Source organism: Spirosoma flavum (genome assembly GCF_042686045.1).
Lineage (GTDB): Bacteria > Bacteroidota > Bacteroidia > Cytophagales > Spirosomataceae > Spirosoma > Spirosoma flavum.
In genome coordinates, this window is record NZ_JBHUOM010000002.1 from 461,224 (window position 1) to 518,894 (window position 57,671).

Genomic DNA, 57,671 nt, shown 5'->3' on the forward strand with positions numbered 1-57,671 from the left:
GGAAAAATCTTTCTTGATACCAAATCGCTTATAATCCCGAGCTGTTTCGAGCACGACCAGACTTGATAGGGGCGAGACAACATGCGCTTGCTGTGCTTCCAGAATCAGGGCCTCAGTCTGATAGTTTTTGGCAAAATAATGTTGCCCAATCTGCTGCAATAAGTGATTGTATGTGAACAATCGGGCTAAGTGGTCAGGGGCGACAGACGCTGCTGCGGTTCCGGCCGGGCTTTCCCGAATGGCAATACCCGCTTCGGGCAGTACAACTCGGTTTTGTGTATCGGGCTGGCGCGGAAACTGCTTAGTTTTGTCAAGAAGGCTAATCAGGTCGGTGGTGTTGCCATGCGTAACGTTCAGAACGCGGAGTTCAGCCAATGTTTTCAGGTAAGCAGGCAACTCTCCGATACCCAAATTTGACTCGTAGCAAAAGGTGCGAATGGGTAGCGTCTGTTTTGCCAATATCCCGAAATGGTCAGCAAATTGGCTACCTCTCAAGTCGGTTAGAATGGGGGAGATAGGTGTACCTTTTGTAATGAGCAGGGCAGTTGTCGGGTTTGTAATTCGGTAAATTGGAAACAGACTGAATGATTGTTTTGAGAGCCGCTCATAGGTTGCATCAAGGTCTTGCGCGGTAACTTGCTTCAGCCCATCCTCGAACACCCAGGCCCGACAATATTTCTGCTTCGTTGCAGTCCGGAAAGCCCTTGTAAACTGATCTTTCTCCCAGGATGCATTCACATCTAAATACACATCGGTTGGCGTAAATAACTCATTAACTGGTTTGTAAGCTTCTAGTTGGTAGGCGTGTTCGTTAAGGACAAATACGTCTTTAGATAGGGCTGGTGCCTGAAAAGTCAACTGCCAGTCAGATTCGTAGTTTCCCCGGTGGGTAAGCGTGTTGCCGGTCAATTTGTCAACTATCCAGGGTGTATGTATATCATTGGGCGTCGAAGCAAAATTGATCGTTACCAACTCTTTCGCCGAATTGGCATCAGGTCCGTCGAAGTAGGGATTCTGATACACTAATTTATTGTCAACTACGCCTAACGGTGACGTAATACCGATTTTAACGCGTCGGTCGGCACCAGCCCGGCATGGAAATACGCGCACTGTTACGCGGTCGCCTTCCTGCCAAAATACCACTGATGGGTCGCGGGCAAAACGTCGTGACTCCACATCAACAACGGTCCGGTAAGCCGAATCGGCTTTGGCAACGGTTGTCAGGCGGGCTGGCTCTTCCTTTCCATTGACCCACAGCGACATAGCCGACACGACTGAACCAGTTGGCAGGTGAAACGTTAGCAACGCTTCTTCAGTTGTTTGGCGGGCCTGGTTGCGAATCTGCACAGTCTGTTCAGTATAACTCAGCCGAAACTGCGGCCATATGCGTACCTGCGACACCACATCTTCTACCGTCAGGTGTCGTCCGGTCCAGAATTTTTCTTCGGCACCATGCCGATTTGCCGACAGGACTTTGAGTACCGAAAGTTGGTCTGCATCAGACAGCGCATCGGCTGGAAATAGTCGCGATGCAATGACGACTAACGGGTCATGCTGCCGAACATCATCTAAAGCAGTCAAACCGGCCAATCCCCAGCCGTTCCCCTCAAAAAATCGGCCCCGGTCATATACCCGATTGCTCAGCAGCAACCGATTCGTAATCCAGCTAGGCCGCGTTTGGCCAGCCGGTCCCTGGTCAAGTTTAAGCTGCTGGGCAATAAGGACCCAATCGGGTAAATCGCTGGTTTTACGTAGGGTAGCTTCCTGCTGCGTTTGGTCGATACGATTCAAATTGCTAATCCAACCTGTCATAAACCAACCTATTGCCAGTACTGGTACGGCCAGTCCAACGGCAATCCCAGGTCGCAAATGCTCTTCGCGCTGTGCATCCTGCCAAAGCCGTTTGCCCAGTACAATAGCGAATAGGAGTGGTACGAATGTATGAATGGACAAACCAAGGGCCAGTAAAAGCGGGACACTGACGGGGTACAATCGAACAATATATACGGCCATATAGACAAATAACCACCACCCAAACGCCAGCACGGCATATAACCCCTGCTGCGCCCGAACCGATAGCGACTTTTTCCAGCCGTAAAGTACCATAGCTGCACTGATCGCCACTAACGCCCAGCATAACCACTCAGTCGATTGTTGAAAAACGGGCATCTCGCGGTTCAGCGAATAGGCGCTAATAAGCCATAATAGCATCCCAAGCCACCGCGCAGATCGGCCATCGGGGTATTGTTGTTGACGGAGTTTAAGAAATCCATTCGCCAGTAAAACCAGGGAGAAGGCTACCGCCAGTCCATAATGAAGCATAATAAGTGTCATATTATTGCTCCCTTCTTGACGCGGACCACTTAAGAGGTTGTATAATAAAAATATTACCCCTGATATTGTCAGTAGCAACAAGCCAAGCCCAAAAATCGAATCACGAAACGGCGCCAGAAGGCGGGAGCGAGGGGTAGATGCAGCATAGTCGGCCCTCTGCGATTGAGCCGTATCGAGTTCAACAGAAGGAGTTTTGAATTTTGTTTTCATAAAAGTACTTTGTTTTTCAAAGTAAAAGAGAAAAAATACACACGTAGATAGCCGATAGCTAAACGAGTAGCTTCAGGTGAAACGAATGGTTGTACGGAGGTTTGGTTGTTTTACACGTTTTTGATAAAGGCTTCCAGCGCGTTCAAGTGTTCCGAAAACGCCTGCTGCCCCGCACTTGTAGCTGAGTAAGTCGTATTGGGTTTGCGCCCGATAAATTGTTTTTTTACAGATACATAGCCCGATTCTTCCAGGGCGCGCAGGTGCGTGGCCAGGTTTCCGTCGGTCAGGCCGAGTAACTCTTTTAGCGCGTTGAAACTCATTAACTCATTAACCATCAGGACCGACATAATGCTTAGTCGTGCTTTACTCTCGAAAGCTTTGTTAAATTGAGCCAGCAGATCGTACTTCATGCGGTAGTGCGTTCGTATTTGTAATACATCGCCAGACCATAGACAATGTGCAGAACCCCGAACCCAAGAGACCAGGTTAGTAAGTTATAACCCGGCCAGAATAACGACAGTAAGCCTAGTGCAATTTCGCAGTAGGCCAGCGATTCAACGTCGCGGAGGGTGTATTTGCTGCCGTTGAGTAGGGCCAGACCGTAAAAAATAAGCGTTACCGGAAACGCCAGCCAGATTAAATTGTACTGAAGTAGTGCCAGACAAAACACGCCCCCCGTCGCTAATGGAACAAGCATCGCCCAAACTAATCGCTGCGACGATGTATTCCAAACACTTTGTCCCTGACGCCGGGCTTTACGGACAGTGAAGTAGGTTCCTGACAGTAGGGCCAATATTAAAACAACGACCGCCACCGTTACCAAAAACTGCTTAATGGATGAGTGATCTGCGTCGGTGTAGAGGTCCGGTTGGTAATCGTGTACGGCGGTGAACAGACCCATCCGCATACGCATGTACACTGCGACTGCTCCGCCAAGAGCAATCAAGCCCGCTGATACACCCGATAAGCCGCTCAGCGACAGGAATTTGGAAGAGCGTTCCATTAGGCTACGGATTTCCGTCAGCGTTTGCAGGTGTTCGCGCGATTCGTGCATATGATGAGGGTAAGTAAAAAAATTTCGTTAGTAACTGATTATTAATTAATTAGTTATTGAAAGTGTGTCAATTAATCGACCGCCCAGAATGATAATTCCGACCGTAACGGCTGTAATAGCTAGAATTAGTACGGCACCAGACGAGAGATCTTTGATAGCTTTAATTTGTGGGTGACGACCGGGCGATACAAAATCACACAACTTTTCAATAGCTGTATTGAATGCTTCTGCCGCCCAAACCAAACCGATTTGCACTAATATAATTGCCCATTCTGTGCGGCTTAGGTGTAGCACAAACCCGGTTATAATGATTAGAATAGCCACGAGTAAATGGACTTTAGCATTGTTCTCGAACCGAAACAAGTCTATAATACCCTGCCCTGCAAACCGAAAACTGCGCAGAACTTTACGGAAATCAATCATTTGGCAAATGTATTGTTAAAACAAGCCGATTTTCATCTAACGTATGGCAGACTCTAAGTAAATCAGTTAATAGTGAAACCAGAATCAAGGTTTTCATTGAACAGGCGTTTTTAAGAATCAATGGTTGCGGATTGGTTCATTTTCGTGCTCGACATACCAGTAAAAGGCCACGTAAAAGAGAATTAGAACAAATCCGTACGCTATGGTCAGTTTCAGGCTCAAATGGTCGTGGTAGGCCCGGGCAATTGCCAGTGTCAATGATGAGGGTTTCGTTAATATATCCCAACTGTTCCATCGCCCAAATCGGCCTAAATAAATCCCAAACCCTGATAGAATCTGACTGCCAAGGATCAATGTCCAGGTTAGTAAGTTGCCTGCTAGTGGTCGAATCATTCGATGGACGATAAGTATAGAATATAAGCCCGCCAGTAAACCTGTCAGGGCAAACACGAAGATCGTCATGGTATCGAACCATAGTAAGGGTTGATCGATATTTTGGATATGGTACAGATCGGTAATGATGTAGGGAGCATTGGGCAAAAATACCAGCCACATCGCCAGCCCGCCCAGTAGCAGCCACGGATTCTTGAAACCTGCCCACCGTAAATCACGTAAAACCAGTACTACACCCAGTGGAAACCAAGCCAGAAATAGATTCCAGGTTAGCATAACGAAAAACCACCAATTACCCGTTAACAAACCCCGCGTCAAAACAAGGCTTAGTCCAGTCAAGGTCAGAAGGGCCAACGCGCGTAACCCCTTCCCTGATGGCGCATCACGAGGGGCTATTCTACTAGAATGATAGGAGGAAGATACTATTGTTTGCATAATTTAAAGTACTTTGTATTGCAAAGTAAACACATTAAAAGAATGCCTGTCAAGAAGACAGTCAAAAATATTTTTAACGGTTCAGTATAGAGTCGATTTGCTGCCTAAACTAGCCGGTTTGAACGAGTCGCTTTTTGTCCAAATTCAAGCGGGTCAGATAAGCTTTATTGAAGGCTACCATCATATCGAAGTATTTATAAAACCGCTCAAAATTGTCGCTTTGTAAGTCATTAACAAGGCTGTCACCCATTTTAATGTCTTCGTAGGAGCGCGATGAGTTGAGCTAACCAGCAATAAAATGAGCGTCTTTTGTCATCCCTGTGTAGAAGGACGACAAAAGACGCTCATTAGAAGAAATCTAAACGGTTGCGTTCTCGAAATTAAGAAAACGAGAGCGTCATGGTTAGTACTTCATTTCTCCCCGGTCTTTCTCAACAGCCGTGCGACCTTCCTTCATCCAGATCGGCATAGGCGCGTCTTTGAGATAGTAATCGAAGAACTGGTACAGGCGGATGCTCAAATCTTTTGCATTATGTCGTTGGGTAAGGTTGTGCCCTTCACCATTGTAGACCATCATCCAGACGGGCTTATTCAATCGGCGTAGGGCCGAAAACATCTCGATACCCTGATACCAGGGGACGGCTCCATCAGCGTCGTTATGTGTCATCATGAGGGGCGTTTCAATCCGGTTCGCGAAGAAGAGCGGAGAGTTTTCGATGTAATTCATGGGCTTATCCCAGAGTGTACCACCGATGCGGCTCTGCGTTTTTTCATACTGGAATGCCCGGCTAATGCCCGTTTCCCAGCGAATTCCGCCGTAAGCCGACGTCATGTTAGCCACTGGCGCACCTGCTTCGGCAGCCCGGAACAAGTTGGTGCGGGTGATGATGTAGGCAGTTTGATAGCCACCCCAACTTTGCCCCTGAATGCCAAGTCGGTCACGGTCAACGAAGCCTTTGTCAAGTAGACTCAGCACACCCGGCACAATGCAGTCGTAAGCGTTGGGACCGGGTTGTCCTGTCGTGTACACGATGTCCGGCACAAATACCAGATACCCATTCGAGACGCAAAAGGGAATGTTGATGGTTGACCGGCTTGGGCTTGGAGCCCGATAATCGTTTAATGTTTCGGCATTGCGCTCGTAGAAATACGTAAGCATGGGGTACTTTTTGGCTGGGTCGAAACCTTCAGGTTTGAAAAGCAACCCTTCGAGTCTAATACCATTGGTGCCAATCCATTTTACTATTTCCGCACTCCCCCACCGAATACTATCCTGTTGTGGATTCGTATGTGTCAGTTGAATTGGTGCAGCCAGCGTTGTATCGGTTTGGAATAAATTGACCGGCTCCTGATAGTTTCCTTTGTAAAAGGTCATGACCGGCGCGTTTTTGGCCTTATTCAACCCAAAATAATGGTGATTGCTACGGGTCAATACGGTTGGTTCGGCAACAGCCATCCCATTTTTGCTCTTTAGAATACCTGTTGCCTTGTCGCTTTCCCAAATACCTGTCAGGAATAGTTCAGTTTTTGGGTCAATCGCTTTTTCGATAGAGCCCCCCCGCCGACCGGGTGCATCATCATCGTCGTTGTCCAACTCGGCGCGACGCAACCGGATTTTGTTCTTACGACCCCATCCCGCCGTCAAGCTCGTGGGTTTTTCTTTGCCTGTTGGATCAATCTGCCAGATGTCGTAGCGGTCGTAAAGCCAGAGGTAGCGGTCGCCGGTTGTCCAGCCCGCCGAGCCATAAGAACCGGGTAGGCTAGGCGTGTCGTGCTCTTCATCGAAAAATTTGCTTGGCAAGCCGCGTGTCAGATCGATACGTTTGCCATCGGCGACCGTCCATGCCCGCCAAAGCGAATCGCGCTCATCGAACCAGTAAGCGTATTTTCCTCCGGGCGAGAGTTTAGGTTGGGAAGCCATGATGTCGTTGGCAATCCGCTTCTTGTCGCCTGTTTGTGCATCAACCAGATAGAGGTCCGTATGGCCGGGGTCCCACGAGGCCTGCACCTGATAGGGCAAATCACTTAAGCCCAACAAATAGCGTGTGCTGTTTTTTGGATCGAAGGCAACGGTCGGAATTTCACGGTTGGCTAAGGGCGTAACCTTGCCGGAGGCAAGATCGTAGACGGCCAGGAATCCACGTTCTTTTTCTTCCTTAAGCCGACGTTGCTGCATCGGTTGCAGGCGGCTATCGGTCCAGGTCCAGATGTCCATTTTTACTTTCTCATCCTCTGGCGTCAGCGTGTCTTTCGTGGGCTTCGGGGCAATGGGTGACGTTGAGAAATAAAGTCGTTTACCATCGTCGGCAAACTTCGGTTCGCGAAACTCGTTCACTGACCAACCTTTGGGTAACGCTGGTGTCAGCGTGTCGGCTATGATTTTATACGGCGCTTCAGGTGCTGTGGTTTTACCACGCTTGCCCTTTGCCAAAACCGCTGGCGACAGGTTTTTATAATACAGCGTAAACACTTTTACGTCGCTGCCTGCACTATCGGCCGAAGCCATCCAGGTGAGTTGTTGGCCCGCTTTGTCTATGGCTAATCCTTTGTAAATCTTGCGCTTCGAGCTTGTATCGACGAGCATCGTTTTTCCGCTAGACGTATTAAACAGAAATACGCCTGGAATGCCAGTCTCACCCGTTTTTAGTGAATCACTAGCGGATTCTTTACTGTAAAATACCGCCTGGCCATTGTCTGACATAACCGCGTTCGAGACGTAACGGACTGTCTTGCGGGAGCCGTCGGCCATGTTCAGAATCGTGAGGTCGTCGCCTTTTGGCTTCTTCGATTCGCCTTTTCGGGTAGCTACGGTCGTAGTTGAAACCGGCGGAGATGGTGCAAGCGTATCCTTTTGAGAAACAACTCTTGGGGTGGGTTTCTCTTTGTCGTCTTTACGCTCCTGCACTACCGCCAGCCATGACCCGGTATCCTTGCCGAATACAAAAGACTTTGCGTTGGGTAATTTAGTGGGCTTGCCAGACGTTAGATTTAAGACAAGCAAGCTGTCTTTGGGCATTTCGTCTGGTTTCTTTTTCTTGAGTTTAGCTTTGCGCGTATCTGCTACCGGTACTTTCAACCGCATCACTAAAAACTTGCTGTCAGGCGTAAACTGTGCCATGTAGCCGCGCGGAAAAACATAGTGTGTACGGTTAGTGTTGGTATTGGAAGTCGTTACTTCTAATCGGCCATCGCCATCCTGTGGATCAATCTGATAGGCAATCCAGCGACCGTCATTCGAGATTTTCTCTGATCGAACGCTTTGCCAGCGGTCATAATCGGCAGAGGTAAGTGCGCGCTTCTGGCCTTGAGCGAAGAGAGACGTTGAGAATAAAAGACATAGTAAAAGTTGACGTAAGTGTTTCATTTAGGGAGGAGAGTTAGCAATCACCGAAAATACTAAAAACAAACAATGAGTGAGTTTGTGTCATTTAATCTTACTGATAATTATGAGATTCTTACTATTCATCTTCAGCTGCCTGTCTGTTTCGGCGTTCGGCCAGCAGGCCATTAAGCTCAAGCACGAATTAGACAGCATGTATGTGCTGGATCAGCGTAATCGGGAGTGGTTGACTAAACTGGGTAACAATCAGCCCTTAACCGACAGTTTGAGTGAGGTATATAAGACGGATCGCTCTAAGCTGGCTGGTGTACTTTGGGCGGAACAAACTAAAATTGATACCACCAACCTAGCTCGTGCGGAAGCCATTATAAAACAGCATGGTTATCCGGGGAAAAGCCTGGTTGGTGCGCCCGCCAACGAAGCAATTTTTTATATAATTCAGCACTCCAACAAGATTAACACGTATCTGCCTGCGATAAAAAAAGCGGCTGATCAGGGGGAACTTCCTTTTTATCAGTATGCTATGATGCTTGACCGCTCACTGATGTATGGAGGAAAACCGCAACTATACGGCACTCAGGCATCATGCCGACAAATAAAAAAAACAAAACAGTCGCGGTGCTTTGTTTGGCCCATTGCTAATGCCAAAGCTGTGAATGAACGCCGGAAACAGGCGGGTTTTGAACTCACTGTCGAGGAAAATGCTAACCGCCTAAACGCAGCCTACGAACCAGCCATAACGGTTGATGAAGTACGGCAAACCTACGTTTTTGAGTGAGTTAGTTAATCACTCAGCAATTAACTCTGCCAGCCCCACACCCGAATCGGCTGCGCCGTAGTACACCCAAATTTTTCCCGCTTTGTTGCTGTTATCAGGCCATTGTATCCAGCCATTTGAGAAGACTACATTGGGGAAAAACCCGTCACGTTCCCACGATAGTTCCGGCCTAAGTAGGGGTGTGTCAGAACGGCCTATTATTCTTGATGGGTCATCTCTATCTAGTAACGCCAACGCCAGCGAGTAAGCATGGGTCTCATCGGCACCGTGGTAACAGACTAGCCAGCCGTCGTCGGTTAGCATCGGTTCTGGCCCGGCTCCAATTTTGCCACCTTCCCAGGCAAACTGGTTGTTTATACGTTCCTGGCCGGCTGGCCCCTGATGGGGTCGACCCCGACCACCAAAGACAAATCGGTGATTTCCCCAGTGTATTCCATCGGCTGATTCGGCCAGCCAGACTGAGGGTTTACCAATCTCCGACACCATGGGCCGGTGTAATAGCATGTACTTCCCATTGATTTTTTGTGGAAACAGCGCCACATCTTTATTCGGCGGAGGTAAAATCATTCCGACGCGGTCAACTGTTATGAAATCGGTTGTAACGGCTAATCCCACTCCCGGCCCATGTTCTGACACCGCTGTGTATGTAATCCAATATTTGCCTTCCATAAAGGTAATTCGGGCGTCTTCAATACCGTATGATTCGTCCATTCTGGCTGGGAACAGAAACGGTTTTTCATCAATAGTAAAATGAATACCGTCGGTGCTGCGAGCCAAACGAAGGTGGCTTAACGACGTCAGGTAAACCTTGCCTTGTATGGTTATGACGCGTGGATCATAAGGTTCGCTAGGTTCAGGAAACCGCTTGATAATCAACGTTGGAACCCCATCCTGTTCTTCAATTAACGGTATGACAATATAGCCTTTTTCGGCCTTTGGGGCTTCGGCTACACGCAGGAGAATCAGGACTTCATTGTTGAAAAGACAGGCTGCCGGATTGAAGGCCCCTAATACATCGAAACCAGCAATAGTTGGTTTTACATCGCTTGTTTGAAGAATCGGTTGGTCGACTAGTCGCTGGAGTTGGTAACTTCTCATTGATGCTGATTTAGGGCTGACTGACACGACACTCGTAGGCAGTAACTCACAAACTGAATGCAGTGTTCTGGCTCAACTATATAATTAGTTTTTGGAATGACTAAACCTTCCGGGAAATAGACGCGTTATGAGGGGTGAACTAACTTTTATACTCTATTAACCATGATTTACCAGCCAGCGTTTGATCAGGACGAAGATGTGCTGATGCTTAACCCCGATCCAGAAACAGCCGCCTTCGACGACGATGAAGATGATCTCGACGAGGGGGGAGCCGAATTCGATGAACTGGGCTCTGGTGCTGCCAGCGGCTACGGAGCAGAGGACTTAGATGACATTGAGGATGACTTCACTGAGGACGACCTGGGTGAAGACTTAGACGATGACACCATCGAAGACGATCTGGACGACGATAGCATGGAGTAATGTTAACCTGTGAAAAAGCCGCTAGCCTTTCGGTTAGCGGCAAGTCGTTTCAAGTATTTCCTTACTTAAAGACACTATGACAGATTCAGAAGTAAACCCAGATCCAGACGAAGAATCACTCGTTACAACGGAAAATGCTGTTACCGACGGCACCGCTCCCGATGCTGAAACACAGTCGTCTGCGGCCAGTGAAGCCGGTGACCGAACAACCAAAGGGGGTTCGCGTGCACCTAATGATCCGGCTGAAGGAGAGTAAGATGCCCAGTGCCAGTGCGTTGTAAATGCGTGATGTGGCAATATTTCGCATCACACATTTATAATGTATTGATAACTGAAAGAAGCGTTTGACACTTCATCTCAGTCTCCTGCCATTCGCGCTCAGGAACCGAATCTTCTGTTAGTCCCGCACCAGCGTAAAGAGTAGCCAGTTTGCCTTCCAGTTTCATACAGCGAATGTGTACGAAAAGACTACTTTCTGCTCCTTCATTATTGGTGTTAATATTGACGGGTCCCAAGAAACCACTATAGAGTTCGCGGTCGTGGGTTTCATGCTGGCCAATAAACGTAAAAGCCACATCGCGGGGCATGCCGCACACCGCTGACGTTGGATGCAACAGCCGAAGCATCACAGTGCCAAGTTGCGGATAGCGCACGGCATGCGTATCGACCGTAAAGCAGGTGCTAAGGTGCATTAAATTTCCGGCTATGAGGGTTTTGGGGCCTTCTTCGAGGTATTCACGCAACCTTATTTTTTTGAAACACTCAATAATATAACGGCTCACCAACGCCTGCTCTTCAATTTCCTTCTGCGACCACATCGCTTCCGGGGGGCGTTTGGGGGTTCCATCCGGGTCAAATGCCGACTGTGTTCCAGCCAGCGAAGTCGTTTGGAAAATGCCAGCGGAATTAATACTCACTAACCGTTCGGGTGTTGCACTTATCCAGATTTGCCCTTTCTCCGGAATCGAAACGGCAGACACAAACGCTGTTGGATAAGCCGTACATAGTTTATTGAACAGATCGACCGCGTTTGGGGCATCGGTAAACTGCACCCGCTTTGTGCGCGACAAAACCACCTTCCGAAAATCTCCACGTTGCATGGCTTTAACAGCCACGGCCACATTGCGCACATACTCCACCTGTGCATCCGGGTCGGGTAGGGTCATTACAGCCGTTTGTGCGGATTGCTTTGCCGTCTGACTAGTAATTTGAGACCTTAGTGTTTGCCAAAACTGCTCAGCCGAGGCATTGTTGGCCGCCGTATTATCAGTTTGATCTAGCCGGCTCAGTTCAGACTGGTTCTGATTCGTCTCAGAAAACAGAGCCTGTATGTCAGCTCGAAGAAAAAGTGTTCGGGCACTACTATCCAGAGCGGTCTGGCTCAACGTATTCGTCGAAGCGGTATTGGCGAGATTGTCGAAAGGGCTGATCAAAAATCCAGCGGGTAGTTCATCTAAATCTGCCGATACGCGGGGAAGCACTTCGTCGAACGATACAATCATGTGCTTGTCCTGTTGATTGGGCAAGCGCCAGAGCGCAGCCGGAAAACCAAGTGAATGTGCCGTTTCCCAAAGATTAATCGCACTTGGCCAACCGGTTTGCCGGATGGGTTCAGTGGTTGAACTGGTATTAATAAAATAATCAGGTTGCATAGCCAACAGCCGAGCGGGTTAGGCCCAGCTACAAGGATAACAGTTTGTACACTGAATTTGTGCGCGAGATAGTGAAACAGTCGATATAGTTGGCCTTCGATTAGAGAAGAATTTATACCTACTGGTAAAATCAAGTCTATTTTATAACGGTAAAAAAGAAAACTCTCCGAATCTGAAAAGATTTTCTCTTTTTGCGCCCACGTAACTTAAGTTAATGATGAGCTTCCTTGTTTTCATATCTCAATATCTTTTCCGAATCCTCCCTTTTGCCCTCTTAATCATAGCAGGTAGTCCCTGTGCGGCACAGAAACCGACATTCCGGATAATTGATAAGCCTATTATTTTTGATGAGGAACGTAAGAAGTTGTCGCTCGAATACCTGGCTCAACGGCATGGTATTCAGCAAACGGACCCCACTATCAAACCCAAAATGATTGTGTTGCACTGGACGGCAATCCCGACGCTTGAGGCCACCTTCGATGCCTTTAATCCGAGTGTACTACCGGGCCGGCCTGATCTTCAAGCCGCCAGTCATTTAAATACAGCCGTTCCGTTTTTGGTTGATCGCGATGGGACTATTTTTCGACTTCTTCCCGATACAACCTTTGCCCGCCATTGTATTGGGCTGAATTACTGTGCCATTGGTATTGAAAACATAGGGAACAATGATCTGACGAAAGCGCAAATAAAAGCCAATGTACAGTTGGTGCGCTACTTGAAACGCCTTTACAACATCGAATACCTGATTGGCCATTACGAGTATAAGGATTTCATTGGCACACCGCTTTGGAAAGAAACGGACCCAAATTACCTGACCGGCAAAACCGATCCGGGAAAATCGTTTATGCGTAGCGTGCGAAAACGGGTCAAAGATCTGAATCTGAAGGGAAGCCCGCTTCAGGCAGAATGAATGGTTTCCTTTCGGTCAGGCAAGACAAATTCAGTGATGGAAGGGGTAAATGGTTTGTTTTCTGCGAACTTCGCGGCTGGATAATCTGCTCTCAACTTTATGATCCGCATCTTTCAGCAGGACGCCACTTCCGTCCGAAAAATCCGTGATATTGATTCCTTCTCCAATACTGAACGGACTCTGTGGGTGGACCTTCAAAACCCAACGCCTGCCGAAATTAAGAGCGTTGAAGAAAAATTCGATGTTGATTTTTTAAGCCAACAGGAGCAATTGGAAATTGAAAGCAGTTCGCGCTACATTGAAGAAGATGATTTTTTGATCGCTAATTCCAACTTTCTGGTACCCGATACTGAGCATCGCTATACCAATGTGCCCGTGAGTTTTCTGCTCAAAGATGATACCCTGTTTACTTACCGCAACGCTGATCTGAAATCATTTGCCGACACCGTCAAGCGCATAAAGTCGCGCCGGGCCGTATTTAGCGATGGAGCACAGATTATGATTTCGATCTTTGAATCGCGGATTGATTACGACGCCGATTTAATTGAGCTTGTGTCGGGCGAAATTAAAGCCATCAACCGATTGCTCGATCTCGACGCCAACCTCGACCGTGAAATGCTGCTTAATATCAACGATTATCAGGAACTAACAATGTCGATTCGGGAGAATGTGGTTGATAAACAACGAGTTATATCGTCCATGATTCGTTCCGATGGTTGGTTTAATGATCTGGAACAACAGCGACTCAGAACACTAATCAAAGATATTAATTCGCTGATTGACCATACCAATTTTATTTTCGAGCGGCTTGAGTTTCTGCAAAATACGTACCTCGGTCTAATTGATTTAGAGCAGAACCGAGTCGTTAAAATCTTTACGGTTGTGTCACTGGTATTTTTACCACCAACCTTGCTCGCTAGTATTTGGGGCATGAATTTCGACGAGATGCCCGAAGTCCACTGGAAGTACGGTTACGTTTTCGCGTTGGCGATGATGGTCTTTTCGTCGGCACTGACGGTCTGGATATTCCGCCGTAAAAACTGGCTATAACACAGGGAAAGTGACTAAAACGTACCAGGCCATAGATCGTTTAGTGAGTTACTTCTGAGGTTATTCACGTCTGATTTTCAAACAAATTTCTCCCTTATAATTTATGGAACAGGCGCAGACAAGAATGGAACTCATTTATAGTCAGGTACTAACTTTCGCCACAGTTTACGGTGGGCAGGTACTATTGGCTATTATAACCCTCATTGTTGGTCTTTGGATCATTGGCTGGATTACAAAGTTATTGTCATCCATGATGGCAAAGCGGCACATTGATCGGGATGTGCAACCGTTTCTGTTATCGCTGGTGAATGGGCTATTGCGGGTGTTATTGCTGTTGAGTATTGCCAGTACACTTGGTGTGCAAACAACTTCCTTTGTGGCTATTATCGGGGCGGCTGGTCTGGCTGTAGGTCTGGCCCTTCAGGGTAGTCTGGCGAACTTTGCGGGGGGGATTCTAATTTTGATTTTCAAACCGTTTCGTGTTGGCGACCTGATTTCAGCACAAGGTTTTACGGGGAATGTTGAAGCTATTCGTATTTTCGACACGACACTTGTAACGCTGGATAACAAAACAATTATTCTGCCCAACGGTGCGCTATCAACGACGGCTATTGTGAATATTAGTACCAAAGGCATTATTCGTGTTGATCAGGTATATAGCGTGGGCAGTCAGAACGATATAGATGCGACGAAAACGTCAATTATGAACGTAGTCAATGGGTGTCCCTTAGCCCTCAAAGACCGTCAGCATGATGTATTAATTACGAAATTGAACGCTAACTCGCGGGACTACGACGTACGTGTCTGGACTAAGAGCGAAAATTACTGGGGTACGTATTATTACATGCTTGAACACATAGCGCGGCAATTTGATAAAGATGGTATCGAAGCCCCCAAACCAACGATGTTTATTGTTAATGAGTAGTAGATACTATACCGGCTTTCAACCCGATGTAGCGTAATATCAGATTCGAAAAGCAACGCCCGACTAAACAAATCAGTCGGGCGTTGCTTTTTGTAAATAGACAAGGTTTGTTTGATAGTTCGTTAAACGTTTTAGAGGTTGATAAATCTAACCTCCGAAGCGTTTCAATACGCAGCAGAAAACAACTTAATGACATGACGATTCTGAAAATAATAAATGTGCTTGGCCTGATAGCTATACTCGCTTTAGACCCGTTAGTCTCCCAAAAAGCAGCAGCTCAGCCGGGGATTAGTGTTCCGGTGCAAACGTTTTATAACGAATTGTCTCCGTATGGGCAGTGGGTGCCAAGTCCAACGTACGGATCAGTCTGGATACCCAATGTCGGGCAGGATTTTCAACCATACGCGACTGATGGACATTGGGTTGTAACTGAATTTGGCAATACCTGGGTATCAGATTATCCGTGGGGTTGGGCACCGTTTCACTATGGCCGCTGGTATTTTGATAATCAATTTGGCTGGGCGTGGGTTCCGGGCAGCGACTGGGGACCAGCCTGGGTATCGTGGCGGACAGGTGGCGGCTATTACGGCTGGGCACCACTCGGTCCTGGTTTTGATATCAACGTCAACATTAATATTCCTGCTCCTTACTGGACCTTTGTTCCGCAGATCTATATCACCAGCCCGCAACTGTATAGCTATCGGGTGGCACGGCCTAACGTCGTGAACATTTACCAGAATACCACCATCATTAACAACATCTACCGATCCAATAATCGAGCGTACGTGTACGGGCCGAATCGGGGAGATATTGAGCGTATTACTCGCCATAGCGTCCCTATATACCGAATTGACCCAATGGATAGACCGGGGCGTTCAGTCGTTGGAAACGGTTCGGTAGGTTTTTACCGGCCCGGTCAGTCGCCGGGGTATGGACAGAACTACGGTCGCAACAACCAATTTGATAATTCGTCACGCCCTACCTATAACGGTAATAATGCTCCTGGTCGCGGTAATTATGGCAGCGGAAATAACGTGCAAAATCGAGACTACAACGGCAACAATACGCCGAATCGGGATTATAACGGTAACAATATGCCTAACCGAAATTACGACGGTAACACCAACACGCCAAACCGGGATTACAATGGCAGTTCAACCAGGGGAAACTACAACAACAGTACCCCGGCTGACCGAAGTGAAAATACTACTGTACCAAATTCCGGAAATGCGCCTAATTCTCCGTCTAATCGCTTCGAACCCAGTCGCGGTACTTATTCGCCGGGCAATACCCAATCGGGCGGTTATCAACAGGGCAACGGTCAGCCTGGTGGCTCATCTAACCCACAAGCTAATCCTCCCCAGCAACCAAACCGAACGTTTGATCGGTCGGATCGGCAAGGGTCGATAAACAGTCAGCCAACACAAAGCGGACGTAGCGATGGCGCAGGTTATCAGCGGACACCGGATAATAATAGAGGTGGACAGACTCAACAACGTCCTCAGGAGCAATCTCAACAACAACGGCCAAACGGCGGGGGTGAGCGCCAGCAGCAACAACGAGGGCCACGCTAACTGGCATTGAATTAATTACACAAACGACACGTATCCAGGTAGATACGTGTCGTTTGTGCTTATATCAGGCGAGCGCAAAGACTAACTCATTGGGGATAGTTTTAGCGGGGTCGACAGGCAAGATGTTATACAAGAGAGGGAGCAATGCCAAACGTCTTTTTGAAGGCAAACGAAAAATGAGACAGGTCTTCGAATCTTTGGGGCTATATCTTTTTTATTTTCAAAATTTCCGTAGATACTTCCTTTCGTAAGCTTTGTCGCTTCGGTCGAATCAGAGAGAAGTAACCGCATAGCCTTTCACATTAAAGATACCAGCGGTACATTCAATGATAAGTTGGCGAGTGCTTTCTGATCTTGGTTAAAACTTTACATTGCAGATATACCGTCCGGTACATGAAAGTCAAGATTTATTTAATTCTATTTTTTTGCGTCACTTTTCTTCGTCTGTAAAGGCTCTACGCAAATGACAACTGCTGATTAAGCGGTACTTTTACCCGATATGCGTTATTTTATTGAACTATCGTATCGGGGAACGGCCTATCACGGCTGGCAAACACAGGCTAATGGGATAAGTGTGCAGGTTACGCTCGAAGCGGCATTAACTCAGCGACTTGGTATACCCATTTATGTTATGGGTAGTGGCCGCACCGACGCGGGCGTTCATGCTAAACAACAGTTTGCTCATTTCGATGTTGATGAGCCGTTACCTTTAACCGAAGCGTTTATTTATTCGATTAATTGTATCCTGCCCGAAGACATTGCCATTCACACTATCTTCCCGGTTGGACCGAAAGATCATGCTCGTTTCTCGGCAGTCTCCCGGTACTACCAATATCACATTACCCGCCAGAAAAATGCCTTTCAAACCAGCCTGACGTATCATTTTCGGCCTCATCTAGATGTTGAACGTATGAATGAGGCTTGCGAAATACTCCGGCAACACAGCAACTTTAAGAGCTTTAGTAAAGCTCGCGCCAACGTAACGCATTTTAATTGCCGACTCGATTTTGCCTACTGGCAATATACAAATGATGATTGCCTGACGTTTCATATTAAAGCGAATCGATTTTTGTGGGGAATGGTACGCACTATTGTTGGAACAATGCTTGAGATAGGGCAGGGGCGAATGAGTCTCGACCAGTTCGAGAAAATCATTCTGGCTCAAGACCGCACCGTGGCGGGCCGGGCAGCACCGGCCAATGGATTGTATTTAATTGACATTGGCTACCCGGCAAAGGTTTTACAAGAGCGTACTGTGCAGGCATTAGTGAGCGCAGAACATGGAGAGACGTTGTCGGGTTGACCCGTTCTTACGTCCATTCTGTGCCCATTTTCGGTCTCTTATCCTAAATTTTGTTAAATTGGACCGTTCCCCGGTTGAATCCGTTATTTTTGTCTCATAACACGAACCCCCTAAATGGCTCGTAACAAGAAGAAAGTTGGTGCGTATCCCAGTGGCATGATTTTATTTAGCCTGACACTGGCCTTATTTTTAATTGGTTTCTGCGGATTGCTGGCTATCCAGTCAAAGAAACTGGTAACATACATTCGTGAGAATTATGAAGTACGGGCATTTCTAGATAAAGACCTCAGTACAAAGAAGAGCACCGCTCTATTTAGTACGATTGCAGAGCAACCTTATATTCTGAAAGTGAACGGAATTCCTCAGATTAACCTGGTTACGAAAGAGGAAGCCGCCAAGGAGTTTATTGCCGAAACGAAAGAAGATTTTTCAAAGTTTCTAGGCGAAAATCCCCTGCATGACAGTTACCGAATAAAACTCAGTGAAGGGTATTTTGAGGAATCTAAATTGCAGGAAGTAAAGCGGGATTTAGAGGAGATTGACGGTGTATTTGAAGTGGTTTATCAGGAAAATCTGGTGGACAATATCAACCGAAACATCACGAAAATTTATGCCGTGATGTCAGCCTTTGCCCTGATTCTGTTATTAATTATCGTCGTATTAATGAATAACACAATTCGACTGGCACTTCATTCTCAGCGGTTGCTGATTCGGAGTATGCAGTTGGTTGGGGCTACAAACGGATTTATCACGCGGCCATTTTTGGGGCGTGGTATGTGGCAGGGATTTCTGGCAGGGGTTGCTGCTGTGATATTACTCTTGGTCGGATTGCAGATTGCCATTCATAATTTGCCTGAACTGCAAACATTTCAGGATCCGGAAAAAGTTGTTTTCCTAATGATAGGTATTGTTTTACTAGGTGTGTTAATTGGCTTCCTGAGTACATTCCAGGCTGTTAATCGGTATCTGGGACTGACACTGGACGAACTTTATTAGTTTTTGACTTTTGCTGAATGTCAACACGGTTATTGCACTAATGATTGACGCAAACAAAAACTACAAGTTGATTTTAAGGTTACACAATAAGAATAACTGACGAATGAACATGGCAAAAGATAAACAAGTTGTCGCGCCTACACTAACTCGCGATGAACCAGCCAAAAAAGTAACAGCCACGACAACGGTATATCCAAAAACCGTTCCGACGCGGTCATCAGTTGCAGACCCTATTCGCCGGGATACAGCCTCGTCGTCTGCACTTCCCTTTGGTCGGCAGAACTACACGCTCATGCTGGCGGGTATTGGTATCATCCTGGCCGGATTTTTTATTATGAGCCTAGACAAAGAGGAATTTGGCTTTGGTTTTCTGGGATTAACACTCGGCCCGATTGTCGTTATGGGTGGTTTCGTACTCGAATTTTTTGCTATTCTTGCCCGTCCGAAGGCGTAGTGGAGTGATAAAGGTATAGAGTTGTGAGACGAATTGTTGCTATAACGTTTCACCGTGGCGACTGTCCATTGTAGCGGTTATAAAGTTTTTGAGAAGTAACTTTACAGCTTTATAACTGACTGCTATGGCGGACCATCATCATGGCGGACTGTCTCACAACTGTATACTGTTTAAATGGAACTGATTCACGCCATTGCATTGGCTATTATTGAAGGACTGACCGAATTTTTACCGGTTTCCTCGACAGGCCACATGATTATTTACTCCTCATTGGTGGGCATTGCCGGAAATGAATTTACAAAATTATATACCGTCGACGTACAATTTGGCTGTATACTATCGGTACTGGTACTTTATCACCGTCGTTTCCTGACCGATACCCGCACTGGTACGTTTGTAGTTCCCAACTACCTGAAATCATTGCCGCCCCGTTTGCAACCGATGGCGGATTTCTACAGTAAAATTCTCATTGCCTTCCTGCCAGCCGCTGTCATTGGTTTTCTGCTTAATGACTTTATCGACTCATTGCTCGAAAATGTGGTTGTGGTAGCTATAACGCTTCTCTTAGGAGGCATTGTGCTCTTATTTATTGACCGCATCACTAATCAACAACCTAAAGATGGCGATGTGACAGTGCCGGATGCATTGCGCATTGGATTCTTTCAATGCATTGCTATGATTCCGGGGGTGTCTCGGTCGGCGGCAACCATTATTGGTGGTATGTTTCAAGGACTTACCCGGACACAAGCCGCTGAGTTTTCGTTTTTTCTGGCTGTACCGACGATGGCCGCTGCTTCGGGGTATAAGCTTCTCAAAACCTACAAACTTCTCCAACCGGAAGATTATCAGACGTTGCTCATTGGTAATGTTATCGCGTTTGTTGTTGGCTTACTTGCCATCCGTGGATTCGTAGGTTTTCTGACCCGGTACGGCTTCAAAGTATTTGGTTATTATCGAATTGTACTTGGTTTGATATTACTGGGATTAGTGGCGGCTGGCGTGAAGTTAGACGTGTTATAATTGGCCAAACGTTGAGCGAAACAACACAATCTCCCGATCCAGGGCAGGTTATCTTGATTGATAAACCACTCACCTGGACGTCATTCGACGTAGCGAACAAGCTGAAATACGCCTGTAAATTTAAGAAAATTGGTCATGCCGGTACACTTGACCCACTTGCTACGGGCTTGCTCATTCTGTGCACTGCCAAGATGACCAAGCAAATCGATCAATATCAGGCACAGGAAAAAGAATATACGGGTACACTCGTTCTGGGTAAAACTACCCCTTCTGTTGACCTCGAAACCGCTTTCGACGCTGAGTTTGATACGACTGGTATCACATCCGAACAGATTCAAAATGCTGCTCAACAGCTAACGGGCGACATTTTGCAGGTACCCCCCATCTATTCAGCCATTCGTGTTAACGGCGAACGACTGTACGAAAAAGCTCGTCGGGGAGAAACAGCCGACCTCGTTGAAGGAGGTATTAAGGCACGTCAGGTTACGGTTTCAGAATTTGAGGTCAACGACAATCGCTTTCCAGAAGTGGATTTTCGTATTGTGTGTTCGAAAGGCACTTATATTCGTAGTTTGGTACGCGATTTGGGCTTATTGCTTAACAACGGCGCTTATATGAGTAGTCTACGCAGGACACGCATCGGCAACTTTAGAGTAGAGGATGCGTCCACAATTGAGCAATTTATTACAGCGCATCGTGCTTTACTACCTGATCCTCTACTGACGAACGAATGATTATTTATACAGGCCTCGATGATATCCCACCTTTACCAAACGCTGTTGTAACAAGTGGTACGTTTGATGGGGTTCACCGTGGTCACCAAACCATTTTATCCCGCCTGACGGAAGTGGCGAAGGCAAGCGGGGGCGAATCTGTACTGATAACCTATTGGCCACACCCACGCACCGTGGTGTCGAACGACAGTCAAAACCTGAAATTGCTGACAACACTGGATGAAAAAATTGAACTTCTCGATCAGGCGGGAGTCGATCATTTAGTCGTTATTCCATTTACGCGCTCATTTTCAGAACTGACTTCGGAGGAATATATTCATCAGATTCTGATGGATAAAATCGGTACAAAAAAACTGGTCATTGGGTATGATCACCGTTTTGGACGCGACCGCGAAGGGGGTTTTGATTACATACAGGCGCATCAGAGTGAGTACGGATTCGAGGTAGAAGAGATTCCCCGACAAGATGTCGAAGCAGTAGGGGTTAGTTCGTCGAAAATTCGGGCAGCACTCAGTGAAGGTAACATCCACACGGCGAATCTATTTCTGGGCCGACCTTACAGCCTTATGGGTACTATTGTGAAAGGGCGGCAACTGGGTCGTACAATTGGCTTCCCAACGGCTAATATGCAGGTGGATGATCCCGCCAAACTCATTCCGGCAAATGGGGTGTATGCCGTTGAAGTTGACTATGCTGGGCAAACGTTGAACGGTATGCTTAATATTGGCTTTCGACCGACCGTTGCAGGCACGAATCAAACGATTGAAACCTATATTTTTGACTTTGACAGAGATATATATGGGGAGCATATGACGCTGAAATTCAAAGAATTTCTGCGACCAGAGCAAAAGTTTGAAGGATTGCCTGCCCTTGTTGCACAACTAAAGCGCGATGAAGAGTCGGCGCGGGCAGTGCTCAAACAGTGAATCAACGGCCAATAGTTAGCCCGGCAACATAGCCCGTTGTCCAGGCACTTTGAAAATTAAAACCACCTGTTATCCCGTCTACATCCAGCACCTCGCCTGCAAAAAATAGTCCTGTATGTGCCTTACTTTCAAGGGTTTGTGGGTTTAATCCACTAAAGTCAATACCCCCGCAAGTTACAAACTCATCCTTAAATGTACTCTTGCCAACGACCTGAAACTGGCTGTTGGTAAGTCGTTCGGCAAGACGGTTTAGGGGTTTGGCTGGCAGGTCGGCCCAGCGTTGCGTTTCTGAAATGCCTGCCTCTAAAGCGAAAGCCTGCCAAAGACGAGAGGGTAGGCCAAACGGATTTTGGGAAACTACCTGCTTACGGCCATTTTGCTGACGAAAATCCTGCAAAGCGGCACGCAACTCGTTTTCATTCAGTGTTGGTGTCCAGTTTACGCGAAGTATGAACCGATAGTGAGCATCGGCCAGTTCGCGCGCGGCCCAAGCCGATAGTCGTAACACGGCGGGACCACTAAATCCCCAATGCGTTAATAACAATGGTCCGCGTTGTTCCTGCTTACTGCCAAGTACGGATACTTTCGCATCGGTTACCGATACGCCCGCCAGCGTCAGCAACGGACTACCGGGCGTATTAAACGTGAATAGGGATGGAACCGGCGATAGTAGTGGCTCCGTTTGTTCGGGCAACCAACCGTATCCATCTGCTTTTGGATAGCCACCTGTAGCAATCAGAACACGGTCGGCTGTGATTATTTCTCCGTCTAGTAAATGTAGCTGCCAGCGGTCCTGCTCATCGCGCGTTAGCGAACTGACTCCACAACTGGTGCGAATAGTAATGCCCAATCGGCGAGCGGTATAGAGCAGACAATCCACAATAGTTTCGGAGGTGTTTGTGGTCGGAAACATACGCCCATCGGCTTCTGTTTTCAAGGGTACACCCCGTTTCTCAAACCAGGCAACGGTTGCTGCTGCGTCAAACTGATTCAGCAGGAATCGTAATGGTTTTTCGCCACGTGGGTAATGTTTTACCAACTGACGATTGTCGAAACAGGCGTGGGTAACGTTGCAACGGCCTCCGCCCGAAATGCGGACTTTATTCAGTACAGTGCGGGTCTTTTCAACGATGGTAATGGTTGCCTCCGGAAACCTTTCGGCGGCTGTAATAGCGCCAAAAAACCCAGCCGCTCCACCACCAATTACAATAATATCTAACGAGGACATAAGTTTTTAACAGCGGTTTTTCGTTTACGGTTCATAGCTTACAGGTAGGGTTACCCGTGGAGTAACAAGAACCATAAACCCAAAACCATAAACCGTTCGTAACTTTACCCGTATGTTCTTCAAACCTCGATTTTCAACCAAAAAGTATGCTCGCCGAGGTTTCCGGCTACGCGGTAACACACTCGTGTTGCTATTCGTATTTTTCCTGATTGGCCTCTTTTTGCATTACGGCGGACGGACCAAGCCTGTTGTTGCTTTCTGGAACGACTTCCGGCAAATGATTGGGTTGCGTCATTCTCGATCCGAAACCGGAGAGAATAATCCATATAAAGCCCCTGAACCCAAGGATTCTCCCGACGTAGCAACGGATAACCGGAGTCATAGGAAGCGGTCTGGCGGGTCGAAGTCCAACGAGTCGGATGAGAGTGAAGCCACTGATAACAAAGGCGCTAAGCCATCAGCAGAATCGTCGGGTAACGCGCGTTTTGATTTTGAGAAGCAAGTTGATTTCCTGCTGCCATCAGTCAAACCAGGTGATAATATTATCCAGCACGAAGGGTATACCCTCCGGTATCGAGACCAATATAAAGATGCCGATTGGGTAGCCTATCCGTTATTGGCTTACGAAATAACGGGCGACGCCGACCGCAAATACGAGCAATTTATGCCCGATCCAACCGTTGAGAAAGGTACGGCTGTTCCGTCTGATTACACCCGTTCGGGTTATGATCGTGGGCATTTGGCTCCGGCTGGGGATTTTAAATTTTCGCAGCGAATCATGCGCGAAACCTTCTTCATGAGCAATATTACTCCCCAAGCACCCCAGTTTAATCGGGGTATTTGGAAAGAACTTGAAGAGCTGGTACGAACCTGGGCAATACGCGACAAAGGTGTTTACGTGGTGACTGGTCCCGTTTTGAAACCCGGCTTGCCAACGATAGGGAAGGCTAACGAAATAAGTGTACCCGAAAAGTTTTACAAAGTGATTTTGTACTGCAACAAGCCCGACATTCGGATGATCGGGTTCTTACTAGACAATGAAGCCTCAACTAATTCATTAAGGGAGTTTGTCGTGCCAATTGACCGGATTGAGCAACTGACAGGTATCGATTTCTTTCCTAAAATTCCTGATGATTTAGAACGGAAATTAGAGAGTAAAAGCCGGGATGAAGTAGTGGCTGAATGGTTTAATTATTGACCATTTGGTGAAATAAGCATTGGCGTTTTCCCGTCTGTAATGATAATCTTTGCATTGGGCGATGTAGCCAACTGCCTAAAGGCTTCGATGGTTTTATACTCGATAATCTGCTTGTTCAAGCCTTCAGAAATGATCTTTTGTGAATCGGCTATTCCTCTCGCTTCTATCACTTTACGGTCGGCCTCTTTGTGCTCTTTCTGCAACACAAACTCCATTTGTTGAGCTTGTTGCTCCGCTTCAAGTTTTTGTTCGATGGATTGCGCCAATCCTTTCGGTAGCTGAATACTTTTCATTAGCACGCTCTCAACCACAATACCCCGTACCTCTAATACCTTGTGCATTTCGGTCGCAATTTCTTTCTCGATTTCCTCGCGCTGACCTGTATACATGTCTTTGGCGAAGAAACGAGCACACACATCCGCAGCCGCCGACCGAAATACGCTAATAATAACAACACTCTCGAATTTATCGCCGATAGTAGACAATACCTGTGGAGCCTTCTCTGGCACAATACGGTACAGTACGGCCATTTCGGCACTAATGTTAAGCCCCTCTTTCGACGGAATATTTTCTAAGGCTAGTGGGAGATTAATGGTCCGGGTTGGCACCCGAATAATGGTTGTCGTAAATGGATTATAGGTATGTACCCCAGACCCGCGTACAACGGGATCTAATTTGCCCAGCCGACGTATAACCCCTACTTCGCCTTGACGAATAGTGGTGCAGGCTGTTAACCAAAGGACAGGAAACAGGCAGAGTAGGTGCTTTTTCATGATAGTTAGCGAAAAATAGAATTTCTCCGCTAACTAACTACTGGTTCATTAAACCCTGATTGAAAAAGAGTTAAGGTGTTGTTAAAGTTGTTTGGGCTGCTAAAAATGACTGAAGTTTATTGGGGCGTTGATTTATTTACAAGGCTTTATCTTACGTCTTCTGTTTCTTCTTCTTAGCCGCTGGGAACAGGATATTATTCAAAATCAGGCGGTAACCAGCTGAGTTGGGGTGTAGATTAAGGTCGGTGGGTTCCTCACCAATTTCGTGCCGGTAGTCTTCGGGATCGTGCCCACCGTAAAATGTGAAGAATCCCCGGCCATAGGGAGCGTGGATGTAACGAGCCTCACCTGCCGCGCGATTTTCGGCCAAAATAACTACTTCCGGCTTGATATAGGTTTTCTTGAAAGCGGTTGTCTGGCCCATAAATCCCTTAATGACGTTGGCATGATTCTGGGTCAGCATCGTTGGGATAGGATCGTATTTGGCCGAAAACTGAAATAACGTAAAATAATCGTTGTGTTCGCTCAGGCCACGCTCTTCGGGTTGATTGTCGACATTAGAAAACTCGATCAGATACGGATTGGTATAGACTTGGAAGTTCCTAAAGGCAAATGTCTGGCTATAATCCAGTTTATTATTGGCATTGGGATCGGCAGGGTCGCCGTCGTAGAACGTATCAACAATGTCGGTATTATGGGCAGAAAGCGCAATGTCGTAGGTATCGGTAGCATTACACATAGCGAATAAGTACCCCCCGCCAAGCACAAAATCACGAATCTTTTGAGCCACGGCCAATTTCAACTGTGGCACTTTTGTGAAGCCAAATTTCCGGGTAATGGTTTCAGCCTCATTCTTCTGAGCAATGTACCAGGGCTGGTCTTTGAAGTGAAAAAATTTGCCGTACTGACCCGTAAAGTCTTCATGGTGTAGGTGCAACCAGTCGTATTCGGGCAGTTTTCCATTCATCACTTCTTCGTCGAACACAACATCATAAGGAATTTCGGCATAGGCCATAACCATCGTTACGGCATCATCCCAGGGTTGTTTCGTTTTGGGTGAATAAACGGCTACTTTCGGAGGCTTTTGGAGTTTCACCGCGTCCATATTAGCATCGGGAGCTGCAATCTCACTAAGAATCTGAGCCGATTGAGCATCCGAAATGACCTCGTAGCTGACGCCCCGAATCACCATTTCGTTGATAAAGGCCTGACTTTGGGGCATCATGAATGAGCCACCCCGGTAATTAAGCAACCAATCGATTTCCGTATCGTGGGTTTTCAGCACCCAATACGCAATACCATAGGCTTTTAAATGATTCTTTTGGGTATCATCCATCGGAATCAGAATTTTAGAGGCCCACACCTGACCCGTCAGCGTGAGAATTAGGATAAACGGTAACAGCAGACGCTTCATTGGTTTCCCTGATAAGAATGCTTGTAGTAGTTTTGTCATAACGAAAGATATACAAATATTGTGCGAGATTAAAGGCGAAAGAATGAAAGAGTGAAACCGGGCCATTGGTGCAGAGCGAAAATTGATGCACCAGCCACGCTTTTATTTCGCTATAGTAGTAATCTGATTTCGCTCTTTCACTCAAAAATGAACTTACTCGAAAATATCCGTGAGGGGCTGCGCTCGATTGCGAGCAATCGCCTACGCACTATCCTGACTTCACTCATTATCGCCATCGGCATTACGTCGCTGGTGGGTATTCTGACGGCTATCGACGGGATCCAGAGTTCGGTAGACAGCAGTTTTGCTGGGCTGGGCGCTAATACATTTAGCATTGTGGCTCGGCAGGACGCATTTCGGCGGGGCGGGCGCGTCCAAAAACAGGACGAACCGATAGATTATTTCGATGCGATACATTTCAAACGTCGATTTCCATACGGTGCTACTATCGCTGTTTCAACCGTTGTAGCAGGTGCCGCTCAAGCGAAATTCGAGTCTAAAAAAACGAATCCGAATGTGCAGCTTACGGGTGGAGATGATGCCTATCTGACGGTAAAAGGATTTACACTTCAGAGCGGCCGGAACCTGACACAGAATGATTTAACTTATGCACTCAACGTGGCTGTTATTGGCAGCGAAGTGGCTAATACGTTATTTGAGAAAAAACTAGACCCACTCAATCAAGTAATTCGAGTGTCGGGTACACAGTATAAAATTGTAGGTGTGCTGGCAAAAAAAGGTGGATTTTCGGGTGGTGGCGACGACCGAATGATTTTGATTCCGCTTAATAATGCCCGCGCGCTGGCTGGCAGCCAAAAGCTATCGTTCGATATTACCGCTTCTGTGCCCAATGTTTCGGATCAGGACGAGGCCGTTGGCGAGGCACGGGGGATAATGCGATTAGTTCGGCGTGATCCGCTCGGCCAGCCTGATTCCTTCGATATTGAGCGTGCCGATGAACTGGCGAAGGAAACAGCGAACATCACTGGTTACCTTCGCATTGGTGGGTTTGGTATCGGTTTCATTACGTTGTTAGGGGCAGCAATCGCCTTGCTGAATATAATGCTCGTATCGGTTACGGAACGAACCCGGGAAATTGGCATTAGAAAATCACTTGGTGCAACACCCAAACGCATCCGCGAGCAGTTTCTGATTGAAGCCATCGTTATTTGTATTCTTGGGGGCATTGGTGGGGTTGCGCTGGGTTTAGGCATTGGTAATTTAATCGCTACCGTTGTTAGTCAGGGTAAAGGTGGTTTTGTCGTGCCCTGGGTCTGGATGGGACTGGGTATTGTTGTTTGCGTAACGGTTGGCCTTTTTGCGGGTATTTATCCGGCTGTGCGAGCCTCCAAACTTGACCCTATTGATGCGTTGAGATATGAGTAGGAGGAGAGAAAATAAGAAGACAGCTAGGCACAAATAGAAAAATTTTTATTCTCCCCCTTTTTCCTTTCCTGCTTTTTCTCTACTTTTGCACCCACGTTTGACAAACGTATTTTCGGAAACGGAAACGATTCTGTCGCCGGGATGGCGGAATCGGTAGACGCGATGGTCTCAAACACCCTTGTCTGCAAGGACATGCCGGTTCGAGTCCGGCTCCCGGTACAAGTTTAACGCCTAATTAACTGTATAAAAGTTAGTTAGGCGTTTTTGCTTCGTGCTATATACGGAATAATTCCCAAAGCAAATGAAATCAAGTTTACTCGTCAGTTTCCAATAAGGCTTGTCTGGCTATAATAATGGCTTCCTGCTAGTCTTTTCACTTTACGAATGCAAGCAGTCACAGGGATTCTTACCACTATCTCACACCCGCGATGATAACATGGCGATGGACAACCCTGACATAGCCAAGGTGTCGGAGTCCAGTCCTAGGCTTACTGATTATCCGCCCTACGTATTCGCTTTTCTACAATCAATCGACCGGCAAACTGGTATATCTGGGTAAGCTTTAGAGCACATTCGCTTCGGCGTAAGGGGGCGGCACCCGGTGCGGTGACCTAGGACTGACCGTTTGTGCCATCCAATCATACGAATGTTAAAATTTCTTCTAGATTGCCTGAATCATCCGTTACGTCGTCTACCTTTATGAAGGTCAGTCTAGAGGGTTTTTTATTGAGTTTTGCCTTGATGACGAACCCCTTAAACTAATTGACAGATTTTTGAATCTAAAAATCTGTTTCAATCCCTGAGTTAGCGTTCATTCATGACAACACCTATAAGTACTAAAATCATCTTTTTCATGTCCAACATACGGTTAGCGATTGGGCTGTTCCTGGCAACAGCGAGCATAGTAAGTGCTCAGCAGAAAACAGCCGCTACAACCCCACCCGCAACAACGAATATCATCCCTATTTCGAAGGCTGATTTGGGGACTTTTCCCTATTTTAAAACCCTACCTAATTTTACTCCAATTAATCAAAGTGATTCACTAACCATTGACGAAAACCGGACGTATTTTTTTGATGGAAAAAATTACCTTGCCGTTGATGGGCAGGTGTCTTCCCAAATACTTAGTGTGAAAGATGATAAGAAAAAAATCCCGTCTGAATTTCAGATTATTCAGGAGTTTGATAAAGTAGTTACCACGTTAGGGGGAAAAAAAATATACGCGGGTAAGCTGCCTGAAGAACCGTTAAAGAAAATTGCGGCATACGATCTGGTTGAGCTAGGATCAAAACATCAGGTGGCATCCTCGGCGTATTATGGGGTCGTCGAATACGTTATCAAAACAGCCACTAAGGAAGTCTGGGTTCAACTGGTGCCATCCTCAATTGGCTCTAAATTTATTTCGCTTTTGATTGTTGAAAAGCAGAGTCAATTAATCGGCCTCAATACGAACAAGGAAAATGCCATTCTAAAAGAGCTGGAAAAGAATGGGAAAGCGATAAGCCATCTAGACTTTGAACTCGACAGCGCCGGGCTACTCACGCAATCAAAAGATGAACTGTTACATATCGTAGGTATCTTTCAAGCGCATCCTGAGTGGAGACTGCGAATCGAGGTGAACACGGCGTCAGTAGGTAAGCCAGAGTACAATTTATCGTTGACGGAAAAAAGAGCGGTGGCTCTTAAAGAGGAGTTAGTTGGCTTGGGTGTAAAAGCTACATCGGTCGAGGCAAAAGGGGTAGGTGATACAAAACCCCTGGGTACGAACGATACAGAAAAAGGAAGACTGACCAATACCCGAGTAGAGATTGTAAGACTCTAACGACTGTGTCTGCTTGGTCAAAAACACGCTAACCAAGTAAAAAATGAAGTGTATATGGTACTGATTGAGTTGGACAGATAATAAAATTACCACACGCATCAGCCCAGCATAACAAGGGCGATAATTAATCCAAAGGCATTTTTTATATTTCTGATGGCTTCTACAATGATTAAGTAGTTTGATGGATCTGAACAGGCGGGTAAAAATTTAAGCAATCATGCCAATGATCAGAAACAACAGAAAGCCACCAAAAAACATAGCCGTTAGCCAGGGTTTCTCTTTACTTTCGTGCGCTTCGACCAGGAGTTCCTCCGTGACTAAGAACAGAAGTGCCGCTAAGCCAAACGATAAAACAATATCCAGGCCCTGTTCAGGTAAATTATGCAGCAGGGTTGCTCCAATGAGCGTACTGACAAAGAATGTACCCGATAAACTCAGTAACAATCGAATGACTCGGGAACGGCTTATCCCATCCTCTCTTAAGGATGTAACGGTTGCTAAACCAAGTGAGAATACTTCGACGCCTAGGGCGAATGCCAGTAAAATGCCTTCTTTGGCCCCTGCTGCGAAGCCAATGCCGAGTAGTAATCCGTCAATGAATAGATCCACACCAATAGCCAGTAGAAAAGCGATTGGAAAGGATCCCGGTGTTGATCCTTTAGTAGATGTCGAATCCGGCGTTTCAGCCGATGACTCCGTTAGGTGACGAATGAGTAACATCAGTCCGATACCTAAGCCAAAGCCCACCACCGTCAGCCAGGGGTCATGCAGCCGAACGATATCAGGCAGAATCTCCACGGCAACGACCGAAAAGACCACCCCAGCCGCGAAGTGCAGAATAGCCGAGCGAGCCTGGGTACCCAGACGAATAGATAAAGCCAGTAGTCCACCGCTGGTTAGGGCTACTGTCGGCAATAGCCCATAGGTGATAATCTGTTGAAAAAGAGGTGTCATCATAGCCAGGTTTAGGTTGCTTGGGCGGTCGGGTTAAGCGTGTAAAACAGCCGAATAGCCACGTCCTGATCAGGTTCGGTAAAGCTGCCCGAACGCAGCAGACTAATCTCCAGTCGCTCCCAAACGGCAACCGTATAGTTAATTGACTTTCCGGTTCCTGCTGAGTCATTTAGTGAATGACTCCACAAGACCAGATTATTTTCATCCGTAACCGTCAGGACTAAATCAGCCGGTAATGACTGATTGTCTTCAGCTACCAGTCGGTCGAATCGTACCGCTTGAATACCCTCCCGGGCATGAAAGGCAATCCGATTATTTTCGTGGGTCAATAAGATAGATTCCATGTCAATAGGTATTAGTGAGCGTGTTCTTCTTCACCACTGGCGGCCTGAAGCTGAGACAGAATAGCGTAGGCACCTTTTATCACTACCTGGGTCTTGGTTAAATCGAGATTGGCCGGAAGAATTACCTGGGAATAACCGTCCTCGGTTACGCCCCGGCGAACGGGAATTTGTTTGAACTGCACCGTCGGACCGGCTCGACCAGGCGGCTCGGTCTCACCCGGATGATGATCCTGTTCTTCCTGTTTTGCGTGTTCAGCTTCTTCTTCTGGATTGGTCCGGCGTCCCGGTTCATGTTTTCCGAGTGCCTTCTCATCGGTTTGGATAAAAATATAGTCTTTCCCTTCAGCCGAGACGATAGCTCCTTCTGGTAAAGCGGTGACCCGGCTACTCCCTAAATCAAGCGTTGCTTTGAGAAAGGTATTGGGAGCTAGGCGTGCATCGGCTTGATCAAGTTGAGCTACAACCCGCACAGAGCGATCTGCTTCAATAGATCGATTGATAAGCTTAATATGCCCGGCTCGTTCCCGCCCGTTCTCATTTGTCAACCGGATTGTTACCCGCTGACCCTCCCGAAGTTGAGGCAGATCTTTTTCAAACACGGTTAGTTCCGCGTATAAGCCCTGACTGCTGGTTAGCCCGGCAATAATATAACTGGGTTGTACAAATTGGCCTGCTGTCGCCATGATACGGGTTATGACCCCGGTCACTGGCGCTACAACCGCGTAGAGTGCGCTAAACTTACCGTCTAATGCCGCCTGGGGTGATAAGCCCACCAGCCGTATCCGTTGTGCGAGACCCCTCAGCCGTGCTTGAGTAGCCCCTAAATCCGATTTGGTTTGTTGAAACACTTTCAAGGCACTGACATTTTGTTCACTGAGTTCTTTCTGCCGGGCAAATTCCGCTTCGAGATACGTCAACCGGCTGTGATTTTCCGCATAGTCCTGTTGGAGTTGAATAAGTTCAGGATATTCAATGCGGGCTAACACCTGTCCTTTTAGTACCCGTTGGCCAGGTAGCAATGGAATGGATCGAATAAAGCCACCCAATAAAGCCGATATAGTAATCTGACTTTGTGCCGGTACGGCTAACCGGCCATTGACCAGTAAGCGCTGACCCAAATTTCGGTAGTCAATTTTGCCCAGGCTAACGGCTCCAATACGAAGCTGATCGCTGGTCAATTCAATAACATCGGGTGCCGCAACGGATCGGTCCGCCGAAGCGGTTGGCCCTTCGTCGTGATGAGCCTGGGTTACCGTGTCACTCGGAGATTCAGAACTCTCCCCATCTGAACTTGTCTTTTGCGGGTTGCAGGCGGTTAACGTACCAGCAATTAGCAACAGGGCTACCTTATTTTTATTTCGTTTATTGAATAGCATCAGTTGTGGGATTAAGGCAGACCGAGAAGTTGTTCCAGCGCAATGACGGCCTGATTATATTGATTGATCGTATCCACGTAACCAGTACGGGTCTGGTAGGCCTGCGTGAGCGCCTGCGAGAGTTGCAGATACGCGATTTCCCCGGCGCGAAACGCACGATTGGCTTGATCCGCCAGCAGCCGGGCCGTAGGCAAGCCCGTTTGTTCGTAATACGTCAAGCTGCTTTGCTGTTTGCGAATGTCTTGAATCAGCCCACGCAGTTCACCTTGTAAATTGCGTTGAGCCAGCATCAAATTCGCGTCACTAAGTTGCTGTCCCAATTGGGCGGCTTCAATCCGGGCGCGTTGAGGGCCGGTGAATAACGGTATGGCAATACCCGCCGTGACTCCCTGAAACCGTTTCCCTCCTCGATAGGTCACCTCCTGATTATCGACCGTGTAGGTTCCGATAAGCGATTGATTGAAATACCCTAACGAAAAAGAAGGTAGTAACTTGGCCCGCTCTACATAGGTCTGTCGAACGGCGACTTCGGTTTGCTCCCGCAGCAAAGCCAGTTCTGGGGTTTGAGCCAGTGTTGCCGAATCGCTTACCATTGGTAAAACCCGACGTGTCAGCGTACTATCCGTTAGTTGAAGCGGCTGATTGGTATTGAGCAAGGTTTGCAGGCGGCTTTGGGTAATCTCCCGATCCGCGTACGTTTGAGCCAGCACATTGCGCAATTCGCCAAGTTGGTTGCGGGCGGTTGCCACCTCAACCGTTGTCCCTTCTCCCGTTTTTAACCTTAGTTCAGTAGCCGATTGAAACGCAATTAGCAGACTATCCTGCGACCGTAATAAGTTGCTTCGTTCGGCCAAATACATCAACTCATAATACGCAGCTTTCACCTGGGCTCGTAAGCCATTCTGGGCTAGCCTTGCCTGCACTTCACTACTGCGCACACTGGCATCGGCAAGACGACCTAACTGCCTGATAAGCTTGGGGTTGGGCAAACTCTGCGACAGCGTAAAGTTATTGTCGAAGTTGATACCATTATACTGTCCGCCCATCCAGGACAGGTTAGTCGCACCAATCTCCCGAGCCGCCCGGCGACCAGTTTGCTGGATAGCCGTTGTTAGGGCGCTGATCCGCGCGGTCCCGTTGGCCGTGGTTGCCTGTTGTAAAGCTGTTTCAAGCGAAAGGGATTGCATACTCAATCGGGGCACCTGGGCCTGGGCCGGTAATCCAAAAACCGTAAGAATGCTCGTCACCAATAGAAACAACGCCAGTTTACCAATGGTATCTGGTGCATTGATCCTTTTTTTAGTTATAAAGGGCCCCGTCCCCCCGGCGGTTTGCTCCCACCAATATAAACAGGGCAATACCAGCAACGTCAGCAAGGTTGCCGACACCAATCCACCGATTACAACGGTTGCCAGCGGACGTTGAACCTCCGCTCCGGCTGTGGTTGCTAATGCCATTGGTAAGAATCCCAGTGATGCTACCAACGCTGTCATCATGACCGGTCGCAAGCGGGTAGCCGTACCTCGTAGGATACGCTCTTGTAAGGGTAAATTCGTTTCTGCCTTGAGATGATTGAATTCACCGATGAGCACAATTCCGTTCAAAACCGCCACCCCAAAGAGCGCAATAAAACCAACACCCGCTGAAATGCTGAAGGGCATGTCCCGAAGCCAAAGGGCTATAACCCCACCAATGGCCGAAAAGGGTATCGCGGAAAAAATCAATAAGCTCTGCCGGATCGATCCAAACGTAAAAAAGAGCAACATGAAGATGAGTCCCAACGCAACCGGAACGGCGACACTCAACCGGTCTTTGGCTTCTTCTAAGTTTTGAAACTGCCCACCGTAAGTTAGATAATAGCCTGGGGGAAACTTTATCTGCTGATTTAGCTTTTGTTGCAACTCCCGCACGACACTCTCTACATCGCGTTCCCGTACATTGAAGGCGACCGTAATCCGCCGTTGCGCGTTTTCGCGTTGAATCTGATTTACACTATTTTGAAAAGAGACATCCGCGATTTGGCTCAACGGAATCGCCTGACCATCCACCGACGTCACCAGTAGATTTTGTACATCTTCAAGCCGTTGACGGCTTTGTTGTTCCAGGCGAATGGTCAGATCGTATCGGCGTTCGCCTTCATACACGACCCCAGCCGACGCTCCGGCAAAAGCGGCTTGCAAATACCGATTGGCTTCCTCAACCGACAGGCCAAAACGAGATAAGGCATCGCGGTCGAACTTAACCACAATTTGAGGCAGGCCCGATACCTGCTCGACGTATAGATCCTTTGCCCCCGAAACCGTGGCAGCCACCCGCCCAATACGAGCGGCATAATCAGCCAGCACGGTGAGATCTTCTCCGTAGAGCTTTACCGCAACATCCTGTTTTACCCCTGAAATAAGCTCGCTAAAGCGCATTTGAATGGGTTGCAGAAAGCCGAAGCTTACACCAGGGATCTGATTGAGTTTGTCCTGCATCTTGTCGGCTAACTCCTCCCGGCTTGTGGCGGATGTCCATTCCGAACGATCTTTCAGGATCACCATCAAGTCCGTCGCTTCAATGGGCATAGGATCGGTTGGAATTTCACCCGTTCCGGTCTTCCCAATAGTCTCGATGACTTCAGGGAAATTTTTTTTCAGGATACGTCCAGCCTGAAGAGAAGCATCGGACGATTGAGAGAGTGACGAGCCGGTCATTACCCGCGTCTCGACCGCGAAATCACCTTCATCCAGTTGTGGGATAAATTCGCCCCCTAAGTGACTGAAAATAAAACCGGCGATGGCGAATAGGACAACAGATAACCCGACAACAAGCCCTTTGTGATGAAGTGCCCACCGAATGGCGGGATCATAGGCATTATGAAAGGAAACCATGATGCGATCCGAAATGGTACGGGAGCCTTCGCGTATGGGTTTCTTACTTAAGAGTAAGGCCGAAATCATCGGCACATAGGTTAACGAAAGGATGAAGGCACCAGCAATGGCAAATACTACGGTCTGTGCCATCGGACGAAACATTTTTCCTTCAATCCCCACTAGGGCTAAGATGGGTAAGTAAACGATCAGAATAATGATTTCGCCAAAGGCGGCTGATGAACGGATACGACTGGCTGATTCAAACACCTCCTCATCCATCTCAGCTTGCGAGAGGTGGTGAGAATATTTTTTCTGAGCAATATGATGCAGGGTGGCTTCCACAATAATAACCGCCCCATCGACGATCAAGCCAAAATCGATAGCCCCCAGGCTCATCAGATTGCCGGAAACGCCGAAGATGTTCATCAGCGAAACCGCAAACAACATGGCCAGTGGTATTACGGAAGCGACGACTAATCCGGCCCGCCAGTTGCCCAGTAACAGAACCAGGACGAAAACTACGATGAGCGCTCCTTCAATCAGATTGCGTTCAACGGTGCCAATAGCCCGGTTAACAAGTTTAGTTCGATCTAAAAAGGCGTGAATTTCAACGCCTTCGGGCAATGATTTTTTGATCTGCTCAATGCGTTGCTTGACGTTGCCGATTACCTCGGAGGAATTCGCTCCTTTAAGCATCATGACAATAGCCCCGACGACTTCGCCTTCGCCGTTCCGCGTCATAGTCCCGTACCGTACAGCATGGCCAAATTGAACCTGGGCTACATCGCGCACCAGAATGGGAATACCTGATGGCGTGCGGTGCACCTGGATTTTTCCAATATCCGCCAGGGTGCCAATGAGCCCCTCCGAACGGATAAAATACGCATTCGGTCTACGGTCAATATACGCGCCACCCGCATTCTGGTTGTTGCGCTCTAAGGCCGTAAACAGCTCATCCATCGTAACACCAGCGCCCCGCAGACGTTGAGGATCAACGGCAACTTCATATTGTTTGAGAAAGCCGCCAAAACTACTGACGTCAGCAACCCCTTTAGTACCAAGCAATTGCCGCCGAACAATCCAGTCCTGAATGGAACGTAGTTCCATCGTTGGATAGCGGTTTTCGAAGCCGGGCTTAGCCCGTAATACGTACTGATAAATTTCACCCAGACCTGTTGTTGTCGGGGACAATTCAGGGTTTCCCGCTTCGGCGGGAATTTGAGATCGAGCGGATTGTAGCCGCTCAAAGACTTGTTGGCGGGCCAGATAGACGTCCACTTCATCCGTAAATACAATCGTGACGACGGAGAGACCGAAGCGTGAAATCGAACGAACTTCGACTAGATTAGGGAGTGTCGCCATTGTTTGTTCAATGGGGAAACTAATCAGGCGTTCGACATCCAAGGCCGAAAGAGCCGGGCTTTGTGTGATGACCTGAACCTGATTATTGGTGATGTCCGGTAAGGCATCAATCGGCAATCGTGTCAGGGAATAGCCACCCCAAACCACTAAAACCACGGTAAAGAGCCCAATAATGAGCTTATTCTGAATAGAGAAGCGGATGATATGATCCAGCATACTTGAATCTGAACAAGTGAGTAACAAGAAGATGTCGTTCACGAGCTATCTGCATACGCCATTGCATACACAAGTAGTCATAAACGCAACGCGTGTTCAGACTTAGAGTTGGGGAGGCTGCCAGATCGCGGAGAGCGTATCAGCCCAATGAGGAGTGGTGTAGCGGAAGTTGGTTGCCCTTACAGCTACTGTCGCCACAGAGCCAATCAGCGTATAGCTGTATTGTGGCTGGATCGTAACGATAGTGACACAACATGCACAGCTACAAAAAGGGGTGCATTGATCGTGATGTTCATGTGACGAACCGGGACAAGATCCATCGGCTTTTGTCAGCATGACCGTATGGTCCTGTTTAAGAACAGACTGTAGCTCATCCGCACAAGGCCATACAGACAGGCCCAGCAGATAGAGAGACAATATCGTCGTTAACCATTTCACGACAACAAAGGTACGGCAAAGCTTTGTGCAACAGGTAGTCAAAAACAAGTCCGGTTTTCTTTACACAATCTGTACCAGTTAGGTTTATTTCCCGTTTATCATTTCTCTTTTTTTGTGATGACTCCCTTTTTATCCATTGCCAGTTACGCTCTTTTGCCCGCGCTGGCCCTCACGCTGAGTAGCGTATGGGCCTCCTATTATCCATTGAGCCGGAAAACCAAAAGCGCCATTCTACACTTTTCCGCCGGGGTTATCTTTTCGGTCATCGCCGTTGAGATATTGCCGCAAGTCGTTGAGTATCATGATTGGTTGCTGACCACGTTGGGGTTTGGTAGCGCTATTGGGCTGATGCTGCTAATACGCCAGGTAACGGAAAATACCCACCAACCCGCCCAAAGCCAGCCAACAGCTTCAATTCCGATTACGTTTTTGGTGCTGCTCGGTATTGATGTCATCGTGGATGCGGTGGCCAGTGATCTGCATAATAGTCATGGCTAACAGGTACATATTGGTAGCAAATGACCTCTTGGCTGTATGATATGATTGCTGACAAGTTGCCACTTTTCGACTGATACAGTTACTCGTTTACTCCACTTTGTCTGCGCCTTACTTTATATACTAGTCAACCCTGCTAACTGAAAAGCTTCTTTTAGGTAATCGTTCATCTTTTGATTTGAGATGCTACGAGGTAGTGTGCCTTTATATTTATCGAGCATTGCTACTACAATTACATGGAAGGGAATAACTACTTTATTCGCCGTTTTCTGTTGCTCGACACGAATAAGCCCGTCTTTAATGTATTCTGGTCGGAGATTTGTCGAATCAGAGAAACGCAGCCCAGTATAGCATCCTGCTAAAAAAAGTCTCTAACGCGTTATAATCGCTCTTGGCGGCTTAGAACAAAAGCTTGTAATTGTTATATCGCTCTTTCACTTAAATAGACCGCATCAGCAACTTCATTGACAACTTCAAATGATCGACTTCTGTAATCCTGTTTTACATTAATCCCTTTTGCTGAAGCTTCGTTAAGAAAAGTTTTTAGCATCTGAATATACTTACCAACGTTGTTCTTCGAGAAGTTTCAAGATGATCAAGAAAATTATTAATATGGTCTTTGTCAAATGCGTCAACCACATTTTTAACTCGTTGCTTGACCACATTCCAATGTGCTGGTAGCATCTTAAATCCAGTGCCAACATTGATGCGCTCATTTGAAAAGCGGATGACACAATTTATAGGAGTAGGCTTCTTAGCGTTTGGATCACGAAGAAGAAAGGTGACAGGAGAGTCCGACGAGCGGGGCATAATATAGATAGGAATATACGCTAAGTTGGCTGATTCTCTCTGAGGGGTGGCCAATTTTGTTTTCAGCCGGGTTGGAATTCGCCGGACGAATGGCGACGTTTGCCACTGTTTCTCTGACAACCTGTTTCCAGATATGAACAGCCAGCAACTTACCAGTCTATTTCCGACCGAAGATCAAATTCCAGTCGATTATCGTATCGAGCCCATACACCAGCGCGAATACCTGTTAAATGGCGAAATGCGTCAGTGGCACGGAGCCGTCTCCGACGTTTATTCGCCAGTTTGTATCCCATCGCCCGATGGTACCTTGCAACGAAAACTTGTGGGTAGCTTTCCGGTCACAGGGCCAACGGAGGCTGTCGAAGCACTTGACGCAGCCGTGGGCGCCTATAATAATGGTCGTGGCGAGTGGCCCCAAATGTCAGTTGCGGCCCGCATAGGCTGCATGGACACCTTTGTGGGGAAAATGCTTGAACAGAAGAAACTGGTCGTGAACCTGATTATGTGGGAGATCGGTAAAAACCTCGCCGATGCTACCAAGGAGTTCGACCGTACGGTGAGCTATATTTATGATACCATTGATACCCTTAAAACAATGGACCGAAATTCATCCCGGTTTCGGATTGAAGAAGGGATTATTGGTCAAATCAGACGGTCGCCGTTGGGTGTAGTGCTGGCAATGGGCCCGTTTAACTACCCGCTCAACGAGACATATACGACGCTCATTCCGGCTATTCTGATGGGTAACACTATTTTGTTCAAGACGCCTAAACATGGTTCTCTTTTGCATTATCCGTTACTTGAAGCTTTCCGAACCAGTTTTCCAAAAGGCGTTGTCAATTCGTTATATGGGCGCGGGGCCGATGTTATTCCTCCCGTTATGCAATCGGGTAAAGTGAACGTACTCACGTTGATTGGTTCCAGCCGCGTGGCTGATCAATTGCAACGCCAGCATCCAAAACTGAATCGGTTACGATCCATAATGAGCCTTGATGCTAAAAATGCGGCTATCATTCTGCCCGATGCTGACCTTAATGTAGCCGTAAGTGAATGTCTGCTTGGTACACTGTCTTTCAACGGTCAGCGCTGTACAGCCATTAAAATTATTTGGGCACACCGTTCCATTGCCGACAAGTTTCTGGCGCAATTTGGCTCGGAAGTTAGCAAACTCAAACCTGGAATGCCCTGGGATGCAGGGGTGCAAATTACACCTCTGCCCGAACCCAGTAAACCCGATTACTTGGCAGACTGTATTCGTGATGCAGAAGCTGGCGGGGCATCGATTATGAACGCCGGTGGGGGTGATGTATCTGCGTCGCTGTTCAAACCGGCAGTAGTCTATCCGGTCAAAGAAGGCATGAAACTGTACCGGGAGGAGCAATTCGGCCCCATTATTCCGGTAGTCGTATACGATGATGTAGAGGAATTTATTGAGTACCTTATCACTGACGACCACGGGATGCAGGCCAGTATTTTTGGCAAGGACACTGCCGAAATCGCCCGCCTGATCGATCCATTAGTGAACTTGGTTAGCCGTGTAAACATCAACGCTCAATGCCAGCGTGGACCCGATACGTTTCCCTTTACGGGTCGTAAAGATTCCGCTGAAGGTACGCTGTCGGTCGAGGATGCCCTTCGGTCGTTCTCAATTCGGTCGGCAGTGGCTACGAAAGATACGGCGGCTAACAAAGCGATTCTGAATGATATTGTGGAACACCACAAATCAGAATTTCTAAGTACGAATTTTATTTTTTGATGTAAAGCCGCCCGTCCCGGTTGGCGTGTAAGCTTTCTGCTTACATACTTAGTTTTCTAGCTTAATACATAGCCGATCGGGACGGACGGCTCTACTTCATGCTCACTGCCACTAAGCTTTCTAAAGTATATAACGCTGTTCCCGCCGTTCGCAACGTTTCGCTCACGCTCGAACCGGGCCAAATTATGGCACTGGTTGGAGCCAGTGGTTCGGGTAAAAGTACCTTACTAAACCTGTTAGCGGGATTGGCCGATGCCGATTCGGGCGAGGTTCGGCTGAATGACGAGCGCGTGATGGGGCCCTCGGAGGTGCTGGTGGCGGGCCATACTAACATTCGGCTGGTGCATCAGGAATATCAACTTATGCCAAATGTATCGGTGCGTGAGAATATTACCTATGCACTTCGCTTTTATGAGAAAAGCTACCGTGAGTTTCGGGTGAATGAATTGTTAAAACTCTGTCGCCTGACGGATGTGCAGGACCGGATACCTCGTCAGGTATCGGGGGGTGAAAAGCAGCGTACAGCTATTGCCCGCGCCATCGCCGACAAACCCACTGTATTATTGTTAGACGAGCCATTTAGCCATCTTGACCTTCCCAATCGACTTATTGTACGCGATTTGCTGTTCGACATGGTTCGTCAAGACGATACGTCCTGTTTATTTGTCACACATGATGCTACTGATGCACTATCTCTTGCCGATTCGCTAGGCATTATACGAGATGGGAAATTGATACAATTTGGGTCGCCGGTTGATGTGTATCGTAAGCCTGCAACGGCCTATGCCGCTCGTATGACGGGTATCGTAAATATCTTTAAAGCAAAACATCTCGCTACGCTTAACTTGCCCGAAGTAGCTAATCCAAATGAGTTTATGTGTTTGAGACCAGAACAGATTCATTTGGATGATAGTGGGGTAAAGGGCACCATCCGGGCCGTATTATTCAAGGGTAGTCACTACGAGTTGGAAATCGAAATGTCGCGCTATGTGTGCTTGAATTTACTGACTACACGTACCGATCTGCGAGTGGGTCAGTCAGTGGGCGTTCGCGTTGCCAGTGAGTCGGTTTGGCGACTGAACGGATAATTTTCTGTAACTATTCGGAATGGGGCCGGTTTGTTCAGAAACAAAGCAATTATAAAGGATGGAAACCAGCAAAAAACAGCAGGACCCCGGTATAGATGAGCCAAACGGGACAGGCGATTTTCTAATTAGTGAGGAAACTGAAAACGTAGATGCTTCGGGCGTAGATGATACCTCGACGGGCATGGGTGACGACGATTATCTGGGCAAAACAAATCGTAAAGGCGAGAAGGACGAGGACTGACACTGTCGATCAGTTGTACTGTCCATCAATAACTCAGAAGGCCCATCTTTACATGAAAGATGGGCCTTCTGAGTTATTGATTAGTTGTCTTTCGACTCAAAGCATCCGTTTAATTAACTGCTCTACCGAAATGCCTTCGGCTTCGGCTTTGAAGTTACGCACAACGCGATGGCGAAGAATAGGCATAGCTACGGCCCGGACGTCTTCAATGTCGGGCGAGTATTTGCCGGTTAACAACGCATTGCATTTTGCCGCCAGAATCAACGCCTGTGAGGCCCGAGGCCCGGCTCCCCATTCTAGATATTGGTTCGCATCCGACGCGGCCCTTTCGGTATTAGGCCGGGTTTTGTGAACGAGTGAAACGGCGTACTCAACAACGTTATCCACAACTGGCACCCGACGAACTAAATGCTGAAATTCCCGGATTTCTTCACCTGTAATGACCCGTTGCACATCGTATCGATGGTCGGATGTTGTACTTTTTACGATGTCGATTTCTGACTGGTAAGACGGGTAATCCAAGTAAATATTAAACATGAATCGGTCCAATTGGGCTTCGGGTAGGGGATACGTACCTTCCTGCTCAATTGGGTTCTGCGTTGCCAGTACAAAAAATGGCCGTCCTAAATTGTATTTCTGACCCGCAATAGTAACCGAATATTCCTGCATGGCTTCCAGTAGAGCCGCCTGCGTTTTAGGAGGAGTCCGGTTAATTTCATCAGCCAGAATAATATTGGCGAAAATAGGGCCTTTAATGAATTTGAAATTACGTTCCTGATCGAGTGTTTCGGACCCCAGAATGTCCGAAGGCATCAAGTCGGGCGTGAACTGAATTCGATTGAAATCGAGGTCCAGGGCACCCGCAATAGTCTGAATCAACAGTGTTTTCGCTAATCCCGGTACGCCTACCAACAAACAGTGGCCCTGACAGAAAATTGCAGTCAACAACAATCGCACCGTTTCGTCCTGACCAATAACGACTTTCGAGATTTCGGTTTTTAATTTCTGGTAAGAGGTAGTAAGGGCTTCGGCAGCCGCAACATCCGATGAGTAAGGCACAGGATCTTAATTAGAAATGATAAATGATATAATTATAACCGGGTCGCCGAAGCGTTTATAAGGATGAATTATAAATGATTAACGAGTGTAAGCATTATTCATTTATAACTCATCATTAATTTTAATTACTGCCTCCGCTAAGACTTGCTGCACTGCCCTGGGTTGTGCCAAATATGCGACAGCTATGGAATTCGGGATCAACGGTAATGTACACATCAGCGATTGATTTCTTGAACCAGTCGTCAATAGCACGGTTCTTTTTGTTTTGTAGCACAATCGTCTGCAACTTCTCGAAATCTTTCGTGAAATCAGCTGCGTGAGGGGCAACTTTGCTCTTGAAATACAATAATCGTACCGAGCTTTTACCATCTTCGGTACGGTACGGTAAGGGAGCTGAAATGCTGCCAACTTTCATGGTGTCGAGCATCTGGAACATAGCATATTCCATTGAGCCGTCCATTGCCATCCGACTGCTACCCGATTGCGCATCGCGGAGCAATCCACCCGCATCAGCCGTATTTTTGTCTTCCGAGTAGTCGTGAGCCGCCTTATCGAATTTTAGTGAGTCAATCTGAATTAGGTTTCGTAGGCTATCTAAATAACGTGTTGGCGCTGTCAAGTCCAGACGATTATAGTCTGGCCGAAGCAGGACGTGTCGGGCATGATATTCGGCCCCGCGTATTTCGAGCAATTGAATTAAGTGCAGACCAAAATCCGATTCAACTACGTCTGATATCTGGTTGGGTTTCAATCGTAAAGCAGCTCCTTCAAAGGGGGCTACCATCATGCCGCGCTTGGCAAAGCCCAAGTCGCCACCTTTCTCGGCTGAACCGACATCTTCGGAGTTTTCTTTCGCTAGTTTGGCAAAGTCTTCACCGTTTTCGACGCGTTTTTTGATATCAAGCAGTTTTTCACGCAGCACTTCTTTTTGCTCTTTGGTTGGTTTTGCAAAGCGCACAATCTGGCCCACTTCTACTTCGGCGGGTATATACGGCAAACTATCTTTCGGGATGCCATCATAAAATTTACGAACGTCGCGGGGAGTTACCTTCACATCGGTCGTAATTTTCTGCTGCATTTTCTGGACAATCTTCTGGTCTTTAACCTGTGTCCGTAGCTCACTTTTCAGCATTTCCAGACTTTTCCCGTAGGCTTCCACAATGTTTTTATCGGAGCCAAATTGCTGAACCATGTATTGCATCCGCGAATCGAGTTCGCTGTCCACAATTTTTTCTTCTACGACCACAGAGTCAATTTCAGCTTTGGCCAGCATCATTTTGTTGATGATAAGGCTCTCAAGCAACTGGCACTTTGCCGGGGGCGTCTGGTTCTGCCCAACGTACGATTGGGAAGATTCTTCCAAATCGGACCGGAGCACATAATAGTTATCGACTTTGCCGATGATTTTGTTCAGGCTAATGCCTTGGCCTTGTCCGAAGGTAGGCGCAGTCAGGCACCAGCTAACAAAAACAATGAGCGCACTGCTGATTACTTTTTTCATGTTTTAAAGATAAGCACAGAATGGTTGTTGCTCTGTGTTTTAAGCATTTTTAAGAGTGAAAAACTAGTCTGTCATATTATCGAAGCCGGGTTACCGGATCCGAAGTATAACGGCACACTACTTTACTAACTTCCGAATCTCGTCATTATTGACTTTCACCGGGTACGTTTGTCGGAGTTGAGCCAGCCACTTTTTTTCAAGTGTTGTCTGATATTCATTGATTACGGTTCCTCGGGCTTCGGCAAATGTTTTGGCGCGAGCCGGTTCAATACGGTCAATCTGGACAGAAATGGCCTTTTTATCCCGATGCATAATAGTGCTACCAACTTGCCATTGTTTGATGCCATCCAGGTATGGACTGTCACCCTGGGCAAATAAACCTGTCATAATTGTCACAGCCGAAACGTCGGCAGTACGCGGTGTTCCACCAGAACTTTCCGACCGGAGAGAACCTGCTAGCAGTGAATATTTGCCATTTATTACTTTCGCGATGTCGTCTTTGGCGTTGCTAAAATACTGGAAAGATATATTTCGCTGGGCGTCTTTTATTGCTCCTGGTCGTGCACCCTGAAAATCTTTTTCCATAATGCGATTTAGCGAGACGCCATTTTTCTGCAAATAACTGACCACCGTCCGAATCCGCCCAGCCGATACCGAATCGCGTTCGGTGGGGTCGTGCGAACCGCTTACTTCAACCACATAGTCGGGATTTGTACTCATAACAACTAGTACATCGAACAGGGTTTCGCGAAGGCTGGTTGTCATCGTTGTTTTGTTTTTCTCAAATGTTAGGGGAGCCGCCGAGCGTCGAAGCTGATACGGTGGGCGACCACTAAGCATACTGGTCGCCTGTTTCAGTAAACTATCGTTCTGCGCAACAACTATAGTAGCCATTGCTCGTTCGGGTAAGCGGTATGTGTCCTGATGTTGCTCAAAATACGCTCGTTGGCCAGTCGAATCGGCCATCGAGCGTTCCCAGACGTTCTGCTCCATCACCTGCGAAAGAAGAACGCCATCCCGAATTTCGTTTAGCAACGCTCGGAATTCGGGTGATTTTTTGTCAAGGTTAGTCTCTTCTATGGCTATCAACTGGTCGCCCACAAACCGATCAAACAGTTGACGCATGGCAACTGTTGGCGAGCCACCAACGACTTGGTCTGCCTGTTTATTTCCGGGAATGGCGGCCAATGCCGGATTGCGCTGAGGCTGTTGCCGCTGCCGAACATACGTGAAAAACTGGTCAACCGTGTAGGGCTGATTGCCAACCGTTACAAGAGGCTTGTTTTGCAGAGCCGGATCGAGCGGTTCGGTATAGCGCCATAGACCGTGCAATAAATTGCTGTCGGCCTTAGCGAAAACACTCTCCAAAAGCACTTTATCCTCTCGAACTGCATACTCTTTTCGTAAGCGCTCCACTGTGAACTGCCGTAAAATATCTGCACGGCTGTCAGTCGTAACGCGCTGCCGTAGCGAAGGTCCCAGCGTGGTGTAAGAGTCCAGTCCTTTTCGGTCAACAAGCCTGATAATGTGCCAGCCGTAATTAGTGCGAACGGGTTTTGAATAATCGCCGGGTTTGGTCAGCGCAAAGGCGGCATCTTCAAAAGCAGGCACCCACCGTCCGGGTTCAAATATGGGTAGCACTCCCCCGTTTATTTTGGAGGTAGCATCGTCGGACACCAGTCGGCAAACCTGTTCAAACGGTTCTCCTTTTTGCAGCCTGGCATAAGCCCCATCAATTCGTTCCTGCGCCACTTTCTGACCCGCTTCATCGGCAGTGGGACTTAATCGTACCAGAATATGGGCCACCCGCACCCGACCCCGGCCTGGCCGGCGATTATTGACTTTGATAAGGTGATACCCAAAACGTGTTCGGACGGGTTGCGAAATGCCTCCTGTTGGCGTTGTGTAAATGGCCGTTTCTAGCGGATAAAACACTCCAAAGGCGTTTACATAACCTAAATTGCCGCCGTTTTGGTTCGTGGCTATATCCTGCGAATGCTCCCGCGCCAGTGTAGCAAAATCTGCCCCATCCAAGGCCTGTTTGCGTAATGATAGTATAGTTTGATAAGCCGCCAAGGTGTCGGTAGGTAACGCATATTCAGAAACGGAGATTAGAATATGCGATGCGTTAACTTCTTCCTGCATGCGTTGGTAGGCTTCAGCTGCTAATGACTCCACCAGTACTTTGTCTGTCAGATACGACTGCGCTAATTGTTTGCGGTAGGTGTTCATCTCCTCCCGAAAAGCCTCTGTTGTATCGCGGCCTTCAGATTCGGCGGCTAACACTTTTAACTTTAGATTCGTATATAGATCAAAGTAGTTTTTTACGTCGGTTCGTTGGGCTGAATCGGCCGAAAGCTGATTTTTGGTAAACGACTGAAAAAAATCATCGGTCGTAAAGCCTTTTGTTCCCAGCGTTAAAATAACTGGCTCTGGTGGTGTTTGCTGAACAACCGGTGCGACTGTTTTACAGGCTGTTACAAGAAAAGCCAGCAATAAGCCGCCTGTGAAATGGCGCATAGCGTCTGTAGAGGTGATTTTGGAAGTATTGGTAAAACAGATATGGCGGCAAAAACATTCGGTATTTATAAGCAACGTTACCGAAGCGAGCTTATTGGCGTACGGGCCGGATTTTCACCGACTTAAGGGTAATGTCATACTCAAGTCGATAGTCAAATGAATCCTTTAGGTTTTGCCCTGTAAAAACGGCTGGTACTCGAACAAATCGCTGTTTCTTCTGTCGTACATCTGTTTCGCGCAGTTCTACACTGCTTTGGCCGAGCAGATCATCGTTATCAAGTTTATCCAGCAATTGTAGTCCAACGCCCGAAGCCACTAATCCGGCTGCTACATATTTCAAGGGCGTTAATACTTCCGTTGCCGTTAGCAACAGTCCCGCCGGAACAGAAACTAAATTGTGGATCTTCTGAATTTTCGTCAGAGTCTGCTTCGCCCGGTTGTAATCGTCTATTTCAATTAGAACCAATGAGGCCACAATTCGGCCATTTCGCGGTAGTTCCAACGTGATTGACTTTGCCTGATGTGGTATGGTTTGCAGGTCGAGTTGTTGATTCTTTTGTACTGTTTCGACACCCCAGCCCCCACTAACAACGGCTACGGCTTTATTCTGCGCGTCGTAGCTGGTTAGCGAATAGGCCATCATTAATTCGTCTCGTTGACTTATTGTTTCTTCCAGATTCACGGCTTTCAGCGAACGGGGTGTCAGCTCAGCCGTAAGGATAGGTTGACGGGCACAGCCTATTGTGAAGAGTGCCGCAACTGATAATGGAAAAACGAGTGAACGAATACGCATGATTTTGCCAATCCAGGCAAGGAGTTTTTACTGTTTGTTGTGGTGTTAGGTTCTCAAACCGCTCGTAAGACCCTGCTAATACCACTATTACTACCTTCTCTTAAACACTTGGTTCCTGCTGGCTTAGGCAATGGAAACTGCCCAGGCCCCACACGATATCAGTCGAGTCGATACCAATAATTTTACGGTTAGGAAAGCAAGAACCAATGATATCTAAGGCTGGCTGGTCTTTGGCACAGCGAAACGTCGGGACAATAACGGCTCCGTTCGTAATCAGAAAATTGGCGTAAGATGCCGGTAAACGCAGTCCATCGCTCACAACGGGATCGGGCATGGGCAACTCGACAACGGTTAGTTGCTTTCCATTTAAAAGCCGCATAGTCCGAAGTTCGTGGTGGATATCCTGCAAAAACGGGTAGTTGTCATCGTTCGGATTTGATTCATAAGCCGCAATAACCGTATCCTCGTTGACAAAGCGAACTGTATCATCAATATGGCCGTCGGTGTCATCACCAACAATGCCCTCTTCCACCCACAACACTTGTTGAACGCCGTAATAGTCGCACAGATATTGTTCAATTTGGGCTTGCGTCAGGTGGGCATTACGGTTCTGATTGAGCAAACAAGCGCGACTGGTCAATACCGTTCCGGCCCCGTTGAACTCTACCGAACCCCCTTCCATAATGATACCTACTGTGGAGGCTGCCCCAGTGGATACTGCGGCAGTGGAAGCTGTTGGCGTAACATAATTCAGGTTGCGGTAACGGGCTATTTCTACCGGAATCAAGTCATCGCGGTCGTAGGGGGGGTATTTACCTCCCCAGGCATTATAGCCCCAGTTAACAATCATCCGTTCTTTTGTCTGAGGATTTATCAGAAAAGCCGGTCCGTGGTCGCGGCACCAGGAATCGTTGGTAGGGTGGGGCAGGAGGGTAATTCGACTCATATCAGCCCCCGCTGCCAACAATCGTAGTTTGGCTTCCTGAATAACAGTGTCATTGTGGGCGTTGATACACACCTGCTCACTCTCAGCGATGGCCTTGATAAAGTCAATGTAAGCAGGAAACATTAGCGCCTGTCGCTCGCGGGTCCAGGAGGCTTCGGTATGCGGCCAACTGAGCCAGGTGGCTACATGGGGATGCCATTCGGCAGGAAAGAAAAACCCCTCACGAGCGGGAATCAGCGTAGTTTTGGAAGTGATATTCAAGCGTATGACGTTGGCACTGATGCCGTTTTTTGCAAAGTTACAGAATTAAGCGGCTTTGGTTTGTTAGGTTCTCGTTACCAATTGCGCTATGGTGTCTACGACCAAACCAGTGAAGTCGTCCACAATTAGGGCTGCACCCGTATTTGCCAATTCTTCGCGTGTATGTGTAGTTGCCAGTGCAACGACTTTCATGCCCGCCCGGAGACCCGCTTCAATACCCGCGAACGCATCTTCGAACACTACGCATCGGTTAGGTTCTACACCCACTCGGCTGGCGGCCATCAAGTAAATTTCGGGGTCGGGTTTGCCTCGGTGAATCATGCTGGAGTCTACCACGACATCAAAATAAGGTCTTAGAGGAAGCCCGTCGAGTGTAAACCCAACATTGCTCTCCGGGGCCGATGTACCCACCGCCAGCTTAACCTTCTGCGCTTTTAACGCACCCAGAAAATCCAGTAACCCCGGCGCAGGCTGAAGATGCGGGCGATACAATTCACGATAAATAGCTTCTTTTTCCTCGGTTAGCACAATCAATTCGCCGGGCGAAATTGGCCGCTGAAATACATAAGCCATCGCATCGGCTGAAACGCGCCCGTTGATATTTTCGACATATTGAGCTTTCGTCAAAGGGCGATTATGATGCTGCGCGAATTGTAACCAGGCGTTAACGTGGAAGTCGGTATTATCAACTAAAACACCGTCCATGTCGAAAAGAGCGGCCCACGGAAGAGCCGGAGATGTATTGGGCATGAGAAATAAAGGAGAATGGAGCCGCAAAGAAAGCAGATTACCGCTTAAACCTCGTTGTCTGACGTTGTCACCGGCAAAATATCACCGGCTAAAATGGCTGCTTCATGGAGTAATTCCGTAGACACTAACTCATCGGTCACGTCTTCAATGCGCTCATCGAACGTATCTATACCTTCATCAGTAGTAAACGAAGGTGATTTCATCCCTAGCAGCAACCGCCCCATGTAGAGCAGATTTAGGGAGAAACGCAGTTCGGGTAGCGTGCGACTATGACGGGTTTGGGGTTCGGTTTGCATACGTAATAAAGAATAAATGCCGCGCAGAATATATTATAGGGCCTTTATCTTAAGATTTCTGAAGTAAATGGGCGCTCCGGCATGTTTGCCCTGTAGCCCAATATAGCCATGCAAGGGTAAGTCGGCGGGGGCTTTGTTGAGCCAGGCCGGTACAGTCGAACCATCAGGGTTAGCGGTGGCCGAAGTGAATTTAGACAGGTCTATAGTGTTCACTAATTGGTTGTTGAGCACTACATAAATCATCTTGCCCTGACACGTTACCGTGTATCGATTCCACTCGTCGGGCTTTTTGACCAGACGTTGTTTGATTGCCGCCTGATGCCCAAAAAAGGCTCCGCACTGCCAATTTGTGGGCGAATCAGCCCACTTCTGGGCGTAATCGTCGGCAATTTGAATTTCTACTGAGTTCGGAATCCAGTTAGTCGTATCGCTGGCATGTACAACCACGCCACTGTTAGTGCCATCGGCAGTTTTGAACAGCAAATCCAGCACAAAATCATCGTAGGGTATTGCCGTCCAGATAGCTTTATCGGCAGTGGCCGTCAGAATACCGCCATCATCCATACTCCAAATTCCTTTGGGGTAGCTCGCATCGGATAGATCGCTTGCAAAAAGGGGTTTCCAGCCAGAAGAAGCAGTATTAGGATGACCTTTAGGCGGAATTTGAGCAAACATGCGGACTGTAAAGACTAGTGTGAGGCCTGCAAGTAGAAGATATTGTTTCATGTATATTGTAGAGATAACATATAGATGCGAAACCACTGTACCTGTGGTGGTTTCGCGTCTAAAAACTATTGACTAATGACCATATCTTTTGCCGCAAACGGCTGGCCGAGTTGATTCTCGCTCTGACGGAAGCTTTTCATAATCCAGCCACCACCAATTACATCGTCGCCTTCGTAAAATACGGCAGCTTGACCGGGTGCAATGGCCGATACACCTTCCTGGAAAAGAACCTCAATTTTGTCGCCCGTTTGCGAAATGGTTGCTGGCGTACCGGAGTCTTTATAACGCACTTTCGTGACGGTTTCGAATGGTCCGTTGATGCGGTCGTATTTTTGTAGGTTCAATTTACTCACAATCATCCCATCGCGGAACAGGTCTTTATCCAACCCCAATACCACTTCGTTGGTATCTTTTCGAATCTCAGTCACAAACATTGGTTGGCCAAACGCCATACCCAGCCCTTTCCGTTGGCCAATGGTGTAAAACGGATATCCCTGGTGTTTGCCCATAACGTTGCCGGTGCCTTCCATAATGAAATTGCCTCCGGCTACTTCGGCTTCCAGACCTGGCATGCGCCGTTTCAAAAAGCCCCGGTAGTCATTGTCGGGAACAAAACAGATTTCGTAGGATTCCGATTTGGTAACTAATTCCATGAAGCCGCGCTCTTTAGCCATCTCCCGAATTTCGGATTTCAGCAGGTGACCGAGTGGCAGTTTTGTTCGGCTTAAACTAGCCTGCGATACCCCCCACAGCACATAAGATTGATCTTTCAATGAATCAACGCCTTTAGAAAGAACGAACCTGCCACCAGCTTCTTCCCGAATGTTCGCGTAATGACCTGTTGCAATCGAGTCGCAGTCGAGCCGGTCAGCCCGACGAAGTAAGGCATCCCATTTGATATGGGTGTTGCACATAACGCAGGGATTTGGCGTTCGACCTTCGAGATATTCGCCCGTGAAATGGTCGATAACCGCATCCCCGAATTCTTCCCGAATATCTAAAATGTAATGCGGGAAGCCGAGGCTAACAGCAATGTTGCGGGCATCATTGATGCTATCGAGACTGCAACAGCCAGTTTCTTTTTTGGTACCACCCGAAGATGCGTAGTCCCAGGTTTTCATGGTCATACCAATGACCTCATAACCTTCTTCGTGCAGCAAGACCGCTGCCAGCGAAGAGTCGATACCGCCACTCATGGCGACCAAAATGCGTCCGTGTTTGCTCATTGTGCGATCTGCGAGGGTTCAAAGTCCTCCGATTTTACTGTTTTTGATTAGGTCGATATCCGTTAAAAACGACCTACAAAGATACGAACACAAAGTGAAGGAGTCTTAGTTTCGGAAGAAGGACATTGGTAGGAAACGATATGATTTTGCACATGTATGTTGTTGGTCGTACGTTAAAATGTCTCATCCATGGAACTCCGCACAGGCAACTCCGTTTGTTTGCAAGTAATGTTCATCATAGCTGCTGATATGGCTGATTCTACGATGTACAGTACCCGATTACATCAAGAAATTGGTACGGCTAAACCAACTATTCCCACGGTTTGGAAACATCCAACCACGTTTTGGAAACATAAGGCTTTTCTATTTGCCGGACTTTTGTGCTGTAAATCAAGAAGCGGAATTATGCAAAAAACAATTTTTATTACAGGAGCATCGGCAGGTTTGGGAAAAGCTACGGCTAAATTATTCCAATCGAAGGGCTGGAACGTAATTGCTACGATGCGAAATCCAGAAAAGGAAACAGAACTTGCTCAATTGAAAAACGTTACGCTTTTGCCGCTTGATGTGACCAATTTGGAGCAAATCAAAACCACTGTGGCAAAAGCCATTACGCCGCACAGCATCGATGTTGTATTTAATAATGCGGGTTATGGGTTGATGGGTGCCCTGGAAGCCTTTAGTGATGAACAAATCTTAAAACAGATCAACACCAATCTTTTAGGTGTAATACGTGTTACACAGGCATTTATTCCGCATTTGAGAGAAAAGAAAAGCGGTTTATTTATTAGTACAACGTCCATAGGCGGGCTTTTTGGATTTCCGTTGCATTCTATTTATCACGCAACAAAGTTTGCGTTAGAAGGCTGGTCTGAAGGCATGTCGTTTGAGTTAGGCTTGCATAATATCGGTATTAAAACGGTTGTGCCGGGTGGTATTGCTACCGATTTTACGGGCCGGTCGCTTGACAGGAAATCACATCCCGATTATCAGGGAATAGAGGACAAATTGTTTGCTACTATAGATGGAATGATGCAATCGGCCTCAACTGCCGAACAAATTGCTGAAGTAGTTTATGAAGCGGCAACAGATGGTAAGGAACAGGTGCGCTACCTTGCCGGCGAAGATGCAAAAGCCATGTATGCACGTCGTTTAGAAATAGGCAATGAAGAATTTAGAAAAGAGATCAAACAGCAAATCTTAGGGTAGTCATTCACAAGCAGGCAACTACCCTAAAAGCTGGTTGCTGCTTGTGAATTTGTAAACAGATCATCATGCATATCATTCACTCCATATCCGAAAAACATCGTTTGGTATCCATGCCGGAGCCATTACACCCACTGGTGAGCGTAATCCGCATTTCGGATATGCGTTTTACGGATAGTGAGATATGGGAGCATTTTTCTCTGAATTTTTATTGTATATCACTAAAAAGAAGCGTTCATGGAAAAACGAAATACGGTCAGCAATACTACGACTACAATAAAGGTGTAATGACTTTTGTTACTCCTAAGCAGGTCCTGTCACTTCCTACTCCACAAGCTGATACACTCGATCCAGCATCCGGTTACGCGTTACTTTTTCACCCTGATTTTCTATATAAACATCCACTTGCAACAAGGATCAAAAACTATGGATTCTTTTCCTATACTGTTAATGAAGCGTTGCATCTTTCGGACAAGGAAGAAAAAAATATTGCAGAGATCTTTCAGATGATCGATGAAGAATATCAGCGTATAGACCGGCATACTCAGGATATTATTCTTTCTCAGATCGACCTGTTATTAAATTACAGCAATCGGTTTTACGAAAGGCAATTTATTACCCGAAAAGCCGTCAATCATGATTTGTTAACCAGGATGGAGCAATTATTGAATGCCTATTTTGAGCAAGAAGAGACGTCGAAAAATGGGCTTCCAACCGTCGAATCAATAGCCGAAAAACTTAACCTGACACCTCATTATTTAAGTGATATGTTACGTTCGCTGACAGGTCAGACCGCTCAACAGCACATTCATGAAAAACTGATAGAAAAAGCGAAAGAATATCTGTCTGTAACTAATCTGACGGTTGGTGAAATTGCGTATCAATTAGGATTTGAATACCCGCAATCGTTCAATAAATTATTTAAAAAGAAAACGAATAGTTCTCCGCTGGAATTTCGGCAAACTTTTAATTAATGACCGGAGTAACTGACATTATTTCTATCAATTGTCATTATTGATTTTAACAGTTTGTTTGAGAATAAGACCGGTGTTTTAATCCTATTATTCGATTAGATTTGGCCAAATGTCTGATGCTTTTGAAAATTATTTACGCGAATGGGTCGATATTTCTGATGAAGAATTGCAGCTCATCCGGGCGGCCAGCACAGAAAAGACATTACGAAAATGGCAATCCATACTTCATGATGGTGAAGTATGGAAGATCACCTGTTTTATACTCAGCGGTTGCTTCCGGCTTTATCGGTTCGATGATGATGGCGTTGATCATACACTGCGTTTTGGTGTAGAAAATTGGTGGATCAGTGACCAGGAAAGCTATAATCATGACATGCCCTTCAAGTATAACATCGAAGCCCTGGCCGCAAGTAAGGTTATTATCTGGACCAAAAATGATTGGGAAGAATTAATGATGACGATTCCTGCTTTGACGTTATTTAATGAAAAACTATTGGCCCGGGGATATGAGACCAGCCAACAGCGAATTTATTCCCTTATCAGTTCTTCTGCTGAAAAGAAATACCTGGAATTTCAAAAGACCTATCCTGAGGTATTTAATAAGGTACCCTTACACATGGTGGCCTCTTATCTTGGCATATCACGGGAAACCTTGAGCCGAATCAGGAAAGAATTCACGAAGCCTAAATAAAAACCTCCCGAATCGCTCCGAAAGGTTTTTAAGAATCCTAACACTATTTATTAAGCGATCGGGTGTTTTCCATAAGCATCACTGTTGGTTTGGATCTTTTCACCCAGTTCCAATATCGTAGCCTCATCGAACCAGCGGGCAACCAGTTGGACGTTGATCGGTAATCGTTCGGAACTTAAAGTTATTGGTACGGATAATGCCGGTAAGCCTGTGGCATTGAAGGGCGCTGTGGCAGCCATTACATGATAGGCCGATACCGTTTTTCCGTCAACGACGTATTCCTGCAGGCTGTGTCCGGTCGCGGTCATGGGATTTACAGGTAGCAATAACACATCATATTGCAGGAAGTAATTGGCAAAATGACTTTTTAGCGCTTCTATCCTGCCTTCGGCTTTGACATATTCCGTAGCATTTAGCAACGGATAATCCATGGTTGCCTTGCCTATAACATGCAGATCGGCTTCATGGCCTTTGGTAAATTGTTCCATATAGGGCACTAGTTCACCGTAGATCAGGACAAAATAAGTAGTCAGCCAATCGGTATCTTCCATAAACGGAAGGCGCACTTCCTCCACATCGCAACCAAGGTCTTTCAGCAATTGCGCTGTAGCTTTGACCGTAGCCGTGATTTCGGGATCCACCGGGCCGAACGCAGTATCGGACACCCAGCCTACGCGAATCTTTTGACCCGGTAGTCTAAAATTGGCGGGTTGTGCATCCCTAGCAAAAATGCTATATCCGTCAATGCCATCTGCACCATTGATGATCGAATAACCCAGAGCCACATCTTTTACCGTACGAGCCATGGCGCCTATATGCCAGAACCTGCTCAAAACTGTGGGAAAATGACCCGTATACGGAACCCGACCATGCGTTGCTTTTAACGCAGCAATACCGGTGAAAGCTGCCGGGCCGCGAAGGGATATGGCTACATCGCTGCCTAAACCAATCGGCGAAAGACCGGCTGCAATCACTGCAGATTCTCCACCACTTGACCCGCCGGGCGTGCGGTCAGGATTCCAGGGGTTCAGCGAACGCCCTGTCACTAGGTTATCCGACTCCCAATGGGCAGAAAATTCGGGTATATTGGTTTTCATTAAAGGAATGGCGCCAGCATTCTTCATGCGGGTAACAACGGTGGCATCTTTATCGGGAATGAAACCGGCGAATAGCCTGGAGCCGCGTTGTGTGGGTACACCAGCTGTGTCAATGGCATCTTTGATCGAAAAAGGTACGCCATGCAACGGGCCTAGTACCTCGCCATTGTTCACTGCCTTATCCGCAATAGCCGCTGCCTCGAGTGCCTGTTCGCCCATCAGGGTAACTACCCCATTGATACGCGGGTTGATTTCGGCCACGCGGTCGAGGTGGACCTGTACTACTTCTACCGAAGTGATTTCCTTGTTGCGGATCATCTGGGCCAGAGTACCTGCTTCCTGGTAATAAATCGGGTCTATTTTACTGGTTGGAGTTTTCATCTACTTTGTTTTTAATGGTCAATTCTTTACCACTTACTGGCCGAATTACCTGAACAAAAGTAGATGTGACTGCACACCCGAAACGAAGCCATATGACACAATCTGGCGTTGACATTTGTCACGCTTTTTAACTATTTGAGTGACGATTTCCTGTCGTGGTTTTCATGGAACGTCTCATCCGATACGTTAAGGTTTACACGAAGCCGATCATGACGGGCATGACTGGCCCGGATTAATTTTTGTTTCTTACGAGCCTTAATTGACTGAGCGTAGGATGAATTGAGCAAACAGGACCACACCTTTTATTTGGTGTGTACTAGCCACGGGCGCTTTCTGAGATTGTCACTTTCGGGGTAACTAGCCTAAAGTTTTCGTACTTTGGCGGCATCTTCTTCAGTTAAGAGAGACTAATGGACATGTTGATCAACATATTGGTGGTAGAAGATGAAATGCTCATTGGGGCAAACCGCCAATTCTGACGAAGCTACCTTTAACCGGGCTAAACAGACACGACCAGCCGCTTTCATAACACAACCTTGCAAGCAACTTGATCGGCAACGAGCTATTGAACTCACCATCAGTCGTCTTGGTGTTGCGGGAGAAGAATCCGTATTGAACAGTATTGAAGATGAAGAAAATCCCTTCATTTTAAGTGACTGCATCCTTGTTCGCCGGAATGAGCGAAGGATAAAAATAATGATAATGGATATCCTGTACATTGAAGCCGACAGGAATTACAGTCGCATTTTTACTAGAGAAAAAGAATATTTGTTATCCGTCACGTTCAAGAACATTGAAGAAAAGTTACCCCAGCCTTTTTTTATGCGCATTCATTGCTCCTATATTGTTGTATGCTTGAACTGGATGCCTTTAATAAATACCTACAACGGATTATATCGTTGTCTCTAGAGGAATTTGCTGAGTTTACGGTTGCATTTAACGTAAAGCAGATCAAGAAAAAACAATTCATTATTCAGCCCGACTTTATAGCCAGATATAGGACGTTCGTTATAAAAGGGGCTTTTCGGTCATACGTGATTGACAAGGATGGCGTGGATCATACTATCCAATTTGCGATGGAAGACTGGTGGATTTCCGATATCAACAGTTATATCTATCAAAAACCTGCTACCATGTTCGTCGTGGCTCTGGAAGACAGTACGGTCTTGCAGATTGAGTACGAAACCGAACAGCTACTAAAGCAGGCCAACCCTAAATTTGAACGCTTTTTCAGGATCGTCGCCGAGCGCACGGCGGCTTTTCATCAACGCCGAATCATTTCAGCCCTGACCCGTACGGCGGAAGAGCGCTATACGGATTTTCTGGAAACGTATCCCACTGTCGCCCAGCGGTTACCACAATTTGCCCTTGCTTCTTATCTGGGTATGACCAGAGAGTTTCTGAACAAAATACGCAA

At 47.2% G+C, this 57,671-nt stretch carries 52 protein-coding genes and 1 tRNA gene (2 of these 53 only partly in view); 26 read left to right on the top strand and 27 right to left on the bottom strand.

All coding sequences use genetic code 11. The annotated features are described in order from the left end of the window. The 7 genes from ACFS25_RS07420 to ACFS25_RS07450 form a co-directional block, all read right to left on the bottom strand. On the bottom strand, positions 1-2,544 hold the 5' portion of the coding sequence (locus ACFS25_RS07420; RefSeq protein WP_381498115.1) for an XrtN system VIT domain-containing protein. The gene continues 126 nt to the left of window position 1, outside the view; the window shows 2,544 of its 2,670 coding nt (coding positions 1-2,544); it begins with the start codon at positions 2,542-2,544; the stop codon falls past the left edge of the window. Between the two features lie 110 nt (positions 2,545-2,654). Continuing rightward, positions 2,655-2,954: a winged helix-turn-helix domain-containing protein gene (locus ACFS25_RS07425; protein WP_381498117.1), complete on the bottom strand. Its 300-nt coding sequence runs from the start codon at positions 2,952-2,954 to the stop codon at positions 2,655-2,657. Continuing rightward, on the bottom strand, positions 2,951-3,598 hold the full coding sequence (locus tag ACFS25_RS07430; protein WP_381498119.1) for a hypothetical protein: 648 nt from the start codon (positions 3,596-3,598) through the stop codon (positions 2,951-2,953). The genes ACFS25_RS07425 and ACFS25_RS07430 overlap by 4 nt, the downstream gene beginning before the upstream one ends. A 45-nt stretch (positions 3,599-3,643) precedes the next feature. After that, entirely contained in the window at positions 3,644-4,021 is a 378-nt protein-coding gene (locus ACFS25_RS07435; RefSeq protein ID WP_381498121.1) for a diacylglycerol kinase family protein, read from the bottom strand. Between the two features lie 117 nt (positions 4,022-4,138). Beyond that, the gene (locus tag ACFS25_RS07440) at positions 4,139-4,849 is read right to left on the bottom strand and encodes a DUF1361 domain-containing protein (protein ID WP_381498123.1); all 711 of its coding nucleotides are present in this window, start codon (positions 4,847-4,849) and stop codon (positions 4,139-4,141) included. A gap of 109 nt (positions 4,850-4,958) precedes the next feature. Further along, entirely contained in the window at positions 4,959-5,099 is a 141-nt protein-coding gene (locus ACFS25_RS07445) for a hypothetical protein (protein WP_381498126.1), read from the bottom strand. Between the two features lie 153 nt (positions 5,100-5,252). Then, entirely contained in the window at positions 5,253-8,213 is a 2,961-nt protein-coding gene (locus ACFS25_RS07450) for a S9 family peptidase (RefSeq protein WP_381498128.1), read from the bottom strand. Positions 8,214-8,295: 82 nt separating this feature from the next. Between ACFS25_RS07450 and ACFS25_RS07455 the strand changes: the two genes are divergently transcribed. Further along, entirely contained in the window at positions 8,296-8,967 is a 672-nt protein-coding gene (locus ACFS25_RS07455; protein ID WP_381498130.1) for a DUF6624 domain-containing protein, read from the top strand. A gap of 9 nt (positions 8,968-8,976) precedes the next feature. Here ACFS25_RS07455 and ACFS25_RS07460 read toward each other — a convergent pair whose 3' ends face one another. After that, a complete protein-coding gene (locus ACFS25_RS07460) occupies positions 8,977-10,065 on the bottom strand; it encodes a glycoside hydrolase family 130 protein (RefSeq protein WP_381498131.1) in 1,089 nt (362 codons plus the stop codon). A 162-nt stretch (positions 10,066-10,227) separates the two neighbouring features. Here ACFS25_RS07460 and ACFS25_RS07465 point away from each other — a divergent pair, with 162 nt between their 5' ends. Further along, the gene (locus tag ACFS25_RS07465) at positions 10,228-10,488 is read left to right on the top strand and encodes an adhesin (protein ID WP_381498133.1); all 261 of its coding nucleotides are present in this window, start codon (positions 10,228-10,230) and stop codon (positions 10,486-10,488) included. Between the two features lie 76 nt (positions 10,489-10,564). After that, a complete protein-coding gene (locus ACFS25_RS07470; protein ID WP_381498135.1) occupies positions 10,565-10,744 on the top strand; it encodes a hypothetical protein in 180 nt (59 codons plus the stop codon). Between the two features lie 58 nt (positions 10,745-10,802). Here ACFS25_RS07470 and ACFS25_RS07475 read toward each other — a convergent pair whose 3' ends face one another. Next, on the bottom strand, positions 10,803-12,140 hold the full coding sequence (locus ACFS25_RS07475) for a chorismate-binding protein (RefSeq protein WP_381498137.1): 1,338 nt from the start codon (positions 12,138-12,140) through the stop codon (positions 10,803-10,805). Between the two features lie 214 nt (positions 12,141-12,354). Here ACFS25_RS07475 and ACFS25_RS07480 point away from each other — a divergent pair, with 214 nt between their 5' ends. From ACFS25_RS07480 to ACFS25_RS07525, 10 genes are all read left to right on the top strand, one after another. Further along, positions 12,355-13,050: a peptidoglycan recognition protein family protein gene (locus ACFS25_RS07480; protein ID WP_381498139.1), complete on the top strand. Its 696-nt coding sequence runs from the start codon at positions 12,355-12,357 to the stop codon at positions 13,048-13,050. A gap of 99 nt (positions 13,051-13,149) precedes the next feature. Then, a complete protein-coding gene (gene corA / locus ACFS25_RS07485) occupies positions 13,150-14,100 on the top strand; it encodes a magnesium/cobalt transporter CorA (protein WP_381498141.1) in 951 nt (316 codons plus the stop codon). A gap of 103 nt (positions 14,101-14,203) precedes the next feature. Beyond that, positions 14,204-15,025 carry a mechanosensitive ion channel family protein gene (locus ACFS25_RS07490; RefSeq protein ID WP_381498144.1) on the top strand — a complete coding sequence of 274 codons (822 nt, stop codon included), beginning with the start codon at positions 14,204-14,206 and terminating at the stop codon, positions 15,023-15,025. 194 nt (positions 15,026-15,219) lie between these two features. Then, positions 15,220-16,599 (top strand): DUF6600 domain-containing protein, encoded by a 1,380-nt coding sequence (locus ACFS25_RS07495; RefSeq protein WP_381498146.1) that lies wholly within the window; start codon positions 15,220-15,222, stop codon positions 16,597-16,599. Positions 16,600-17,098: 499 nt separating this feature from the next. Continuing rightward, positions 17,099-17,902 (top strand): tRNA pseudouridine(38-40) synthase TruA, encoded by an 804-nt coding sequence (gene truA, locus ACFS25_RS07500; protein WP_381498148.1) that lies wholly within the window; start codon positions 17,099-17,101, stop codon positions 17,900-17,902. 114 nt (positions 17,903-18,016) lie between these two features. Then, positions 18,017-18,898 (top strand): cell division protein FtsX, encoded by an 882-nt coding sequence (locus tag ACFS25_RS07505; RefSeq protein ID WP_381498150.1) that lies wholly within the window; start codon positions 18,017-18,019, stop codon positions 18,896-18,898. Between the two features lie 109 nt (positions 18,899-19,007). Then, entirely contained in the window at positions 19,008-19,352 is a 345-nt protein-coding gene (locus ACFS25_RS07510; RefSeq protein WP_381498153.1) for a DUF3098 domain-containing protein, read from the top strand. A 174-nt stretch (positions 19,353-19,526) separates the two neighbouring features. After that, positions 19,527-20,372, top strand: coding sequence for an undecaprenyl-diphosphate phosphatase (locus ACFS25_RS07515; RefSeq protein ID WP_381498155.1), 846 nt, complete (start codon positions 19,527-19,529; stop codon positions 20,370-20,372). Between the two features lie 11 nt (positions 20,373-20,383). After that, positions 20,384-21,106 carry a tRNA pseudouridine(55) synthase TruB gene (truB, locus tag ACFS25_RS07520; protein WP_381498156.1) on the top strand — a complete coding sequence of 241 codons (723 nt, stop codon included), beginning with the start codon at positions 20,384-20,386 and terminating at the stop codon, positions 21,104-21,106. Beyond that, the gene (locus ACFS25_RS07525) at positions 21,103-22,032 is read left to right on the top strand and encodes a bifunctional riboflavin kinase/FAD synthetase (RefSeq protein WP_381498157.1); all 930 of its coding nucleotides are present in this window, start codon (positions 21,103-21,105) and stop codon (positions 22,030-22,032) included. Before truB ends, ACFS25_RS07525 begins: the two co-directional genes overlap by 4 nt. Before the next feature lies 1 nt (position 22,033). Here ACFS25_RS07525 and ACFS25_RS07530 read toward each other — a convergent pair whose 3' ends face one another. Next, a complete protein-coding gene (locus ACFS25_RS07530; protein WP_381498159.1) occupies positions 22,034-23,260 on the bottom strand; it encodes a BaiN/RdsA family NAD(P)/FAD-dependent oxidoreductase in 1,227 nt (408 codons plus the stop codon). 112 nt (positions 23,261-23,372) lie between these two features. Between ACFS25_RS07530 and ACFS25_RS07535 the strand changes: the two genes are divergently transcribed. After that, positions 23,373-24,458 carry a DNA/RNA non-specific endonuclease gene (locus ACFS25_RS07535; RefSeq protein ID WP_381498161.1) on the top strand — a complete coding sequence of 362 codons (1,086 nt, stop codon included), beginning with the start codon at positions 23,373-23,375 and terminating at the stop codon, positions 24,456-24,458. Here ACFS25_RS07535 and ACFS25_RS07540 read toward each other — a convergent pair. Continuing rightward, positions 24,452-25,231, bottom strand: coding sequence for a prohibitin family protein (locus tag ACFS25_RS07540; RefSeq protein WP_381498163.1), 780 nt, complete (start codon positions 25,229-25,231; stop codon positions 24,452-24,454). The genes ACFS25_RS07535 and ACFS25_RS07540 overlap by 7 nt on opposite strands. A 151-nt stretch (positions 25,232-25,382) precedes the next feature. Continuing rightward, positions 25,383-26,645, bottom strand: coding sequence for an asparagine synthetase B (locus ACFS25_RS07545; protein WP_381500783.1), 1,263 nt, complete (start codon positions 26,643-26,645; stop codon positions 25,383-25,385). A gap of 186 nt (positions 26,646-26,831) precedes the next feature. Here ACFS25_RS07545 and ACFS25_RS07550 point away from each other — a divergent pair, with 186 nt between their 5' ends. The 3 genes from ACFS25_RS07550 (at position 26,832) to ACFS25_RS07560 (ending at position 29,892) form a co-directional block, all read left to right on the top strand. Then, on the top strand, positions 26,832-28,070 hold the full coding sequence (locus ACFS25_RS07550) for an ABC transporter permease (protein WP_381498165.1): 1,239 nt from the start codon (positions 26,832-26,834) through the stop codon (positions 28,068-28,070). A gap of 135 nt (positions 28,071-28,205) precedes the next feature. After that, positions 28,206-28,289 (top strand) — tRNA-Leu (locus ACFS25_RS07555). 634 nt (positions 28,290-28,923) lie between these two features. After that, a complete protein-coding gene (locus ACFS25_RS07560) occupies positions 28,924-29,892 on the top strand; it encodes an OmpA family protein (protein ID WP_381498167.1) in 969 nt (322 codons plus the stop codon). 207 nt (positions 29,893-30,099) lie between these two features. Here the strand turns inward: ACFS25_RS07560 and ACFS25_RS07565 are convergent, their stop codons facing one another. The 5 genes from ACFS25_RS07565 to ACFS25_RS07585 all read right to left on the bottom strand — a co-directional run bounded on the left by ACFS25_RS07565 (position 30,100) and on the right by ACFS25_RS07585 (position 37,437). Beyond that, positions 30,100-30,849, bottom strand: a complete 750-nt coding sequence (locus ACFS25_RS07565) for a ZIP family metal transporter (RefSeq protein ID WP_381498169.1) — start codon at positions 30,847-30,849, stop codon at positions 30,100-30,102. Positions 30,850-30,857: 8 nt separating this feature from the next. Continuing rightward, positions 30,858-31,190, bottom strand: coding sequence for a hypothetical protein (locus ACFS25_RS07570; RefSeq protein ID WP_381498171.1), 333 nt, complete (start codon positions 31,188-31,190; stop codon positions 30,858-30,860). A gap of 11 nt (positions 31,191-31,201) precedes the next feature. Then, positions 31,202-32,566 (bottom strand): efflux RND transporter periplasmic adaptor subunit, encoded by a 1,365-nt coding sequence (locus ACFS25_RS07575; RefSeq protein ID WP_381498173.1) that lies wholly within the window; start codon positions 32,564-32,566, stop codon positions 31,202-31,204. Between the two features lie 11 nt (positions 32,567-32,577). Then, the gene (locus tag ACFS25_RS07580; RefSeq protein ID WP_381498175.1) at positions 32,578-36,999 is read right to left on the bottom strand and encodes a CusA/CzcA family heavy metal efflux RND transporter; all 4,422 of its coding nucleotides are present in this window, start codon (positions 36,997-36,999) and stop codon (positions 32,578-32,580) included. A 102-nt stretch (positions 37,000-37,101) separates the two neighbouring features. Further along, the gene (locus tag ACFS25_RS07585; RefSeq protein WP_381498177.1) at positions 37,102-37,437 is read right to left on the bottom strand and encodes a DUF6660 family protein; all 336 of its coding nucleotides are present in this window, start codon (positions 37,435-37,437) and stop codon (positions 37,102-37,104) included. Between the two features lie 117 nt (positions 37,438-37,554). Between ACFS25_RS07585 and ACFS25_RS07590 the strand changes: the two genes are divergently transcribed. The 4 genes from ACFS25_RS07590 to ACFS25_RS07605 all read left to right on the top strand — a co-directional run bounded on the left by ACFS25_RS07590 (position 37,555) and on the right by ACFS25_RS07605 (position 41,827). After that, positions 37,555-37,935, top strand: a complete 381-nt coding sequence (locus tag ACFS25_RS07590) for a ZIP family metal transporter (RefSeq protein WP_381498179.1) — start codon at positions 37,555-37,557, stop codon at positions 37,933-37,935. 940 nt (positions 37,936-38,875) lie between these two features. Then, positions 38,876-40,498 carry an NADP-dependent glyceraldehyde-3-phosphate dehydrogenase gene (locus ACFS25_RS07595; protein ID WP_381500787.1) on the top strand — a complete coding sequence of 541 codons (1,623 nt, stop codon included), beginning with the start codon at positions 38,876-38,878 and terminating at the stop codon, positions 40,496-40,498. 98 nt (positions 40,499-40,596) lie between these two features. Continuing rightward, the gene (locus tag ACFS25_RS07600) at positions 40,597-41,586 is read left to right on the top strand and encodes an ABC transporter ATP-binding protein (RefSeq protein ID WP_381498181.1); all 990 of its coding nucleotides are present in this window, start codon (positions 40,597-40,599) and stop codon (positions 41,584-41,586) included. A gap of 58 nt (positions 41,587-41,644) precedes the next feature. After that, positions 41,645-41,827 carry a hypothetical protein gene (locus ACFS25_RS07605; protein ID WP_381498183.1) on the top strand — a complete coding sequence of 61 codons (183 nt, stop codon included), beginning with the start codon at positions 41,645-41,647 and terminating at the stop codon, positions 41,825-41,827. Between the two features lie 96 nt (positions 41,828-41,923). On the opposite strand, the gene ACFS25_RS07610 is transcribed toward ACFS25_RS07605, so the two are convergent. From ACFS25_RS07610 to mnmA, 9 genes are all read right to left on the bottom strand, one after another. Then, complete coding sequence (locus tag ACFS25_RS07610; protein ID WP_381498185.1) at positions 41,924-42,886, bottom strand: AAA family ATPase; 963 nt, start codon at positions 42,884-42,886, stop codon at positions 41,924-41,926. Positions 42,887-43,007: 121 nt separating this feature from the next. Next, positions 43,008-44,387 carry a peptidylprolyl isomerase gene (locus ACFS25_RS07615; RefSeq protein ID WP_381498187.1) on the bottom strand — a complete coding sequence of 460 codons (1,380 nt, stop codon included), beginning with the start codon at positions 44,385-44,387 and terminating at the stop codon, positions 43,008-43,010. A 117-nt stretch (positions 44,388-44,504) separates the two neighbouring features. After that, positions 44,505-46,907 carry a peptidylprolyl isomerase gene (locus tag ACFS25_RS07620; protein ID WP_381498189.1) on the bottom strand — a complete coding sequence of 801 codons (2,403 nt, stop codon included), beginning with the start codon at positions 46,905-46,907 and terminating at the stop codon, positions 44,505-44,507. Positions 46,908-46,998: 91 nt separating this feature from the next. Then, a complete protein-coding gene (locus ACFS25_RS07625) occupies positions 46,999-47,700 on the bottom strand; it encodes a hypothetical protein (protein ID WP_381498191.1) in 702 nt (233 codons plus the stop codon). 100 nt (positions 47,701-47,800) lie between these two features. Continuing rightward, positions 47,801-48,907, bottom strand: coding sequence for an agmatine deiminase family protein (locus tag ACFS25_RS07630; protein ID WP_381498193.1), 1,107 nt, complete (start codon positions 48,905-48,907; stop codon positions 47,801-47,803). A 63-nt stretch (positions 48,908-48,970) separates the two neighbouring features. Next, positions 48,971-49,657, bottom strand: a complete 687-nt coding sequence (locus ACFS25_RS07635) for an HAD family hydrolase (RefSeq protein ID WP_381498195.1) — start codon at positions 49,655-49,657, stop codon at positions 48,971-48,973. 44 nt (positions 49,658-49,701) lie between these two features. After that, positions 49,702-49,953 (bottom strand): hypothetical protein, encoded by a 252-nt coding sequence (locus tag ACFS25_RS07640; protein WP_381498197.1) that lies wholly within the window; start codon positions 49,951-49,953, stop codon positions 49,702-49,704. A 33-nt stretch (positions 49,954-49,986) separates the two neighbouring features. Beyond that, a complete protein-coding gene (locus ACFS25_RS07645) occupies positions 49,987-50,679 on the bottom strand; it encodes a 3-keto-disaccharide hydrolase (protein WP_381498199.1) in 693 nt (230 codons plus the stop codon). A gap of 65 nt (positions 50,680-50,744) precedes the next feature. Next, positions 50,745-51,905, bottom strand: a complete 1,161-nt coding sequence (gene mnmA / locus ACFS25_RS07650) for a tRNA 2-thiouridine(34) synthase MnmA (RefSeq protein ID WP_381498202.1) — start codon at positions 51,903-51,905, stop codon at positions 50,745-50,747. A gap of 189 nt (positions 51,906-52,094) precedes the next feature. On the opposite strand from mnmA, the gene ACFS25_RS07655 reads away from it, so the two are divergent. The 3 genes from ACFS25_RS07655 (at position 52,095) to ACFS25_RS07665 (ending at position 54,776) form a co-directional block, all read left to right on the top strand. Further along, entirely contained in the window at positions 52,095-53,114 is a 1,020-nt protein-coding gene (locus tag ACFS25_RS07655) for an SDR family oxidoreductase (protein ID WP_381498205.1), read from the top strand. A gap of 65 nt (positions 53,115-53,179) precedes the next feature. Continuing rightward, entirely contained in the window at positions 53,180-54,085 is a 906-nt protein-coding gene (locus ACFS25_RS07660) for a helix-turn-helix domain-containing protein (RefSeq protein ID WP_381498209.1), read from the top strand. Positions 54,086-54,194: 109 nt separating this feature from the next. Beyond that, entirely contained in the window at positions 54,195-54,776 is a 582-nt protein-coding gene (locus ACFS25_RS07665; RefSeq protein WP_381498212.1) for a Crp/Fnr family transcriptional regulator, read from the top strand. 50 nt (positions 54,777-54,826) lie between these two features. On the opposite strand, the gene ACFS25_RS07670 is transcribed toward ACFS25_RS07665, so the two are convergent. Next, positions 54,827-56,254 (bottom strand): amidase, encoded by a 1,428-nt coding sequence (locus tag ACFS25_RS07670; protein WP_381498216.1) that lies wholly within the window; start codon positions 56,252-56,254, stop codon positions 54,827-54,829. Between the two features lie 702 nt (positions 56,255-56,956). Between ACFS25_RS07670 and ACFS25_RS07675 the strand changes: the two genes are divergently transcribed. Both ACFS25_RS07675 and ACFS25_RS07680 read left to right on the top strand, forming a co-directional pair. Further along, positions 56,957-57,163, top strand: coding sequence for a LytR/AlgR family response regulator transcription factor (locus tag ACFS25_RS07675; protein WP_381500792.1), 207 nt, complete (start codon positions 56,957-56,959; stop codon positions 57,161-57,163). Beyond that, positions 57,106-57,671, top strand: the 5' portion of a protein-coding gene (locus tag ACFS25_RS07680) for a Crp/Fnr family transcriptional regulator (RefSeq protein WP_381498219.1). 22 nt of this gene lie beyond the right edge of the window; 566 of the gene's 588 nt are visible here — the first part of the coding sequence; the start codon lies at positions 57,106-57,108; the stop codon falls past the right edge of the window. Before ACFS25_RS07675 ends, ACFS25_RS07680 begins: the two co-directional genes overlap by 58 nt.

Bases quoted from the DNA above. Each gene is read 5' to 3' on its own strand.
- ACFS25_RS07580 (WP_381498175.1), bottom strand. From the start codon at position 36,999: ATGCTGGATCATATCATCCGCTTCTCTATTCAGAATAAGCTCATTATT.
- ACFS25_RS07545 (WP_381500783.1), bottom strand. From the start codon at position 26,645: ATGAAGCGTCTGCTGTTACCGTTTATCCTAATTCTCACGCTGACGGGT.
- ACFS25_RS07495 (WP_381498146.1), top strand. From the start codon at position 15,220: ATGACGATTCTGAAAATAATAAATGTGCTTGGCCTGATAGCTATACTC.
- ACFS25_RS07430 (WP_381498119.1), bottom strand. From the start codon at position 3,598: ATGCACGAATCGCGCGAACACCTGCAAACGCTGACGGAAATCCGTAGC.
- ACFS25_RS07460 (WP_381498131.1), bottom strand. From the start codon at position 10,065: ATGAGAAGTTACCAACTCCAGCGACTAGTCGACCAACCGATTCTTCAA.
- corA (WP_381498141.1), top strand. From the start codon at position 13,150: ATGATCCGCATCTTTCAGCAGGACGCCACTTCCGTCCGAAAAATCCGT.
- truA (WP_381498148.1), top strand. From the start codon at position 17,099: ATGCGTTATTTTATTGAACTATCGTATCGGGGAACGGCCTATCACGGC.
- ACFS25_RS07600 (WP_381498181.1), top strand. From the start codon at position 40,597: ATGCTCACTGCCACTAAGCTTTCTAAAGTATATAACGCTGTTCCCGCC.
- ACFS25_RS07505 (WP_381498150.1), top strand. From the start codon at position 18,017: ATGGCTCGTAACAAGAAGAAAGTTGGTGCGTATCCCAGTGGCATGATT.
- ACFS25_RS07470 (WP_381498135.1), top strand. From the start codon at position 10,565: ATGACAGATTCAGAAGTAAACCCAGATCCAGACGAAGAATCACTCGTT.
- ACFS25_RS07550 (WP_381498165.1), top strand. From the start codon at position 26,832: ATGAACTTACTCGAAAATATCCGTGAGGGGCTGCGCTCGATTGCGAGC.
- ACFS25_RS07660 (WP_381498209.1), top strand. From the start codon at position 53,180: ATGCATATCATTCACTCCATATCCGAAAAACATCGTTTGGTATCCATG.
- ACFS25_RS07590 (WP_381498179.1), top strand. From the start codon at position 37,555: ATGACTCCCTTTTTATCCATTGCCAGTTACGCTCTTTTGCCCGCGCTG.
- ACFS25_RS07620 (WP_381498189.1), bottom strand. From the start codon at position 46,907: ATGCGCCATTTCACAGGCGGCTTATTGCTGGCTTTTCTTGTAACAGCC.
- ACFS25_RS07655 (WP_381498205.1), top strand. From the start codon at position 52,095: ATGGAACTCCGCACAGGCAACTCCGTTTGTTTGCAAGTAATGTTCATC.
- ACFS25_RS07440 (WP_381498123.1), bottom strand. From the start codon at position 4,849: ATGCAAACAATAGTATCTTCCTCCTATCATTCTAGTAGAATAGCCCCT.
- ACFS25_RS07645 (WP_381498199.1), bottom strand. From the start codon at position 50,679: ATGAAACAATATCTTCTACTTGCAGGCCTCACACTAGTCTTTACAGTC.
- ACFS25_RS07535 (WP_381498161.1), top strand. From the start codon at position 23,373: ATGTTCTTCAAACCTCGATTTTCAACCAAAAAGTATGCTCGCCGAGGT.
- ACFS25_RS07510 (WP_381498153.1), top strand. From the start codon at position 19,008: ATGGCAAAAGATAAACAAGTTGTCGCGCCTACACTAACTCGCGATGAA.
- ACFS25_RS07665 (WP_381498212.1), top strand. From the start codon at position 54,195: ATGTCTGATGCTTTTGAAAATTATTTACGCGAATGGGTCGATATTTCT.
- ACFS25_RS07635 (WP_381498195.1), bottom strand. From the start codon at position 49,657: ATGCCCAATACATCTCCGGCTCTTCCGTGGGCCGCTCTTTTCGACATG.
- ACFS25_RS07670 (WP_381498216.1), bottom strand. From the start codon at position 56,254: ATGAAAACTCCAACCAGTAAAATAGACCCGATTTATTACCAGGAAGCA.
- ACFS25_RS07570 (WP_381498171.1), bottom strand. From the start codon at position 31,190: ATGGAATCTATCTTATTGACCCACGAAAATAATCGGATTGCCTTTCAT.
- ACFS25_RS07475 (WP_381498137.1), bottom strand. From the start codon at position 12,140: ATGCAACCTGATTATTTTATTAATACCAGTTCAACCACTGAACCCATC.
- ACFS25_RS07530 (WP_381498159.1), bottom strand. From the start codon at position 23,260: ATGTCCTCGTTAGATATTATTGTAATTGGTGGTGGAGCGGCTGGGTTT.
- ACFS25_RS07565 (WP_381498169.1), bottom strand. From the start codon at position 30,849: ATGATGACACCTCTTTTTCAACAGATTATCACCTATGGGCTATTGCCG.
- ACFS25_RS07450 (WP_381498128.1), bottom strand. From the start codon at position 8,213: ATGAAACACTTACGTCAACTTTTACTATGTCTTTTATTCTCAACGTCT.
- ACFS25_RS07560 (WP_381498167.1), top strand. From the start codon at position 28,924: ATGTCCAACATACGGTTAGCGATTGGGCTGTTCCTGGCAACAGCGAGC.
- ACFS25_RS07625 (WP_381498191.1), bottom strand. From the start codon at position 47,700: ATGCGTATTCGTTCACTCGTTTTTCCATTATCAGTTGCGGCACTCTTC.
- ACFS25_RS07480 (WP_381498139.1), top strand. From the start codon at position 12,355: ATGATGAGCTTCCTTGTTTTCATATCTCAATATCTTTTCCGAATCCTC.
- mnmA (WP_381498202.1), bottom strand. From the start codon at position 51,905: ATGAGCAAACACGGACGCATTTTGGTCGCCATGAGTGGCGGTATCGAC.
- ACFS25_RS07605 (WP_381498183.1), top strand. From the start codon at position 41,645: ATGGAAACCAGCAAAAAACAGCAGGACCCCGGTATAGATGAGCCAAAC.
- ACFS25_RS07465 (WP_381498133.1), top strand. From the start codon at position 10,228: ATGATTTACCAGCCAGCGTTTGATCAGGACGAAGATGTGCTGATGCTT.
- ACFS25_RS07425 (WP_381498117.1), bottom strand. From the start codon at position 2,954: ATGAAGTACGATCTGCTGGCTCAATTTAACAAAGCTTTCGAGAGTAAA.
- ACFS25_RS07445 (WP_381498126.1), bottom strand. From the start codon at position 5,099: ATGGGTGACAGCCTTGTTAATGACTTACAAAGCGACAATTTTGAGCGG.
- ACFS25_RS07595 (WP_381500787.1), top strand. From the start codon at position 38,876: ATGAACAGCCAGCAACTTACCAGTCTATTTCCGACCGAAGATCAAATT.
- ACFS25_RS07675 (WP_381500792.1), top strand. From the start codon at position 56,957: ATGGATATCCTGTACATTGAAGCCGACAGGAATTACAGTCGCATTTTT.
- ACFS25_RS07525 (WP_381498157.1), top strand. From the start codon at position 21,103: ATGATTATTTATACAGGCCTCGATGATATCCCACCTTTACCAAACGCT.
- ACFS25_RS07640 (WP_381498197.1), bottom strand. From the start codon at position 49,953: ATGCAAACCGAACCCCAAACCCGTCATAGTCGCACGCTACCCGAACTG.
- ACFS25_RS07615 (WP_381498187.1), bottom strand. From the start codon at position 44,387: ATGAAAAAAGTAATCAGCAGTGCGCTCATTGTTTTTGTTAGCTGGTGC.
- ACFS25_RS07540 (WP_381498163.1), bottom strand. From the start codon at position 25,231: ATGAAAAAGCACCTACTCTGCCTGTTTCCTGTCCTTTGGTTAACAGCC.
- ACFS25_RS07575 (WP_381498173.1), bottom strand. From the start codon at position 32,566: ATGCTATTCAATAAACGAAATAAAAATAAGGTAGCCCTGTTGCTAATT.
- ACFS25_RS07435 (WP_381498121.1), bottom strand. From the start codon at position 4,021: ATGATTGATTTCCGTAAAGTTCTGCGCAGTTTTCGGTTTGCAGGGCAG.
- ACFS25_RS07455 (WP_381498130.1), top strand. From the start codon at position 8,296: ATGAGATTCTTACTATTCATCTTCAGCTGCCTGTCTGTTTCGGCGTTC.
- ACFS25_RS07515 (WP_381498155.1), top strand. From the start codon at position 19,527: ATGGAACTGATTCACGCCATTGCATTGGCTATTATTGAAGGACTGACC.
- ACFS25_RS07490 (WP_381498144.1), top strand. From the start codon at position 14,204: ATGGAACAGGCGCAGACAAGAATGGAACTCATTTATAGTCAGGTACTA.